General features: G+C 38.9%; 54 protein-coding genes, 2 pseudogenes and 1 riboswitch (2 of these 57 running past the window's edge). Of the genes and pseudogenes, 50 read left to right on the plus strand and 6 right to left on the minus strand.

Annotation, left to right across the window (positions count from 1 at the left end):
• Nucleotides 1–34: the 3' portion of a hypothetical protein gene (locus RBU59_RS22300; RefSeq protein WP_308144679.1), read on the plus strand. It extends 419 nt beyond the left edge of the window; 34 of the gene's 453 nt are visible here — the last part of the coding sequence; the start codon falls outside the window, past its left edge; its stop codon occupies nucleotides 32–34.
• A gap of 101 nt (nucleotides 35–135) precedes the next feature.
• On the opposite strand, the gene RBU59_RS22305 is transcribed toward RBU59_RS22300, so the two are convergent.
• Nucleotides 136–798, minus strand: coding sequence for a hypothetical protein (locus RBU59_RS22305; RefSeq protein ID WP_308144680.1), 663 nt, complete (start codon nucleotides 796–798; stop codon nucleotides 136–138).
• A gap of 317 nt (nucleotides 799–1115) precedes the next feature.
• Between RBU59_RS22305 and RBU59_RS22310 the strand changes: the two genes are divergently transcribed.
• The 34 genes from RBU59_RS22310 to RBU59_RS22475 all read left to right on the plus strand — a co-directional run bounded on the left by RBU59_RS22310 (nucleotide 1116) and on the right by RBU59_RS22475 (nucleotide 31410).
• Nucleotides 1116–1475 carry an HNH endonuclease gene (locus RBU59_RS22310; protein WP_308144681.1) on the plus strand — a complete coding sequence of 120 codons (360 nt, stop codon included), beginning with the start codon at nucleotides 1116–1118 and terminating at the stop codon, nucleotides 1473–1475.
• Nucleotides 1476–1686: 211 nt separating this feature from the next.
• A complete protein-coding gene (locus RBU59_RS22315) occupies nucleotides 1687–2274 on the plus strand; it encodes a P27 family phage terminase small subunit (RefSeq protein WP_308144682.1) in 588 nt (195 codons plus the stop codon).
• On the plus strand, nucleotides 2271–3512 hold the full coding sequence (locus RBU59_RS22320) for a site-specific DNA-methyltransferase (protein WP_308144683.1): 1242 nt from the start codon (nucleotides 2271–2273) through the stop codon (nucleotides 3510–3512). The genes RBU59_RS22315 and RBU59_RS22320 overlap by 4 nt, the downstream gene beginning before the upstream one ends.
• Entirely contained in the window at nucleotides 3505–5190 is a 1686-nt protein-coding gene (locus tag RBU59_RS22325; protein ID WP_308144684.1) for a DNA cytosine methyltransferase, read from the plus strand. Before RBU59_RS22320 ends, RBU59_RS22325 begins: the two co-directional genes overlap by 8 nt.
• A gap of 90 nt (nucleotides 5191–5280) precedes the next feature.
• Nucleotides 5281–6048 (plus strand): virulence protein, encoded by a 768-nt coding sequence (locus tag RBU59_RS22330; protein ID WP_308144685.1) that lies wholly within the window; start codon nucleotides 5281–5283, stop codon nucleotides 6046–6048.
• Nucleotides 6041–6265 (plus strand): DUF4314 domain-containing protein, encoded by a 225-nt coding sequence (locus RBU59_RS22335; protein ID WP_308144686.1) that lies wholly within the window; start codon nucleotides 6041–6043, stop codon nucleotides 6263–6265. The genes RBU59_RS22330 and RBU59_RS22335 overlap by 8 nt, the downstream gene beginning before the upstream one ends.
• Nucleotides 6266–6416: 151 nt before the next feature.
• Nucleotides 6417–7316, plus strand: coding sequence for an amidoligase family protein (locus RBU59_RS22340; protein ID WP_308144687.1), 900 nt, complete (start codon nucleotides 6417–6419; stop codon nucleotides 7314–7316).
• A 31-nt stretch (nucleotides 7317–7347) separates the two neighbouring features.
• Nucleotides 7348–7812, plus strand: coding sequence for a gamma-glutamylcyclotransferase family protein (locus tag RBU59_RS22345; protein ID WP_308144688.1), 465 nt, complete (start codon nucleotides 7348–7350; stop codon nucleotides 7810–7812).
• Nucleotides 7805–7990: a DUF5049 domain-containing protein gene (locus RBU59_RS22350; protein ID WP_308144689.1), complete on the plus strand. Its 186-nt coding sequence runs from the start codon at nucleotides 7805–7807 to the stop codon at nucleotides 7988–7990. Before RBU59_RS22345 ends, RBU59_RS22350 begins: the two co-directional genes overlap by 8 nt.
• An 85-nt stretch (nucleotides 7991–8075) precedes the next feature.
• Entirely contained in the window at nucleotides 8076–9677 is a 1602-nt protein-coding gene (locus tag RBU59_RS22355) for a terminase large subunit (protein WP_308144690.1), read from the plus strand.
• Nucleotides 9674–10924, plus strand: a complete 1251-nt coding sequence (locus RBU59_RS22360; protein ID WP_308144691.1) for a phage portal protein — start codon at nucleotides 9674–9676, stop codon at nucleotides 10922–10924. Before RBU59_RS22355 ends, RBU59_RS22360 begins: the two co-directional genes overlap by 4 nt.
• A complete protein-coding gene (locus tag RBU59_RS22365) occupies nucleotides 10921–11628 on the plus strand; it encodes a head maturation protease, ClpP-related (protein WP_308144692.1) in 708 nt (235 codons plus the stop codon). Before RBU59_RS22360 ends, RBU59_RS22365 begins: the two co-directional genes overlap by 4 nt.
• 20 nt (nucleotides 11629–11648) lie before the next feature.
• Nucleotides 11649–12845, plus strand: coding sequence for a phage major capsid protein (locus tag RBU59_RS22370; protein ID WP_308144693.1), 1197 nt, complete (start codon nucleotides 11649–11651; stop codon nucleotides 12843–12845).
• Nucleotides 12846–12858: 13 nt separating this feature from the next.
• A complete protein-coding gene (locus RBU59_RS22375) occupies nucleotides 12859–13071 on the plus strand; it encodes a head fiber protein (RefSeq protein WP_308144694.1) in 213 nt (70 codons plus the stop codon).
• A gap of 26 nt (nucleotides 13072–13097) precedes the next feature.
• Nucleotides 13098–13418, plus strand: coding sequence for a head-tail connector protein (locus RBU59_RS22380; RefSeq protein WP_308144695.1), 321 nt, complete (start codon nucleotides 13098–13100; stop codon nucleotides 13416–13418).
• Between the two features lies 1 nt (nucleotide 13419).
• Nucleotides 13420–13755, plus strand: a complete 336-nt coding sequence (locus RBU59_RS22385; protein WP_308144696.1) for a head-tail adaptor protein — start codon at nucleotides 13420–13422, stop codon at nucleotides 13753–13755.
• Nucleotides 13756–13760: 5 nt separating this feature from the next.
• Entirely contained in the window at nucleotides 13761–14192 is a 432-nt protein-coding gene (locus tag RBU59_RS22390; protein ID WP_308144697.1) for an HK97 gp10 family phage protein, read from the plus strand.
• Nucleotides 14189–14530: a hypothetical protein gene (locus tag RBU59_RS22395; RefSeq protein WP_308144698.1), complete on the plus strand. Its 342-nt coding sequence runs from the start codon at nucleotides 14189–14191 to the stop codon at nucleotides 14528–14530. The genes RBU59_RS22390 and RBU59_RS22395 overlap by 4 nt, the downstream gene beginning before the upstream one ends.
• A 3-nt stretch (nucleotides 14531–14533) precedes the next feature.
• Complete coding sequence (locus RBU59_RS22400) at nucleotides 14534–15124, plus strand: major tail protein (RefSeq protein ID WP_308144699.1); 591 nt, start codon at nucleotides 14534–14536, stop codon at nucleotides 15122–15124.
• Nucleotides 15125–15139: 15 nt separating this feature from the next.
• Nucleotides 15140–15532 (plus strand): hypothetical protein, encoded by a 393-nt coding sequence (locus tag RBU59_RS22405; protein ID WP_308144700.1) that lies wholly within the window; start codon nucleotides 15140–15142, stop codon nucleotides 15530–15532.
• Nucleotides 15533–15585: 53 nt separating this feature from the next.
• Complete coding sequence (locus RBU59_RS22410; RefSeq protein ID WP_308148669.1) at nucleotides 15586–15720, plus strand: hypothetical protein; 135 nt, start codon at nucleotides 15586–15588, stop codon at nucleotides 15718–15720.
• Nucleotides 15721–15746: 26 nt separating this feature from the next.
• Nucleotides 15747–18173, plus strand: a complete 2427-nt coding sequence (locus RBU59_RS22415) for a phage tail protein (RefSeq protein ID WP_308144701.1) — start codon at nucleotides 15747–15749, stop codon at nucleotides 18171–18173.
• A 14-nt stretch (nucleotides 18174–18187) separates the two neighbouring features.
• Entirely contained in the window at nucleotides 18188–19039 is an 852-nt protein-coding gene (locus RBU59_RS22420) for a phage tail family protein (RefSeq protein ID WP_308144702.1), read from the plus strand.
• A 3-nt stretch (nucleotides 19040–19042) separates the two neighbouring features.
• Nucleotides 19043–21298 (plus strand): siphovirus ReqiPepy6 Gp37-like family protein, encoded by a 2256-nt coding sequence (locus RBU59_RS22425; RefSeq protein ID WP_308144703.1) that lies wholly within the window; start codon nucleotides 19043–19045, stop codon nucleotides 21296–21298.
• Between the two features lie 51 nt (nucleotides 21299–21349).
• Nucleotides 21350–21853: a hypothetical protein gene (locus RBU59_RS22430; protein ID WP_308144704.1), complete on the plus strand. Its 504-nt coding sequence runs from the start codon at nucleotides 21350–21352 to the stop codon at nucleotides 21851–21853.
• A gap of 8 nt (nucleotides 21854–21861) precedes the next feature.
• Nucleotides 21862–24330, plus strand: coding sequence for a hypothetical protein (locus RBU59_RS22435; protein ID WP_308144705.1), 2469 nt, complete (start codon nucleotides 21862–21864; stop codon nucleotides 24328–24330).
• A gap of 76 nt (nucleotides 24331–24406) precedes the next feature.
• Entirely contained in the window at nucleotides 24407–24847 is a 441-nt protein-coding gene (locus RBU59_RS22440; RefSeq protein WP_308144706.1) for a phage holin family protein, read from the plus strand.
• A gap of 590 nt (nucleotides 24848–25437) precedes the next feature.
• Nucleotides 25438–26337 carry a hypothetical protein gene (locus RBU59_RS22445; protein ID WP_308144707.1) on the plus strand — a complete coding sequence of 300 codons (900 nt, stop codon included), beginning with the start codon at nucleotides 25438–25440 and terminating at the stop codon, nucleotides 26335–26337.
• An 11-nt stretch (nucleotides 26338–26348) separates the two neighbouring features.
• Nucleotides 26349–27065 (plus strand): N-acetylmuramoyl-L-alanine amidase, encoded by a 717-nt coding sequence (locus RBU59_RS22450; protein ID WP_308144708.1) that lies wholly within the window; start codon nucleotides 26349–26351, stop codon nucleotides 27063–27065.
• Between the two features lie 93 nt (nucleotides 27066–27158).
• Nucleotides 27159–27452, plus strand: a complete 294-nt coding sequence (locus RBU59_RS22455; RefSeq protein ID WP_308144709.1) for a hypothetical protein — start codon at nucleotides 27159–27161, stop codon at nucleotides 27450–27452.
• Between the two features lie 128 nt (nucleotides 27453–27580).
• Entirely contained in the window at nucleotides 27581–27802 is a 222-nt protein-coding gene (locus tag RBU59_RS22460; protein WP_308144710.1) for an SHOCT domain-containing protein, read from the plus strand.
• A 61-nt stretch (nucleotides 27803–27863) separates the two neighbouring features.
• On the plus strand, nucleotides 27864–29426 hold the full coding sequence (locus RBU59_RS22465) for a recombinase family protein (protein ID WP_330698385.1): 1563 nt from the start codon (nucleotides 27864–27866) through the stop codon (nucleotides 29424–29426).
• The gene (locus RBU59_RS22470) at nucleotides 29427–29855 is read left to right on the plus strand and encodes a recombinase (RefSeq protein WP_308144711.1); all 429 of its coding nucleotides are present in this window, start codon (nucleotides 29427–29429) and stop codon (nucleotides 29853–29855) included.
• On the plus strand, nucleotides 29845–31410 hold the full coding sequence (locus RBU59_RS22475) for a recombinase family protein (RefSeq protein WP_308144712.1): 1566 nt from the start codon (nucleotides 29845–29847) through the stop codon (nucleotides 31408–31410). Before RBU59_RS22470 ends, RBU59_RS22475 begins: the two co-directional genes overlap by 11 nt.
• A gap of 176 nt (nucleotides 31411–31586) precedes the next feature.
• Here RBU59_RS22475 and RBU59_RS22480 read toward each other — a convergent pair whose 3' ends face one another.
• Together RBU59_RS22480 and RBU59_RS22485 are read right to left on the minus strand one after the other, a co-directional pair.
• Nucleotides 31587–32828 (minus strand): Nramp family divalent metal transporter, encoded by a 1242-nt coding sequence (locus tag RBU59_RS22480; protein WP_308144713.1) that lies wholly within the window; start codon nucleotides 32826–32828, stop codon nucleotides 31587–31589.
• A complete protein-coding gene (locus tag RBU59_RS22485; protein WP_308144714.1) occupies nucleotides 32825–34081 on the minus strand; it encodes a magnesium transporter MgtE N-terminal domain-containing protein in 1257 nt (418 codons plus the stop codon). Before RBU59_RS22485 ends, RBU59_RS22480 begins: the two co-directional genes overlap by 4 nt.
• Before the next feature lie 408 nt (nucleotides 34082–34489).
• Nucleotides 34490–34563: riboswitch (Fluoride riboswitch) on the plus strand.
• 44 nt (nucleotides 34564–34607) lie between these two features.
• Here RBU59_RS22485 and RBU59_RS22490 point away from each other — a divergent pair.
• The 5 genes from RBU59_RS22490 to RBU59_RS22510 all read left to right on the plus strand — a co-directional run bounded on the left by RBU59_RS22490 (nucleotide 34608) and on the right by RBU59_RS22510 (nucleotide 40543).
• Nucleotides 34608–35828 (plus strand): voltage-gated chloride channel family protein, encoded by a 1221-nt coding sequence (locus RBU59_RS22490; RefSeq protein WP_308144715.1) that lies wholly within the window; start codon nucleotides 34608–34610, stop codon nucleotides 35826–35828.
• A gap of 40 nt (nucleotides 35829–35868) precedes the next feature.
• Nucleotides 35869–36225, plus strand: coding sequence for a hypothetical protein (locus tag RBU59_RS22495; protein ID WP_308144716.1), 357 nt, complete (start codon nucleotides 35869–35871; stop codon nucleotides 36223–36225).
• Nucleotides 36226–36410: 185 nt separating this feature from the next.
• Nucleotides 36411–37358 (plus strand): EamA family transporter, encoded by a 948-nt coding sequence (locus RBU59_RS22500; RefSeq protein WP_308144717.1) that lies wholly within the window; start codon nucleotides 36411–36413, stop codon nucleotides 37356–37358.
• Between the two features lie 773 nt (nucleotides 37359–38131).
• A complete protein-coding gene (locus RBU59_RS22505) occupies nucleotides 38132–39028 on the plus strand; it encodes an AraC family transcriptional regulator (protein ID WP_308144718.1) in 897 nt (298 codons plus the stop codon).
• Between the two features lie 1287 nt (nucleotides 39029–40315).
• Nucleotides 40316–40543 carry a hypothetical protein gene (locus RBU59_RS22510; RefSeq protein WP_308144719.1) on the plus strand — a complete coding sequence of 76 codons (228 nt, stop codon included), beginning with the start codon at nucleotides 40316–40318 and terminating at the stop codon, nucleotides 40541–40543.
• A gap of 403 nt (nucleotides 40544–40946) precedes the next feature.
• On the opposite strand, the gene RBU59_RS22515 is transcribed toward RBU59_RS22510, so the two are convergent.
• Entirely contained in the window at nucleotides 40947–44042 is a 3096-nt protein-coding gene (locus RBU59_RS22515) for a glycoside hydrolase family 2 TIM barrel-domain containing protein (protein ID WP_308144720.1), read from the minus strand.
• Between the two features lie 297 nt (nucleotides 44043–44339).
• Between RBU59_RS22515 and RBU59_RS22520 the strand changes: the two genes are divergently transcribed.
• Nucleotides 44340–45170 carry an AraC family transcriptional regulator gene (locus tag RBU59_RS22520; RefSeq protein WP_308144721.1) on the plus strand — a complete coding sequence of 277 codons (831 nt, stop codon included), beginning with the start codon at nucleotides 44340–44342 and terminating at the stop codon, nucleotides 45168–45170.
• Nucleotides 45171–45856: 686 nt separating this feature from the next.
• Here RBU59_RS22520 and RBU59_RS22525 read toward each other — a convergent pair.
• Both RBU59_RS22525 and RBU59_RS28855 read right to left on the minus strand, forming a co-directional pair.
• Nucleotides 45857–46498, minus strand: a complete 642-nt coding sequence (locus RBU59_RS22525) for a CocE/NonD family hydrolase (RefSeq protein WP_308144722.1) — start codon at nucleotides 46496–46498, stop codon at nucleotides 45857–45859.
• A 90-nt stretch (nucleotides 46499–46588) separates the two neighbouring features.
• Nucleotides 46589–46741, minus strand: a pseudogene (locus RBU59_RS28855) (acyl carrier protein); the annotation flags it as partial.
• Nucleotides 46742–46829: 88 nt separating this feature from the next.
• On the opposite strand from RBU59_RS28855, the pseudogene RBU59_RS28860 reads away from it, so the two are divergent.
• The 9 genes and pseudogenes from RBU59_RS28860 to RBU59_RS22565 form a co-directional block, all read left to right on the plus strand.
• Nucleotides 46830–46919, plus strand: a pseudogene (locus RBU59_RS28860) (M28 family peptidase); the annotation flags it as partial.
• Nucleotides 46920–47586: 667 nt separating this feature from the next.
• Complete coding sequence (locus tag RBU59_RS22530; RefSeq protein ID WP_308144723.1) at nucleotides 47587–50421, plus strand: extracellular solute-binding protein; 2835 nt, start codon at nucleotides 47587–47589, stop codon at nucleotides 50419–50421.
• 2 nt (nucleotides 50422–50423) lie between these two features.
• Nucleotides 50424–51332, plus strand: coding sequence for a carbohydrate ABC transporter permease (locus RBU59_RS22535; protein ID WP_308144724.1), 909 nt, complete (start codon nucleotides 50424–50426; stop codon nucleotides 51330–51332).
• An 11-nt stretch (nucleotides 51333–51343) separates the two neighbouring features.
• Nucleotides 51344–52222: a carbohydrate ABC transporter permease gene (locus tag RBU59_RS22540; protein ID WP_308144725.1), complete on the plus strand. Its 879-nt coding sequence runs from the start codon at nucleotides 51344–51346 to the stop codon at nucleotides 52220–52222.
• A gap of 41 nt (nucleotides 52223–52263) precedes the next feature.
• Nucleotides 52264–53727, plus strand: coding sequence for a hypothetical protein (locus tag RBU59_RS22545; protein ID WP_308144726.1), 1464 nt, complete (start codon nucleotides 52264–52266; stop codon nucleotides 53725–53727).
• Nucleotides 53727–54356, plus strand: a complete 630-nt coding sequence (locus RBU59_RS22550) for a Yip1 family protein (protein ID WP_308144727.1) — start codon at nucleotides 53727–53729, stop codon at nucleotides 54354–54356. The genes RBU59_RS22545 and RBU59_RS22550 overlap by 1 nt, the downstream gene beginning before the upstream one ends.
• A 23-nt stretch (nucleotides 54357–54379) precedes the next feature.
• Entirely contained in the window at nucleotides 54380–56638 is a 2259-nt protein-coding gene (locus tag RBU59_RS22555; protein ID WP_308144728.1) for a DUF5696 domain-containing protein, read from the plus strand.
• Nucleotides 56635–57561: a carbohydrate ABC transporter permease gene (locus RBU59_RS22560; RefSeq protein ID WP_308144729.1), complete on the plus strand. Its 927-nt coding sequence runs from the start codon at nucleotides 56635–56637 to the stop codon at nucleotides 57559–57561. Before RBU59_RS22555 ends, RBU59_RS22560 begins: the two co-directional genes overlap by 4 nt.
• Before the next feature lie 10 nt (nucleotides 57562–57571).
• Nucleotides 57572–57671: the 5' portion of a carbohydrate ABC transporter permease gene (locus RBU59_RS22565; protein ID WP_308144730.1), read on the plus strand. Its footprint extends 845 nt past the window's final position; 100 of the gene's 945 nt are visible here — the first part of the coding sequence; the start codon lies at nucleotides 57572–57574; its stop codon lies beyond the right edge, outside the window.

Raw genomic sequence — 57671 nt, forward strand, 5'->3', positions numbered from 1 at the left:
CCTTAATCATCTGCGAAGTTTACTGTTCGGATAGTGTGACATCTCTATTAAATATATGAATATGAGCAGAGTATAATAGCTCTGCTCAATTATTGTATATTAGCTTGATTTGTGAAAAAAACGCACATGAATTATCTATACTTCAATAAAATTGAATTTATGGGTTTTGTAATTTTCTACTCGTCTTAATAATTCTTTAAAATAACCTTTTTCAGAACTTTCTGTATTAATCCATTCTTTTGCTATAAATTGATCGTTTTCATCCTTATCCACAAATGCACCTAAATTTCTATCCTTTATAAAATCATTAAAATTCTTAAATGAGCGCAACCAATAGAATGTATGTGGGAATACATATGATCTTCCCAACTCGCACTCCTTAAAAATATTTGCTGTTATTTCAAGTGTAAGCTCAGTATCGGGTTTAACAAAAATATAAAATCTTTGAATATCTATTAAAGTTAAATCTAATCTATCTCTATATTTTGCATACCTCATTTGATTGATACTCATAGCATATGCTGGCCAAACAAGGCAATCAAACATGCCTTCTCTAATAAGTTTATAGTCTGATTCAATATTTTCACTATGTACTTTTAATTCTTTTAAACCACACAAACCGTCTTGCGCTAAATATATAGTTAACCCATCAACATCACATTTATAAAGTGTTGATTTATCTGGGTCTTCGTCTTCATCATCCTTAAGATGCTTAAGATTATAATTAACTTTTTTATTATACTTTTCTTCCGCTAACATTTTATCTTTTTGTATTATTCCTTCAATTACTTGATTCAATATTATGTACCTCCATCCTCATATTTCGATTTATAGATCTTTTTTTATTGCGAACATTTTTATAGTTTATTGTACGTACATATTCACGTAATATCAATATTTATATTCGTGTAAGAAAAAGTATAAAGGAGTAGGAACTGGTCTTAATTATTGGATTTATTCCATTGCAAGGTTTTACTGTTATATAAAATGGCGGAATTCTGGCGTAATGTTTGCTTTAAGGTGTGTTATAATCATAGTGTCAGATATTGTGACAAAGCCTTCCGGGGTCAGCCCTGTGAGGGCTTTTTCTTTACCCAAAGAAAGGTGGATCCCCTATGCCTTACAGACCTAAAAGACCGTGTTCCTACCCAGGCTGTCCGATTCTTACGGATGGTCACTTCTGTGAGCAACATGAAAAAGAAGAAGCAAAACGTTATGAAAAGTACGATCGCGATCCGGCTGTTAAGAAGCGTTACAACAGGACGTGGAAGCGTATTCGTGACCGTTATATCGCAGCACACCCGTTATGCGAACGATGTGAAAGGAATGGACGCATCACACCTGCAATGGAGGTTCACCATATTAAACCCCTCTCGCAGGGAGGAAGCAATGACTTTGCTAACCTTATGTCGTTGTGTACTCCCTGCCACTCTGAGATTACTGCGAGAGATGGCGGTAGATGGGGAAACAGATAAATAATGTAGGTGTGTTTCGACGCAGCATCTATTTGACTCTGCCAGGTATTCAGTGGTGTAAAAATACATGATTATATTGTCAAAAGCAAGCTGACAGAGCATGGTAGGGGCGGTCGAAATCTCTGTGACCTGTTGAATGAGGAACGGGCGTGGGGTCACACGCACAAAAATTACAGTTCAAACGGGGGATTGACCCAGGGAGGTGAAGGGCATGGCTAAAGATGGAACTAACAGAGGTGGCCGTAGGGTTCGTGCCGGTGATAAACCAAAACCTCTTGCAGATAAAATCCCTTTGGGGAAGGCGGCTAAGGTTTTGGAGGTTCCGGACTTACATCCTGAGTCAATGCTGGAGGCTGATGAATTGAAGGATGTAGCCGATTTGAATGGCGAGGATATGCCAGAACCAAGTGAATACCTAAGCACAAGGCAGAAGGATGGAAGACCGCTTGGCGCAGATGCGCTGTTTAAAGAAACATGGAGATGGCTAAAGGATCGCGGGTGTGAGAAATTCGTCAATCCCAGGCTGATTGAAGCCTATGCCCAGGCATTCACAAGATACATCCAATGCGAGGAAGCCATAAGTACTTATGGGCTTTTAGGGAAGCACCCAACTACGGGTGGCGCTATTGCAAGCCCCTTCGTGCAGATGAGCCAATCCTTTCAGAAACAGGCAAATCTCATCTGGTATGAGATTTTTGACATAGTAAAACAAAATTGTACCACAGCTTTTACCGGCAACCCTCAGGATGATATCATGGAGGCTCTGCTGTCAGGTAGGAAAGGACGGTATAACGTATGAACACAACGGAACGCTTTGAAAAAGTAAATATAGATCGACTCGTGCCCTATGCAAGGAATGCACGTACACATAGTAAGGAGCAGATACTCCAACTTCGATCTTCCCTGCGTGAATTTGGATTTGTAAATCCTGTCATCGTAGATAAAGACCTGAACATTATAGCGGGCCATGGACGAATCCTTGCTGCAAAGGAAGAAGGAGTAACTGAAGTACCCTGTGTGTTTGCTGAGCATCTGACAGAAGCCCAGAAAAGAGCTTACATACTTGCCGATAACCGCCTTGCTATGAATGCAGGATGGGATGAACAAATGCTATCTGTGGAGATTGCTGATTTACAAGCCGCCGACTTTGATGTGTCACTCTTGGGCTTTGACGATGCAGAATTAAATAAGCTGATGGGTACCGTTGATGATGTCAAGGATGATGACTTTGATGTTGATAGCGAACTACAAAAACCTGCGGTAACAAAGCCCGGAGACTTATGGCTTTTGGGCAGACACCGGCTTATCTGTGGTGACAGCACAAAGCAGGAAACCTACGACCTGCTTATGGATGGAAACCTTGCTAACCTTGTGGTAACGGATCCACCGTATAATGTCAACTACGAAGGAACTGCGGGCAAGATTAAAAACGACAACATGGCTGATGAAAAATTTTATAAGTTCCTATTGGACGCGTTCTCCCTCACTGAAAAGGTGATGGCAAAGGACGCGTCTATTTATGTATTCCATGCAGATACCGAGGGATTGAATTTCCGAAGAGCGTTTGCGGATGCAGGGTTCTATCTATCGGGAACGTGCATTTGGAAGAAGCAGTCACTGGTTCTAGGGCGTTCTCCTTATCAGTGGCAGCATGAACCGGTGCTCTTTGGTTGGAAGAAGGCAGGAAAGCACGCCTGGTACTCCGACCGCAAGCAATCGACTATATGGGAGTTTGACAAACCGAGGAAAAACGCAGACCATCCTACCATGAAGCCGGTACCGCTTTTAGCCTATCCAATACTAAATTCCAGTATGACCGGATGTATTGTTCTTGATCCATTTGGAGGAAGCGGATCTACACTTATTACCTGCGAGCAGACAGGTAGGAACTGCTACATGACAGAGCTTGATGAGAAGTTCTGTGATGTTGTGGTAAGACGGTATATTGAACAGGTAGGAAATACAGAAAATGTATATCTTATCCGGGGTGGCAATAAAGTACAGTTTGATGATGTGGAGGTACCAGCCCATGAATAGTCAGCTTACCCTCGGGTCACTTTTTTCGGGAAGCGGTGGGTTTGAGCTGGGAGGACTCCTAAACGGTATTAAACCCGTCTGGAATTCAGAAATTGAACCTTTTCCCATAAGGGTAACTACTAAGCGGTTCCCATGGGTATGTCATCTTAGTGACATTTCGGCAATCGATGGTTCGAAGATTGAGCCGGTAAATATTATAACTTTTGGTTCACCCTGCACCGACATGAGCATCGCAGGAAAACGAACTGGGTTGGACGGAAAGCAATCAGTACTGTTTTATGAAGCAATCAGAATAATAAATGAAATGAGGTGTGCTACTGATGGCAACTATCCAAGATTTATATTGTGGGAAAACGTGCCGGGTGCGTTCTCATCTAACAAAGGAGAAGACTTCAAGGCAGTCCTCAATGCAATTATTCAGATTGCAGAACCGGACGCCGAGGTGCCTTCGCCTAGTAAGAACGGATGGCCATATGCTGACATTTATGTGGGTAACGGATGGAGTCTGGCTTACCGAACTGTCGATGCGCAATATTTCGGAGTTGCCCAACGGCGCAAAAGAATCTACCTTGTCGCAGATTTTGGTAGCGAACGTGCCGGAGAGATTCTCTTTGAGTCCCAAGGCTTGTCAAGGAATTTTACGCCGTGCTTCGGCACGGGGCAAACAGCTGCCACAGGTTCTGAGGGAAGCCTTGGAGAGCCAGTCTGTGTCTTAAACGATCAGGGCGGTTCTTATATAACAGTTACGGAAGGAATGACTGCCACGCTTCGTGCAGAGGAACATGGGCATCAGCCTATCGTATTTGAACCGGGTGCGTCATCTAGGGTTGGCGGTCATGTTGATGATAATATGGCGGGAACACTTCGTGCATGTATGGGTGATAATCAACTGGCGGTAGTAGTAGAAAATCATCCGGCAGACAGCAGGGTGAAATTAAATAGAAGTGGTAAAGTACAATCCCTTACTTCCAGGATGGGAACAGGCGGCAACAATGTTCCGTTGACATTGAAAATTCGTTCCGGATGCGAGGGTGGTGGTAAGGGTGCACTGTTGCAGGAAGATAAATCGGCGACACTTTCAACAGTCAATGACCAGTCAGTTTTCGTACCGAAACCGATGAGCATTGCAGGCAATATTATTGACCGCTCGGAAAAAAGTGGTGGTAACGGTCTTGGGGTCAATGAAGATATTTCTTTTACACTTAATACAGCAGATCGTCATGCTGTGGTTTATTCCATGCCAGATGTTCCATTCCACACAACCTTCAGTAAAAACATAGCATCAACATTGCTTAACAGGGATTATAAAAGCGCTCCGCTGGTTTCGTACGGCATTGACCGTGCAGTAGTAAAGCCTGAGAAATCAAAGTATATCGTGAGAAGGCTCACTCCCATTGAATGCGCAAGGTTGCAGGGCTTTCCTGACTGGTGGTGTGAAGGTCTTGAAACATCGGACCCTACAGAGGAGGAGATTGGTTGGTGGTCTGAAGTGTTTGAAACTCATCGCCACATCTGCTGTACTTCTACGAAAGCTAAGACCAGAAAGCAGATTATAAAATGGCTTCAAAATCCCCGTTCTGATTCAGCGGAATATAAAATGTGGGGGAATGGAGTTGCTCTTCCTTGCGTCTGCTTTGTTATGCGTGGGGTTGTTGAGGCAGCACAAAGAGGAATGTAAAATCTTTCATTCTTATCAAATATAACACTTGCTATATAACAGCTTTAGAGTGATATATGTAACTACCAAATTGAAAGGTAGGTAATTGAAATGATAGCTCATTACAACTTAAGAAGCACAAACCGTAAGGAACTAGCCATAGCAATCAGTGAAATTATGAATAAACCGTTGGAATACAAAGGTGCTCCATCCTTTGATTATGCCGTTGGAGAGTTTACCGTTGGTAAGTATGGAGAACTTTCGGGGGAACTTACGCAGGAGCTGTTAGATGCTCTGGCAGAGCGGGGATTTGTTGATCCCGAAAGTGGTAGAGCATTTATTCTTGAAGAACTTATGGAAGAACCGGTAGAGATTTACATACCGGAATTGGCACCACTGAGGAATTATGACTGCGATTATTATTACGATGGTCCTTCACCTAACGATGCCCCAGAAATGCTCGCGATTGAAATGCCATTGGAGGGATTTAATGAAAATTCTTTATCAAACCTAGAACGGATGATTGCCAGTAAGTCTGAACTTATCAAGAAAGCCATTGGTACGGATGAACTTCCAATTGAAAAAACGGATACCACAATCAAGTTCCCTTGGTTTTCGGCAGAAGCAACAGGAGATGAGGTGGATGCTTATTCACATTTTGTCAGTGCCTTATACAGAGTGGCTAAAGAACATTCCAGAGTAACAGCAAAGGTGAAACCTGTAGAAAATGAGAAGTTCGCCTTCCGTGTTTTCCTTATTCGACTAGGGTTTGTGGGTGACGAATATAAAGTTGCTCGCAAGATTTTATTAAAAAATCTCACTGGAAGCAGTGCCTTTAAGAATGGAAAACCAAAGAAGGAGGTGAATGTAGATGAATAGGTTCCCATCAAAGGAAATCGTGGAAAAACTCCGAAGAGAATACCCTGTAGGAACCCGTATTGAATTGGTACACATGGATGATCCCTATTCCAAGCTTAAGGCAGGGGATCAGGGGACAGTACGGACAGTTGATGATATCGGAACTATCTTCTGTAAGTGGGACTGTGGATCATCTCTTGGAGTAGTGTATGGAGAGGATATCATAAGAAAGCTTTAGAAGTATACACATTTTAAGTCCGTAATGGCAATATGTTTGTGTCTTTTATTCCCTTTATATCTCTTGATATTATCCCCTTTTAGAGTGATATATGTACATGCGAAGAACAACAGTATCGCAAAAGCACATCACTTTAAGGAGGAAAACGACAATGTTTGCAAGCAGGTTTGGGATTGAAATTGAATTCACAGGAATTACGAGAAAGGAAGCTGCAAGGGTAACCGCAGAGTTTCTAAACGGAACAGTAACTGAGGTGGGAGATTACTATGACACAAAGAAGGTAACCGCTCCGGACGGCAAGGTATGGAAGCTTATGTATGACGGAAGCATAGCTTGCCAGAAGAAACAAGGCGGTTCCAAAGCAAATGCAGATAAAGAATACAGCGTGGAGCTTGTCAGCCCGGTGTTGGCCTACAAAGAAGACATTGAAACCCTGCAGGAACTGGTAAGACAGCTTAGACACGTAGGTGCTTTTGCAAACTCCTCTTGCGGGATACACATACACCTCGATGGGTCAAACCATTCACCAAGGAGCATTCGTAACTTTATAAACATTATCGCAAGCAAGAATGATCTTTTTTATAAGGCATTGCAGATTGCACCTGCGAGAATGGGTTATTGCAAAAAGATGGATAGCCTTTTGGTAGAAAAGATGAACCAAAAGAAACCAAAGACAATGCGTGCGATTGAGGAAATCTGGTATGAAGGATACAGTGAAACACGTAGCCAACACTACCATCAAAGCCGATACCACTTCCTAAATCTCCACAGTTTCTTTACCGGAAACCACACGGTGGAACTCAGGGGATTTAATTCGGAGCTTCATGCAGGTAAGATTAGGAGCTACATTGTTCTTGCCCTTGCACTAAACAATCAGGCTTTGACACAGAAATGTGCATCAGCAAGAAAACCGCAGACGGAGAATGAGAAGTTTGCAATGCGGACCTATTTAAACCGCATCGGATTTATCGGTGACGAATTTGCTAACTGTCGTGAACACTTGATAGCGCATTTGGATGGGTCGGCGGCATGGCGATTTCGGGCTGCCTGAAAAAGCGAAAGATTGAAGGAGGAATACGAGAATGGATAAGAATATAAAGTTGTATCTTGCTTACGGGTCAAATTTAAATTTAAAGCAAATGGTACATCGATGCCCCACGGCAAGAGTCGTCGGGGTAAGTGAAATGAAGGATTATAGGCTTTTGTTTCGGGGTGCTCACGCAGGAGCGGTGGCAACCGTAGAACCATTCAAAGGCGGAAGAGTTCCGGTATTAGTCTGGGAGACGACACCTGCCGATGAAGCTTCTCTTGATCGTTATGAGGGGTGGCCATTTCTTTACCGCAAGGAAACGGTTCGGGTGAAACTGAAAGGAAAATCCATCAAGGCGTTTGTTTATATTATGAATGATGGAAGACCATTGGGGATGCCAAGCTGCTATTATTATAATACAATAATGGAAGGCTATAAGGATGCCGGTTTCGATTTAGATATCTTGCGTCAGGCAGCAAAAGATTCTGTTGAATCAGAGGATGTTGTATATGAATGAAAAGGTAAGGGAACAGATTTTGGCCATACGAATGAGTGGTATCACAAATATGTTTGATGTCCCGAGAGTGCAATACATTGCATATGAGCTAGGATATTATGAACTCGTAGTGTATCTTATAGAACACAAGGCCGATTACAGCCAGTTTATCTTAACGGGAAAGGCAGACGAAATTTAAATATCAACAACTAAAAACGGGTAAAAGCAAAGGGCTTCAGTGTAGGCTCTTTGCTTTTGCCCGTTTTATTAGAGGAGATGGTGTTTTGCGGAGATTGAAAAAGTACAAACCGACTGCCTTTATTTGTAAAGACTCTTATTATGACAAGGAGGCTGCTGATTATGCGGTTTCATTTATTGAAGCACTATCCCATACGAAGGGGTCCTGGGCAGGGAAGCCTTTTGAACTTATTGATTGGCAGGAGCAGATAGTCAGGGATTTGTTTGGAATACTCAAACCTAACGGTTATCGGCAGTTCAATACTGCTTATGTGGAAATTCCTAAAAAGATGGGAAAGAGTGAACTTGCTGCTGCAATCGCCCTTCTTCTTACTTGCGGAGATGGGGAGGAGCGGGCAGAGGTGTATGGTTGTGCTGCGGATCGCCAACAGGCATCCATCGTATTTGAGGTAGCCGCTGATATGGTACGGATGTGTCCGGCTCTTTCAAGGAGGGTAAAGCTTTTAGCTTCCACTAAGCGCTTGGTATATCTTCCTACCAACAGCTTCTATCAGGTGCTTTCTGCAGAAGCATATTCCAAGCATGGCTTTAACATACACGGGGTAGTATTTGATGAACTCCATACTCAGCCTAACAGAAAGCTGTTTGATGTCATGACAAAAGGTTCAGGGGATGCAAGAATGCAGCCGCTGTATTTTCTAATTACTACAGCAGGAACAGACACACAAAGCATTTGCTATGAAACTCACCAGAAGGCACTGGATATTTTGGAAGGCCGCAAAAAGGATATGACCTTTTATCCTGTGATTTACGGAGCTAAAGAGGATGAAGATTGGACGGATCCTAAGGTGTGGAAGAAAGCCAATCCATCTCTTGGAATCACAGTCGGGATTGATAAAGTTAAGGCAGCCTGTGAGTCTGCAAAGCAGAACCCAGCAGAGGAGAACAGCTTCCGTCAGCTTCGGCTCAATCAGTGGGTAAAGCAGGCAGTGCGTTGGATGCCTATGGCAAGATGGGACGCCTGTGCCTTTCCCGTTGATGCACAAAACCTTGAAGGCAGAGTTTGTTACGGCGGACTGGATCTTTCCTCTACCACTGACATTACAGCATTTGTACTGGTGTTTCCACCCTTATCGGATAGCGCCAAGTATGAAATCTTACCGTTCTTTTGGATGCCGGAGGACAATATTGTTTTAAGGGTCCGCCGTGATCATGTACAGTATGATCTCTGGGAAAGACAGGGATACCTCATGACCACGGAGGGTAATGTGGTACATTACGGCTTTATCGAACACTTCATTGAGGAGTTGGGTGTGAAATTTAACATTCGTGAAATTGCCTTTGACCGATGGGGTGCAGTGCAAATGGTACAGAACCTAGAAGGTTTAGGCTTCACAGTGGTTCCCTTTGGGCAGGGGTTTAAGGACATGAGTCCTCCAACCAAGGAACTGATGAAGCTGACACTTGAGGAAAAGCTTGCACATGGCGGTCATCCGGTATTACGGTGGATGATGGATAACATTTTTATTCGAACCGATCCTGCCGGTAATATCAAACCGGATAAGGAAAAGAGTACGGAGAAGATAGATGGAGCGGTTGCTACCATCATGGCTCTTGACCGTGCCCTTCGTTGTGGTTCAAGTAGTGGAGAATCTGTATATGACAATAGGGGGTTATTAATATTATGAATTTACTTTCAGGACTATTTAAATCTCGTGATAAGCCTAAGAACCGCTTAGGAATTGGTGCATCCTTTTTGTTTGGCAGTACCAGCAGTGGAAAGAGTGTCAACGAACGGACTGCCATGCAGACTACTGCAGTGTATGCCTGTGTGAGGATACTTTCAGAAGCTATTGCGGGACTTCCACTCCATTTGTACCGATACCGTTCCGATGGTGGAAAGGAAAAGATTCCTTCCCATCCTTTGTATTACCTTCTTCATGATGAACCAAATCCGGAGATGACCTCATTCGTGTTCCGAGAAACACTGATGGGTCATCTTTTAATTTGGGGAAATGCTTATGCTCAAATACTTCGTAATGGGCGTGGGCAGGCAGTAGCACTATACCCCTTATTGCCGAGCAAGATGGAAGTGAGTCGTAGTGCGAGTGGTGCACTTGTTTATACCTATTACCGTGATGCAGATGAAAGTGGAATTAATCCCAAGGGAGGTTATATTACCCTCAGAAGTGATGAAATTCTGCATATACCTGGCTTGGGATTTGATGGGCTTATCGGTTACAGTCCTATCGCTATGGCTAAGAATGCTATAGGTATGTCACTGGCTACCGAGGAATATGGAGCTTCTTTTTTTGCCAATGGAGCAAATCCCGGCGGTGTCCTTGAACATCCTGGCGTGGTAAAGGACCCAGACCGCTTAAGAGAGAGTTGGCAAGCCCAGTTTTCCGGTGTAAACGCCCACAAGGTGGCTGTACTTGAGGAGGGTTTGAAGTTCCAACAGATGTCAATCCCTCCTGAACAGGCACAGTTTCTTGAAACAAGGAAATTTCAAATCAATGAAATAGCGCGGATATTCAGAGTTCCTCCACATATGGTTGGCGATTTAGAAAAGTCCAGCTTCAGCAATATCGAGCAACAGTCCCTAGAGTTCGTAAAATACACCCTGGATCCGTGGGTGGTTCGATGGGAACAAGCCTTGCAGCAATCTTTGCTCATGCCATCTGAGAAATCGTCTTTGTTTATCAAGTTCAATCTTGATGGTCTTCTCAGAGGTGACTATCAAAGTCGTATGACAGGTTATGCAACAGGACGACAGAACGGCTGGCTATCTGCCAATGACATAAGAGAGCTTGAGAACATGAACCGTATTTCTGTGGAGGAGGGCGGTGACTTGTATCTTATCAACGGAAACATGACAAAACTGGCCGATGCGGGTCTTTTCGGAAGTAAGACAGTAAAGGAGGAAACTAAATGAAAAAGTTCTGGAACTGGGTGCGTGATGAGGACAGTGAGGAACGCACCCTTTATCTTAACGGCGTTATTTCGGATGAAACTTGGTGGGGTGATGAGATTACACCAAAGATATTTAAAGATGAGCTGGAGGCTGGTAGCGGAAATGTTACAGTATGGATTAATTCACCCGGCGGGGATGTGTTTGCAGCTGCTCAGATTTATAACATGCTCATGGATTATAAAGGGCGTGTCACAGTCAAGATTGATGGGCTTGCAGCTTCTGCAGCAAGTGTTATCGCAATGGCGGGAGGAGATGTGTATATGTCTCCAGTATCGATGCTGATGATTCACAATCCAAGTACAATAGCCATCGGTGACAGCGAGGAAATGCTTCGTGCCAAAGTCCTCCTGGATGAGGTTAAGGAAAGCATTATCAATGCTTACGAGTTAAAGTCCGGGCTTGCACGCACAAAGCTATCTCACCTTATGGATGCGGAAACGTGGATGAATGCCAACAAAGCCATTGAGCTTGGTTTTGCTGATAAAATCCTGTTTAGTGCTGAGGAGGAACGAAGCTCTCTAGATACCGGTCAGGTGCTTATTTTTTCTCGTACAGCCGTTACCAACTCCCTACTTGGGAAAATCCCTAAACAGCAGAAAGCAAAACCGAAAACCGGAACCCCAATTGAGTCGCTTTATCAGCGGCTCTCTTTAATTTCTCACTAAATTTAAGGAGGATAACAACTATGAGTGAAATTTTAAAACTTCGTGAAAAGCGTGCAAAAGCATGGGACGCAGCGAAGGCATTTCTCGATACGAAAAGAGGAAACGATGGACTTTTGTCTGCTGAAGATACAGCCACCTATGACAAAATGGAAGCAGATGTTGTGGCACTTGGTCATGAGATCGAGCGATTGGAGCGCCAGGCTACAATTGATGCAGAACTGAACAAAGTCACCGGAAAGCCTATCACAAATGACCCGACAAAGGGCACGGAAGAAAAGACAGGAAGAGCCTCTAACGATTATAAGAAAGCTTTCTGGAATGCGATGCGTTCACAGAAACCTAAATACGAAGTACTGGATGCCCTGCAGATTGGTACTGACTCCGAAGGTGGATACCTTGTTCCGGATGAGTTCGAACGGACACTTGTAGAAGCGTTGGAGGATGAGAACATTTTCCGTTCCCTGGCGAATGTTATCAATACATCTTCCGGAGACCGTAAGATACCGGTGGTGGCTACCAAGGGTACAGCAAGTTGGGTTGACGAAGAGGGCATCATTCCGGAGAGTGACGATAGCTTTGGGCAGGTTTCCATTGGAGCTTATAAGTTAGCCACCCTGATAAAGGTATCCGAAGAGTTGTTAAATGACTCTGTATTCAACTTAGAAGCCTATATAACCAGGGAGTTCGCTCGCCGGATTGGTAACAAGGAAGAGGAGGCATTTTTCACGGGTGATGGTACCGGTAAGCCAACCGGAATCCTTGCAGCCACGGGTGGTGCACAGGTTGGAGTTACAGCAGCGGCTGCTGCAGCTGTCACAATTGATGAAGTACTTGATCTTTTCTATTCTCTCAAAGCTCCTTACCGGAACAGGGCAGTTTTTGTACTAAATGATGCCACCATTAAAGCCATCCGTAAACTGAAGGACGGTAACGGACAGTATCTGTGGCAGCCTTCTCTTCAGGCTGGGACTCCTGATACAATCCTAAACAGACCGTTACGCACTTCTGCGTATATGCCTGTTCTAGCTGCATCCGCCAAGAGTATTGTATTTGGTGATTTTAGTTATTACTGGGTTGCCGACAGACAGGGCAGGGCGTTCAAACGGCTTAACGAGCTTTACGCAACCACAGGTCAGGTTGGTTTCCTTGCCACACAGCGTGTAGACGGCAAGCTGATTCTGCCGGAAGCCATCAAGGTTCTCCAGCAGCATGCTTAAGGAGGTCTGATTTATGAGCTATAACTCAAAGAATTATATGCAACAAGGCGCTGAGAAGTGGGTAATCGGAGGAACACTTGAAATACTACCGGGAGCAACGGTAACCGGGCTCCCGGTTGCTGAAAATCAGACAAACAGCGTAGCTACAGATGTAGCAGGATTAGTCACTGATTTTAATGCACTGCTTGCAAAGTTGAAAGCTGCCGGGCTTATGGAAGCTGAATAAATTTGAGCGAATAGGAGGCAGACGGTATGGCATTAGCAGATAACCTCTTACCAAGGGTCAAAGCGAATCTGATCTTGGCACATGATCAGGATGATGAACTTCTTATAAGCTACATTACTGCTGCTGTTAACTATGCGGAAAGCTACCAACACATTGTTGTCGGATGGTACGAGACTCATACGATGCCGCCCACCACCGAGCAGGCTGTTATTATGCTGTCTGGTCATTTCTATGAAAGTAGAGATGGCTCGACAGCAGGCTTTTTTGCCGATAACGTGCAGGCGAGTCAGCAGGTTTGGAACACAGTTAATATGCTTTTGAGACTGGATCGGGAATGGAGTGTTTGATATGAGCTTCGGAAAGATGAATACACCAATTGATATTGTTCAGGCAGCTACCCAAAAAGACAGTGAGGGGTTTGTGACACAGACGGATACGGTATTGGCATCCGTTCGGGCATACCGAGAGGAGCGTCATGGGAGTGAGCGATGGGCAAACCAAGCCGTATTTCAAGATGCGAGTGCTCTTTTTCGATTTCGTAGGATCCCTAGATTAATTATAACCACGAAAATGACCATTGTCTGTATGGGAGAGAGATTTCGTATCCTAAGTGCAGAAGATGTCCGTGGCAGAAAAATGTATATCGAGGTTCTTGCAGAGAAGTTGGAACCTTCCGTGAGGTGATAAGAATGGCTAAGCTGCAAGCAAAACTACCGGAAGATTTTATGCAAAAGGTATCTAGACTAGGAAATCAAACAGATGAGATACTTCCAAAGGCGCTAGAGGCGGGAGGAGAAGTGGTACTAAACAAGGTTAAGGATAATCTTCGATCTGTCATTGGTAGTGACACAAAATATCCTTCAAAATCCACGGGAGAGCTCCAGAGATCGCTTGGACTATCGAAAGCAATGATTGATAAGAACGGCAACCATAATGTGAAAGTAGGCTTTGCGGAGCCACGTTCCAATGGAGTTTCCAATGCCAAAATAGCAAGTATTATCGAGTATGGGAAACGTGGTCAGCCTGCAAAACCATTCCTAGCACCTGCAAAATCCGCTTCTCGGCGTGCCTGTGTAGCTGCTATCGTATCAAAACTGGAGGAGGAGATAGGAAAGATATGAGTATTCTGACAGAACTTATCAGTTATTTTAATAACCTCCAAATTCCAGTGGAAACGGGTGTATTCAGTGATACAGCGCCGGATGTCTATGTTGTAATAACCCCAATTGCAAATACCTTTGGATACTTTGCAGATAACCGACCCAATTTTGATGTACAGGAAGCTAGGATATCCTTGTTTTCCAAAGGAAACTATCAGCAAACTAATACACATATTGTGGTAGATTTGATTGAATTAGACTTTACGTTGACAGACCGTCGCTACCTTGGGTACGAAAATGATACGGGGTATCACCATGTTGCGATAGATGTAGAAAAATATTACGGATTGGAGGAATAGTAAATGGCAACAATTGGTCTTGATAAATTATACTATGCATCAATTACAGAAGATACCTTAGGAGAAGAAACGTATGGCACTCCCAAAGTATTAGCCAAAGCGATAAGTGCTGAGTTATCGGTGGAACTAGTAGAAGCAATTCTATATGCAGATGATGGTGCTGCTGAAGTAGTAAAGGATTTTAACAATGGAACACTTTCTCTAGGCATTGACGATATTGGTACGTCAGTAGCTTCGGATTTAACCGGAGCAACAGCAGATGATAACGGAGTATTGATTTCCGCCAGTGAAAGTACGGGAGAACCAGTCGCAGTAGGTTTTCGCGCTAAGAAAGCCAATGGAAAGTACCGTTATTTTTGGCTTTACCGCGTGAAATTTGGTCTCCCTGCAACCAATTTACAGACGAAGGGTGAATCCATCACCTTTTCTACACCTACCATTGAGGGAACGGTGATGAGAAGAAATAAATTAGATGGTAATGGGAAACATCCTTGGAAAGCAGAAGTTACCGAAGGGGATGCAGGAGTTCCGGCACTTGTTATCACCGGTTGGTATACACAGGTTTATGAACCGGTATACACACCAGCACCTTAATAGGAGGATTATACGATGGATCATGAAAGAAGTGCCACGATTCAGATTGGTGGCAAAGAGTTTAAACTAATATTAACCACTAGGGCTACAAAAGCAATTGCAAACCGTTATGGTGGGCTTGAGAATCTCGGAGAAAAATTGATGAAATCTGAGAATTTTGAAATGGCATTGGATGAGATTGTGTGGCTTTTGACACTTTTAGCTAATCAGTCAATTCTTATTCACAATCTTAAGAACAAGAATACACCAGAAGATTTGCTAACTGAAGAAGAGGTGGAACTATTAACTTCGCCACTTGATTTAGAAGCATATAAAAATGCGATTACCGAAGCCATGTTTCGAGGTACCAAGCGAAATGTGGAAAGTGAGGAAGAAGGCATTGCAACAAAAAACGTGGAAGTCGGGTAACGGACAATGAAGTCTTTACCCGGCTTTATTATTATGGAACAGTGCAGATGGGTATGAGTACAGATGAATTCTGGCTTATGCCCATTGGTTTGTTTTTTGACTTATGGGCTTGTCATAAGCAGTTTCTTGGGATGGAGAAACCAAAGAAATTTATTACGATTGACGACATTATCCCTAATGGTATTTAATCAGTTCTCATTTAGGAGGTGATTGCATGGCAGACAATTTTGGATTAAAAATTGGTGTTGAAGGAGAACGTGAGTTTAAAAAAGCACTCTCTGATATCAATCAATCCTTTAAGGTACTAGGCAGTGAGATGACTCTTGTGACTAGTCAGTTTGATAAAAATGATAAATCCATAACTGCACTCACCGCCCGTAATGCAGTTTTAAATAAAGAAATTGACGCACAAAAGGAGAAAATTACTACACTCAAGGCTGCACTGGACAATGCATCTTCCTCTTTTGGCGAAAACGACCGCCGCACACAGAATTGGCAGATACAGCTGAATAAAGCACAGGCTGAACTCAATGGCATGGAACGTGAACTTGCAGAAACTGTTGAAGGTACTGACAATCTTGGAAATGAACTAAAAGCAACAGGTGATGAAGCTGAGAAGTCCGGTGGTAAGTTTGAAAAGATGGGTGGAGTCCTCAAAGGCATCGGTGTGGCAATGGGTGCTGTCACCGTTGCCATTGGTGTTGCTGCTATTAAACTGGGTAAAGATGTAGTTCAACAATTTGGCGAACTGGAGCAAAACCTCGGTGGCAGTGAAGCTGTGTTTGGAAAGTACGCTACCTCCATTCAGAAGTCTGGAGAGGAGGCTTACAAAAACCTCGGTGTGTCTCAGAGCCAATATCTTGCCACAGCCAATAAAATGGGTGCACTGTTTCAAGGTAGCGGCATCGAACAACAAAAATCGCTGGAACTTACTGAAAAAGCGATGCAACGTGCAGCGGATATGGCGTCTGTTATGGGCATTGATATGCAGATGGCTCTTGATTCCGTAGCGGGTGCTGCAAAGGGTAACTTTGATATGATGGATAACCTAGGTGTTGCAATGAACGCCACCAATGTGGAAGCCTATGCTCTCGCCAAAGGTCTGGACTTTACCTGGGCAACAGCTTCCAATGCAGAAAAAGCAGAAGTCGCCATGCAGATGTTCTTTGAGAACACAGAGCAATATGCAGGAAACTTCGCCCGTGAGGCAACACAAACCGTCACGGGCTCCATTGGTCTACTGCAAGCGGCATTCGGTAGCTTCACAGCGGGACTTGGAAACGCAGACGCTGATATGACAAACCTGACAGAAAATCTTGTGGATGCCTTTCAGGTCGTGGTAAAAAATATCGTGCCTGTATTGGAAAACATCGTGAAAGCTCTGCCACAGGCAACAGGCGCAATTTTGCAAGAGGTCGGTGATCTCTTGCCAATGCTACTTGAAACCGTAACGGAACTGTTCACACAGGTATTGCAAACTATTTTAAGTCTACTTCCAGAACTTATACCCGCCGCTGTTGACGCGGTGATGACAATCGTTAGTGCTTTAATTGAAAGCCTACCCCTTCTCATTGATGCAGCGGTACAACTTGTGATGGCTCTTGTGAGTGGCATAGGTGAGACTCTGCCGCAGCTTATACCAGTAGCAGTAGGAGCCATTACAACCATCGTGCAAGGGTTGGTGGATAACTTACCAATGCTCTTAGACGCAGCCTTACAGCTAATTCTTGGTTTGGCACAAGGCTTACTTGATGCAATTCCACAACTTGTTTCTGCTTTGCCTGCTATTATTACAGCACTGGTAAATTATTTTGTAGAATCCATCCCTCTCATTATTGATGCAGGAATTCAATTACTAACTTCCCTTGTGACTGCACTGCCTACAATTATTGCGGCAATTGTTCCAGCTATTCCTCAAATTGTGAATAGTGTTATTAATGCAGTCATTCGGGCTATTCCACTCATCATTGATGCAGGCATCAAGTTATTAGTAGCACTCATTCGGGCACTTCCTACGATTATTGCTACGATTGTTCCAGCAATTCCACAAATCGTTGGTTCTTTGGTGAGTGCCATTGTAAATAATATTGATAAGATCATCTTAGCCGGAGTTCAACTCTTTGTAGCACTCATTGAAAATTTACCTACCATTATCGTGGAAATAGTCAAAGCAGTACCACAGATTATTGCAGGTATTGTAAAAGGTTTTACGGATTCGCTTAAAGATATGAAGCAGGTAGGGACCGATTTGATTCATGGTTTATGGAATGGTATTTCTGATGCAGGAGAATGGTTACGAGAAAAAATCTCCGGCTTTTTTGGAGGTGTGGTATCAAGTATTAAAGACTTTTTTGGTATCCATTCACCATCCACTCTGTTTGCAGGACTTGGTCGTAACATGGGTGAAGGAATTGGTGTGGGATTTGAAGCTGCCATGGCAGATGTTGCGAGAGATATGCAAAATGCGATACCAACTAACCTTGATTTAAATTACAGCAGTCAAGCCAGACAAGGGGGCATTGCACCTACCGGTACCAACATCACACAAAATCTTTCCGTGGTGACCCCGAAGGCTCTCTCTGAAAAGGAACTGGCAAGAGAGTTCAAGAACCTATCACAAAAGTTAGCCATGTCATATTAGGAAGGAGGGCTCATGTGGAAATAACCTATATTAATTCCAATGGGGAACGTCTTACGATAAAGCAAGCAAAACCCTATTTTTTAGAAAAGATGGATGGAACGGGAAGCATCCGAAACATTATTAATACCTTCAAGGCACCGGAGCAAGATGGTGCTTTTTTCGTGTCTTCCACCCTGGATATGCGAAACATCACATTAGAGGGTACGATTGTAGCAGAAGATGCAAGTAAAGCCTATGAGTTACGAAAAGAATTCCTTCGTTTTTTCAGTCCAAAGAAGTCGGGGATCATATGCTATCGTGATAGACAGATTTCTTGCATTGTGGAGGAAGTAACACTGATAGTATCTGTAAGAGAGAGAATACCAAAATTTTTCTTAAGTTTACTTTGTCCTTCGCCTTTCTTTGAATTGCTCGAAGAGGTGAGACAGGAGCTTGCTTCTTGGGATGCAATGCTTGAGTTTGATTTAGAGATACCAGTGAGTGGTATGGAATTTGGAGCAAGACAGCCAAGTCAGATTATTGCATTGGATAACATCGGAGATGTACCTTGTGGCTGTGAGATTGTATTCAAGGCATTAGGTTCTGTTACAAATCCGGAGCTTCTGCATTTGGATACCGGAGAGTATGTAAAAATTCTCACCACAATGAGTTCAGGAGATGAATTTCACATATATACACACTTTGCAGGAAAACGGGTAATAAGCATCATTGGTACTACACAGAGCAATGCCTTTTATCTGTTGGATACCGATTCGGATTTCTTTCAACTCGCACCTGGAATAAACAACCTTCGATATGATGCGTCAGTTAATCTTGAACTGCTTGATGTCAGTATTTATTATCGTCCGCAGTTTCTGGGGGTGTAGCTTATGGAACTATATGTATTTAATCAGAACCGTGCCTTAATCGGAGTTGTGGAATCCTTTGAGTATCTAAGATGGACCAGACGCTACTCTCAGTGCGGCTCCTTTGAATTAAAGGCAAATGCATCTTCCGAGAACGCAACCCTTCTTCAGGAAGGAAATTATATTTGGAAAAATGATGATGAAGAAGTGGGGTTAATCGAATATCTGCAGCTATCGCAGACTGATAGTGAGAGCATCACGGTAAGTGGGAGGTTTGCCACCGCACTACTGGGACGGCGTATCATTTGGAATACGGAAACCCTAAGCGGTGATCTTTCATCCTGTATAGGACAGTTGATTAACCATAATGTCATATCACCTACAGACACTAATCGTAAAATTACTAACCTAACCTTTTCATCATCATCTTTAAGTAAACCAGTGAAAAAACAGGTTTCATATAACAACCTTTTGGATGAAATACAGGAGCTTTGTGATGCATCATCCGTAGGTATCAAAACTGTATTTGAACCATCATCGGGGCACCTTACGGTAACACTTTATATCGGAGAGTCTTCTCAGGCTGTATTTTCAAAGGAATATGAGAACCTACTTGATCAGACCTTTACAAAAAATACAGTAGGGTATGCAAACACCGCCAAAATAGGAGGGGAAGGGGAGAGCGATGCAGACCGTATCTTTGCATATATCACAGATGGTACTGGAGAAAATCGAAGAGAAGCCTTTGTAGATGCAAAGGATCTTCGCTCTGCAGATTTTCCTTCCGATTATACAGACGCTTTAACCTATCGGGGGCAGACAAGACTTGCGGAACTTGCCACAGCGCAGTCCTTTGATGTTACCGTAAATAATTATGGGAATTTAATCTATAAAACAGATTATGATCTTGGTCAGACAGTACAGGTCATCTCGAAAAAGTGGGGTGTATCTATGACCACACGCATTGTAGAGATAGAAGAAAGCTATGACAGGGACGGACAGAGCATCAGCGTTACCTTTGGAAAAGCAGAACTTACGATTACACAGAAGATTAAATCTGATTTTAGTCAAGTAAGGACAGCTCTTGGTGCGCCGGCGGGGATTTCGGAATTACTGGTGGATGAAAACAGTTGGGCTGATTTACAGAGGTTTTTAGGCGGGGTCATGATAAGCTCTGCAAAGTTGGCTGTGAATACCTCGACTGCCGGAGGGAATGACCCTACTCAAGCAAAATACTTTCATGCAGCAAGAGTGGTGATTAATGGTTCTTATAACCGTATTGCTTTTAAGTTTGATTACTTTGGGACGGGGACAACTCCAAAGTCAGGTACGATAGAAGGTTATGTTTACTCGACGTCCTCTTTTGCAACAATGTCCATACAGTCCTTTGTGCAGTCCTATACAAGGGATAAAAGTCCGTTTTTATCAACGGATATTAAAATTGTAAAATCATCAAGTACGACCAAGACAATATGGGATATCTATATCTGGCTATCGGATTACGGAACTGCTTATTTGAATGGTTTGTATGCATTTAGTGAATCAGGAAATCTGATTTCCAATCCCGATAATGGGGCACTAATTCTTGTGGCAAACCTTCCAGCGGTATCATCTACCTTTTCATATGGTGGTCAGACCTTTACGGTATCGGCTGTTGATAACGGAGTGATAAAGACGTCTACCTATAGTGAGGATGGTGCATTTTATAAGTTACAGCTACCAAACCGTGATGTTAGCCTTACATCAACGGATAATCCGTTACAGATTGGCACTTCCACTAGTGCGAACATGGTATTTGATGCAAACGAGATACAAGCACGTAATAATGGCTCGGGCTCCCCAATGTATCTTAACCTGGAGGGCGGTGCAGTATGCGTTAACGGTGACACAACTACGGGCATCATTTATGGTGGGGATACAGGGTATATTGAATTATCGGATACAGATTTGGAAAACAGTTTTACGATTTATTCTACTGCTCAACGCCCAAGATTAAGAAAAGTAGGTAAAATGGTTCATTTTCATGGAGCTTTGCTACCCGCTGCAGGAGCCGCCATAAATTCTGCAACAAACTTAAGCTTCTACACCTTGCCTAGCGCGTATAGACCAATGTCAGGGTATGTTACGGTAAGATGTCAGGGATCAGGAATTAATACCTGGCTGTTACAGATAACTAACGCAGGTGTGTGTTCCTGTAGCAGATATGGCACGAATGCCTATGCTACAAGCATTGCAGGAACAGAATGGCTGACGTTTAGTGCTACATGGTTTGTTAGTTGATAGAAGCGGAAAAAAATATGAAACAACCGTGATGAAAGGAGTGTATCAGAGGTGGAAAAGAGCGGTTTTTTTAATTCTTCCAGTGGCGACAGACTTTACAATGCTACCGATTTTGCAGCATATTTCGGAAGTCTGGTTTCTAATGGCATCTTTTATGTAAATACCACAAATCTACAAGTAACACCAACAACAGGAATGACCGTCAGTATTGCGGCAGGAAGTGCATGGATTAACGGCTATCGATATGAAAATACGGAAGCACTGAACAAGACACTGACAACGGCTAACGGTTCCTATCCACGAATTGACCGGATTGTAATCCGATGGAGTCTTCTTAACCGAAGTATCACAGTTGCGGTACTGACCGGAACAGCAGCAGCTACACCGACTCCTCCCACACTAACACGAAGTGCTGAGGTCTATGAGTTGTGTCTTGCAGACGTTTATGTATCGCAGGCGGCTACATCGATAATCGCAGTAAATATCACCGATAGGAGACTAAATTCTTCCCTTTGTGGAACCGTGAATTCGATGGTAACAGCAGTATATGAGTGAGGTGAGATATGGCAACTTATCAAGCAATCAATGCCTGTACTTGGCGTAATGGAAAATACATTCCGTCGACTACGGATAATATCAGACAAGGTGTTTACGAACCATATGGAGAATGTGTAGGTGTTATGATTTTTAATCTCACTACCATTCGAGATCAATATACAGACTATTATCCAACCAGTGCCACTCTTACTCTTACACGTGTAGCGGGAGGTTCTTGGGGAAGTGACCGAACGATGACGTTATATGCTGGAAATCAAACTGATATCCCTCCAGTTAGTTCCTCTACAGATGTTGTTACATCACGTCCTAGCAAAGTGACTTCTGGTTACAATTATACAGTTTCGGCAGGGCTTGGTGAGAAAACTTTTAACATAGCAACTGCGTTGATTAACTCCATTGGAAGTGGTGCAAGTAACTGTATTTTTATGGATGGCGGTTCCAGTACCACAAACTATATGTCTTTTACCGGAAGAAATGATCTGACCGAAGTTATTCTAACCGTGAACTGGGCAAGCCGAACAACTGCAGCTGGTGCCCCAACGGTTTGCTCGTTAAGTAGTACCCTTGCAGAAGGCAATGTAACCTTGTCATGGAGTGGTGCAACGGCAGGCACCAACAATGCGATAACCTATTATGAAATTCAGTATAGTGAGTCAACAGACAATTCCACTTGGGGAAGTTGGACGGCATTAACGACTGTGACTACATCCGCTACCAGTGGAAGTTTGTCGGTTGCTCCTCCCACTACGAGAGGAAATTTTCGTAGGTTTCGCATTCGAACGCGTGGTAGTGCTGGCAGTTCGTATTATTCTGCATGGAAAGTTTCCACCAACTCTGTCCGGAAAAATACCCTTCCTTCAGCTCCAAGTACAGCGGTTGCTTCACCCGAAATACACAGTAATGAAACAATCACGCTGACATGGTTTGGGGCGGCGGGAGGAACAAGTGCAATTAAGGGATACCGTATATCGAGCAGAACCTCAACAGATAACAGTACTTGGAGTAGCTGGACAGAGCTTACAACGCTTATTTTGAATGCCAGTGGTGGTAGTTATCATCCGACAGTTTCAAATATATCGGGAACTTATACACAGTTTGGTATCTGGACGGTTGATGCACTGAATGCTTATTCTACGGAAAAAGTCAGTAACAGCATTTACTGTAACATTACTGCCTGCACCGAGCCATCAACATTTGCACTAAATGTTACGATTGCAGAAGGAAATCTAACACTTTCCTGGAATGGTGCAGTTGCCGGAGCAGGTAATGCGATTACGGGTTATGAGATACAGTACAGTGATTCAAGTGATAATAGCTCTTGGGATGCATGGACAGTGCTGACTACCTTATCATCTTCTTTATCAGATGGAAGTTTAAGCGTATCACCACCATCTACGAGAGGAAATTACCGAAGATATCAGATACGTACATTGGGAAATGCAGGAAGCAGTTATTATTCCGGATGGAAGGTTTCATCAAATACGGTCCGTAAGAATATCCTGCCAACACCACCAACCAGTCTTTCTGCATCTCCAGCTCTGTATGAGACACAGTCTGTAACAATAACTTGGAGCGGGGCTGTAGTGGGTACTAGTCCTATCAAGCAATACCTACTTCAGCGTAGCACATCCAGCATGGGTAACCCGACATGGTCTTCATACGAAACGCTTGCAATCATTGTATCAAGTGAGACTTACGGAAACTATACGGCGGAAGCTTCCCAGACTCCTGGTACATCAACGAGATATCGCTTAAGTGTTACTGATACAATTGATGCAGTATCTTCCTATGTGGTCAGTAACACCGTCACAAAGAACAGCCCGCCTACTGCACCAATTATAAGCAGTCCGGTATCAGGTAGATCAATTTATAACACAACACCACGTTTCATGATAACAACAGGCATGGAACCGGATGGTCAGACGCAGATTGTAGAAGTAAAGATTGACACAGGCGTATGGCATAACAGTGTGGATGATTCGGAGATGTTCTCCACAAGTGGTTATCTCGGTGACAGTACTAAAACAGTGTATCAGGCTTCAACCCTGGCTGCTGGGAGTCATACCGTGACCTTCCGATGTTTGGACAGTGCTTTGTTATCTCCAAGTATGGAGGTTATCAGAACATTTAACGTTCTGACTTCTCCTTTTGAGACGATTTCTGCCAATGTGACTCATGTTAAGGCGATGCATATTCTGGCACTCCGGACAGCGGTCAATACCATCCGTCATTATTATGGTTTGGAAACCGTGTCATGGGATGAGGAAATTGTCGCAGCAAAGACTGCTGTAAGAGAATGGCCATATCACATCATGGAGTTACGTGCTGCACTTGAGCCAGTTATCACGATGATAAACAGCTTTGATACTTCTTCAACCTTTGACATACCGCCAGTGACATGGCTACCTATCGGTACTGACAGACCAAAAGCGGATGTGGTACAGCAAATACAAAACTTGCTTCTTACGATGTAACGCCATACTTAATTACAAGCGCTCTTATATTGCAGGGCGCTTTTCTGTTAATAATATAAAATTGGAGGTTTGGATTATGAAAGTGATATGGAACTGGATACAGACAGCTCTTGTGGCAGCCGGTGCGTTCATGGGATGGTTCCTTGGTGGCTTGGATGGATTCCTATATGCGCTTATTGCTTTTGTTGTAATCGATTATATAACAGGCGTGCTTTGTGCCATTATTGATAAGAATCTTTGCAGTAAAATCGGAGCTAAAGGCATCTTTAAAAAGATCCTTATATTTGCACTGGTAGGAGTAGGACACATACTCGACACGTATATTTTGAGTTCAGCGGGTAACCCGAATGGCAGTGTGCTTCGTACTGCGGTGATTTTCTTCTACTTAAGTAATGAGGGTATTTCTATTCTTGAAAATGCAGCTCATATCGGACTGCCTATCCCTGAAAAGCTTAAGGATATACTAAAGCAGTTACATGGACGTGACGACAATGGACCATCTTCACCGGAGGGCTGAGTATGATTGACTTAACAAAAGCAGTAACGGTATTCATCGGGCGGCGAGGGGAGAATAATTACCGAAACATCGAGTTTGATGTATCCAGCTTACTGGAAGATAAATATCCGTCAGCTGCTCTGAATGCAATATATAAAAGACCCGATGGCATTGCCTATCCAGTAGTCACGAACTACAGCTCCGGAGTTCTGACATGGTCACCAAGCGCAACAGACACATCGGTTGTTGGAGTCGGTCGGTTAGAGATCAGGGTTACTTATGGGGAAGTGGTCGGGAAAAGTGCTCGGATATTTACCATTGTTGAGGAGGCACTTGCAGATGGTATTGTCACACCACCGGAACCTCCTGCACAGGAGTGGCTGAACCAGGTGCTTTCAGCCTTAGCCGCGCTTGATGTGAATGATGTATATAGTATGCTTACTCTCACCTATAACCTATTAAATGATAACTATGATCTGCTAAACACCACGCATGATCTATTAAATGATAGCTATACGTTGTTAAACACCACACACAGCCTGTTAAATGATAACTATGATCTACTTAACAATACGTATAATATGGTCAATGATACGCATAGCATGCTGTCTATGCGGACGGGGATTCTACTTAATCATTGGCATCCGATAGAAACAGCTACCGCACCGGATATGGCAAGCCGAAGAGCATCCATCACATTCACAAACATTGCAAACGGTAATAACGTAGTAATTGGTACAGTGACTTATACGTTTGTCACATCCTTGGGAAGTCCGGCTGCAAACAATGTGCAGGTACGGATTCAAGGCACTCTTCGCGGAAGTGTTAAGAAACTTGCCGAAGCTACAAGAGGTAGCCAAGATGCATCAAATATTGCCTATGGGACTGGTACTAATCCGAACCCGACCTGTACATCCTACTGGACGAGTCAAATATTTTCCATCGGCGATGTTTTCGTTGCTTCCGGCGAGAGCTTATTTGTATTGGAAAGAGCGGAAAATATAATAACCGCATTGACCTTAACAGCTACTGCTACAGCGACAATCAATGCATTTACCAGAGCAAGCTACTTAAGATATGTCATGTCGGGTAATGTTTCTGGTTCGGGCGGTATCAACAGCGTTCGTGGACCTCTGCACACGGTACTCCCCATTGGCAGCGTGGTTATTGGCGGACAGGGCGGAACGCTTTATCCGGAAACTACTTATGACTGTCATCTGCTGACTCTTTGCCGTCAATCAGATACGAGTGAGAAAGAATTGGACTTATATATCTCTAATGACGAAGTAACTTTCACCAGAATCTCGCGGAGTACTCCTGTCGGGGCAGATAGCACTACTGAATCCCAGCACGTTCATATTGAAATGCGGCAGAGCAGAATCCCAACTGGTTACGGAATGTACATCCGCATGGGTAGCAATGGCACATCGTCGACGGCTTACTGTGATTTGAAATTTACCTACCATTTGTATCCTGTCGCACTTGCTACAACTACTCCCTTTGAACAGTGAGGTGATCCGGAATGAATTTGAATAAGCTAATACTTACGAATAATGCCTGCTTCAAGGCAGGCAGGACGATTAAGCCCAAGGGCATTATGGTTCACTCAACCGGGACGAATAACCCGTTCCTCTACCGATATGTGGGTCCAGATGATGGAAAGCTGGGTGTAAACCTATCCGGCAACCACTGGAATCAGAATAAACCAGGCGGTAAGCAGGTCTGTGTGCATGCTTTTATCGGTAGACTGCCAGATGGCACTATTGCCACTTATCAGACATTGCCTTGGAACTACCGTGCTTGGCATTGTGGAAGTGGTAAGAAAGGCTCCGGGAATGATACGCATATCAGTTTTGAAATCTGTGAGGATAACTTAACCAATGAAGCCTATTTCCGTAAGGTGTTTAAGGAGGCTGTTGAGCTTTGTGTGTATCTTTGCAAGGCTTATAATTTGACTGAGGAGAATATTATCTGTCACAGTGAAGGGTATAAACTTGGCATTGCCAGTAACCATGCTGATGTGATGCACTGGTTCCCTCGGTACGGTGAGAGCATGGACTCATTACGAGCAGCTGTCAAAGTAGGGCTTAAGGCAGAAGAAAAGAAGAAAGAATCAGGAGAGAACGGGGAGAAATATTACCGAGTTCAGGTTGGCACATTTTCATCTAAGAGTAAAGCAGAAACTTTGGTAGAAAAATTGAAGTCAGTGGGTTTTGATGGTTATATCCGTTATGAATAACACATTTAATTTTAAAATGAATTCCTCTATCTTTATGAATTATTTGAAGTAATGTTGTAATAATATTACCATTACCAACTAGGAGGAATGTTTATGGATGAAATAGGTAATAATGAACCTTTTACTTTCGAACTTAAAAGTGATGATATAGCAAGTGGTGAATGCTATAATTTAGTAAAGAAACACAATAATAGACTACTCAAGGATAAAATAGAATTGACTAATTCGAATGCAGAAAAGGACGATATTATTGTAAAGCAGCAAGATGAAATTGAAAAGAAACAAGAAGAAATCAATCGGCTTAAGAATGAAAATGAAAAACATATTAAAGATAAAAAAGACATTCAAAGGGCTGGTGGTTATGTTGTCGGTAAATCAAATAATTAAATGAAATATAAGAAATATGACCTGCAGGTTAGTTAATAAATCTGTGGGTCATATTTTTTTTGTCCTAAACCTCACATTTATTCCTTACCATGGCTATCCAGTAAAGACATGCAATGGAGGTAATACATATGCAGATCAAAAAAATATCTGATATGCCAATGATAAACATAATCCCAAATCGAGAACCGCTTTCTCCGGAAGAACTTCAAAGGGAATATGATTACATAAAATCCGTAAAAATTATTCAAAAGATGCTAGATAAGAACCTCATAACCCAGGAAGAATTCAACAAAATTGACCACCTGAACCGGAAGTCTTTCTCACCTTTATATTCACGACTGATGCCTTGAATTGCTTGATAAACAGGGCATTCAGAGGTAATATGTCACATACCGAAAGGAAGGTGAAACGGTGAGAATAGTAAGGAAAATATCAACAGACCCTATTATGCTAAAGCCAAAGCTTAGGGTAGCAGCTTATTGCCGTGTTTCCACGGATTCAGATGAACAATTAGTCAGCCTGCAAGTGCAGAGAGAACACTATGAAACCTACATAAAAGCGAATTCAGACTGGGAATATGCAGGTATTTATTATGACGAGGGAATAACCGGTACGAAGAAAGAAAAGCGTGCTGAACTAGTAAGGCTGATAACTGATTGTGAAAACAGAAAGATTGATTTCATTATAACCAAGTCGATCAGCCGCTTTGCGAGGAATACCATGGATTGCCTCGAATTGGTGCGCAAGTTATCTGATCTTGATATATTCATTTATTTTGAAAAGGAAAACATCAATACCAAGTCAATGGATGGAGAACTTATGCTGACCATCCTAAGTAGCCTAGCAGAGAATGAATCAGTATCAATATCAAATAACAATAAATGGTCAATTCAGAAGCGGTTCCAAAATGGGACATATAAAATGTCTTATCCACCGTATGGTTATGATAACAAAAATGGCTGTATGGTGGTAAATGAGGAGCAGGCAGTAATAGTGAGACGAATATTTTCTGAGGTGCTGGAAGGTAAGGGAACAACAAAGATAGCCAAAGATCTGAATGCAGAAGGGATACCATCAAGAAAAGTGAAGCAATGGAACGCTAGTACGATTAATGGTATTCTAAAAAATGAAAAATATGTAGGGGATGCACTATATCAAAAAAAATATACCGATGATAATTTTAAACGACACAGTAATCACGGGGAAAAGGAACAGTACCTAGTCAAGAATAACCATGAAGCTATCATAAGCCATGAGATATTCCAGGCTATAAAAAAATTGCTAAATCAGCGCAGAGAAGAGAAAAACATAGAGAAGGGAAGTACTAAATATCAGAAGCGCTATTCTTTGTCAGGAAAGATAATATGCTCTGAATGTGGTAGCACCTTCAAACGAAGGATACATTATAGCGGTAGCAGCAATGAATATGCAGCATGGTGCTGTTCCAGACATATTGAGGATATTTATCAATGTTCCATGAAGTTTATACGGGAAGAAGACATTCACTGGGCATTCGTCATTATGATAAACAAGCTGATTTACGGTCATAAGTACATTCTAAAGCCACTCCTAAAGAGTTTAAGAGAAACAGATTATTCGCAGAATGCAGTACAAATAAAGGAATTGGAGGCAAAGCTGGAGGAAAATGCGGATCGGAGCAATGTTCTGACAACCCTTATGACCAAAGGATACCTTGAACAGAGTTTATTTATTTCACAGAGAAATGAGTTGAAAAAAGTAGCTGCCGTGCTTATGGAACAGAAAAAAGCCTTGTCACACTCCATAAACGGTGAAATGACAGTTATTACGGAAGTGGAGCAGCTTCTCAAATGGACTTCAAAGGCAACTTATATTGAACGTTTTGATGACGAAATCTTCGAACGCTTTGTCGAGAAAATTTTAGTTTGTTCTCAAGAAGAGATTGGATTTCAAATGAAATGTAATATTACTCTAAAGGAAAGGCTGGTGAAATAAATGAATTATATACCATATGGTTATAAGATTGAGAATGGAGAAGCAGTAATCGTTGAGAAAGAAGCAGAGCAGTTAAAGAAAATGTTCGATTTTTATCTCTCGGGTCTTTCTTTGGCTGAGGTAGCTAAAGAAACAGGAATTCTTAAACCGCATCCTTCCATAGGTAAAATGTTGAGAAACAGACGATACCTTGGCAACGGCTTCTATCCACCCATGATAGATGAGGATACATTTCATAAGGCAGAAGATGAAAGGGTAAGGCGTGCTAAAATGCTAGGCAGAATAAGGGAACCTAAGGATAATAGGGGGTCAGCACCAATTGTAAGCTTCAGTATGCCTGTTTCAAAGCAATTGTATGAAAATCCTTATATGCAGGCGGAGTATGCTTACAGTGTGATAGAATGTGAGGTGGCAGAGGATGCAGAGTAAAAGTGTTAGAGTTATACCGGCGCGCAGTCGCAATGGATATAATACTCAAACGGAGGTAAAGCCAAAACTTAGGGTGGCAGCTTATTGCCGCGTTTCTACAGATAGTGATGAGCAAGCTACCAGTTATGAAGTTCAGATAGAGCACTATACAAACTATATTAAAGGGAACCAAGAATGGGAACTCGCGGGTATCTATGCGGATGACGGTATTTCAGGAACCAATACCAAGAAACGTGATGAATTCAACCGTATGATTGAAGACTGTATGGCGGGTAAAATTGACATGATAATAACTAAGTCAATTAGTCGTTTTGCAAGGAATACATTGGATTGTCTTAAATACATACGACAGCTTAAAGATAAGAACATCCCCGTGTTTTTTGAAAAGGAAAATATCAATAGCATGGACTCAAAGGGAGAGATTATGCTTACCATCATGGCATCCCTTGCTCAACAGGAGAGTCAGTCATTAAGTCAGAATGTGAAGCTAGGTATACAATACCGATATCAGCAGGGCGAAATACAGATCAATCACAATCGTTTCTTGGGTTATACTAAGGATGAAAATAAGCGACTTGTAATTGATCCGGTGGAAGCAGAAGTAGTAAAGCGCATTTATTTGGAGTACCTTGAAGGAGCAAGCTTGTTGCAGATTGCAAGGGGATTGGAAGCGGATGAGATACTTACGGCAGCAAACAAAAGAAAGTGGCGGCAGGAAACCTTAAGAAAAATATTACAAAATGAAAAATATATTGGAGATGCCTTGCTTCAGAAGACATATACGGTGGATTTCCTTTCCAAGAAACGTGTGGCTAACAACGGTATCGTTCCGCAATACTATGTAGAAAACAGCCATGACCCCATCATCCCGCGTGAAATCTTCATGCAGGTGCAGGAGGAGATGTCACGGAGGGTGAACCTTCATTCAGGCAAAGATGGTAAAAAACGCACATATAGTGGGAAATATGCTTTGTCGGGAATTGTTTACTGTGGGTGTGGCGAAATATACCGGAGGGTGCATTGGAACAACCGAGGTTGTAAATCAATCGTCTGGCGGTGCGTCAGCAGGCTTGAGGAGAAAGGTTCAGACTGTTCCTCACCGACGGTAAATGAAGAAAAACTTCAAAAGGCAGTGCGCAGGGCAATCAATGAAGTCATTGGCAGCAGAGATGAGTTCTTGTCAATCCTGCAGGAGAACATTGCCACGGTTCTCAGCGAGGAATACGATAAAAATACTGCTGAAATTGATAAAAGACTGGAAGAGCTACAACAGGAAATCCTCCAGCTTGCAATATCGAAATCTGACTATAATACAGTTGCAGATGAAATTTACCGGTTACGGGAGCTTAAGCAGAATAGTCTGGCGGACAATGCAGAACGACAGGGTAAAAGGCAGCGCATCGCGGAAATGGAAGAATTCCTGAGCGTACAGGAATACAAGATGGATGAATATGATGAACAGTTGGTCAGAAAGTTGATAGAGAAAGTCACGGTGCATGAGGATAAGTTAACGATTGAGTTAAAATCATGTATTGAGATTGATGTAGAGATATAAACGTAAAAATCCAGTCAAGATTATTTAGTTATCTCGACTGGATTTTTTGTTAATTATTTCACTTATGAATATTAATTTCTTTAAATATGACATAAATTTATATTCAGGAAAGACAAAATTATTTGAAATAAAGACAATCAATACATTTTTATACTCTGAATTTTGATGTATAAATATTATTTTGTAAGTAATGGCGATACAAATAGTATTATTGATAAAGTGATTATAAAAACTACAGTAGTAACAGAAATAATATTTTGTAGCTTGGAATTAATGTATTTTCCCATTATTTTTTTATCATTAACCAAAATAGTCATAAACGTCAAAATAATAGGTGAAAGTATTCCTGCAATTTGTTGAGTTACAATTATTATTTTAATTAAAGATAATCCGGGAATTAAAATTAACAAACTGCTTACAGCAATTATAGCGGTATAAATACCAAAAAATGCAGGTGCTTCTTTATATTTATTATTAACACCGCTTTCCCATCCAAAAGCTTCACATATTGCATAAGAAGTTGATAAAGGAATTACTGCTGCGGCAAGAACCGATGCACCAAACAGACCCGCACCAAATAGAATAAAAGCATATTGACCGGCTAAAGGTTTTAAAGCAGTAGCGGCCTGTTGTGCCGTTTCAATTGTTATTCCAGCCTTATATAATGTAGCTGCAGTACAGACAATAATGAAGAACGAAACAGCATCACCCCAAAATGCCCCAAGATACACATCAGCCTTTTCATATTTATAATCTTTAATACTTATTTTTTTATCAACAATTGAAGATTGAAGATAAAATTGCATATAAGGAGTAATTGTAGTACCAATCATACCAATAAATGTCAGCAAGTAGCCTGTTTCTAGTGATATAGTAGGCGTAGTCATGCTTTTGAATACATGCCCCCAATCGGGTTTTGCCATAAATGCAGAGATAATATAACCAAAGAAAACAAATGTAAATAACATGAATACTTTTTCCACTCTGTTATAAGAACCCTTAGTAACAAGAAACCATACAACAATTGCAACTAATGGAACGGAAATGTACTTGCTTATCCCAAATAGCTCCATACTTGCTGCAACGCCCGCAAAATCGCCAAGAACTACACCAAAATTTGCAATAAATAATATCAACATTGCAAAGAATGTCCATTTGACACCAAATTTTTCGCGTATTAAATCGGATAATCCTTTACCGGTAACAACTGCCATCCTTGCATTCATTTCCTGAACTACTGCGAGGCTGAATGTAATAATGAATAGTCCCCACAACATTTTATAACCATAGGATGCGCCTACTGATGCATAAGTAGTAATACCACCAGCATCGTTCCCTGCATTTACTGTAATTAATCCTGGACCAATTATAGTCATAATAAAGAAAATATGCTGTAATCTTTTTTTGAAATTTTTCATGCAGGTATCCTCCTTAAGCGAATATACTCATTTAATATGTCGTTTAAAGAGACTATGCCTACTAAATCATTGTTTTCATCAACAACAGGAATCTCATGCAAATTATATTTTTGCATGATTTCCATCACATTCTCAATCTTATCCTCATCCTGGGCTCTTTTAAAATTAGCGTTCATTAAATCATAAAGTTTATTATCAGCTTCAGATACAATGATGTCAAAAAGTGTGACTACACCGATAAGCTTATTATTATTGTTTGCAAGATAAATGTTATGAGAAAATTCTTTCGGATGTTGATTTGTTTTGATATATGCTAAAGCTTTTTCTACGGTAATATCTGGTAAGAATGATATAAAATCCTTTGTCATTACACTACCAACCGTCTTTTCATCATATTCCATCAGTTCTCTGATCTCGCTTGAATTTTCTGTTTGCATTTGTTCAAGTAATTTTTCTACACGAGTATCTTCAATTTCTTCAAGAATATCGGCTGCTTCATCAGAGGGCATTATTTCGAGTATATCTGAAGCCTTTTCATCGGGAAGAGTATCAATTATATTTAACTGTGATTCAGTTTCCATTTCTTCCAATACTTCAGCTGCTTTTGCATTATCCAAGACATGAAATAATGTGATTTGACTTTGTTTATCCAATTCCTCAATAATATCAGCAATATCAGCTGCATGCAGAGTTGTTAATTTATTCATTGAAGTAGAAAGCTGCAAATTCGGTATTCCAGTTGATAATGGTTGTACATTATCCCAGTATACTAAAGTGTTTCTAAATTCTTTTTTTATAATGTGACTAATACGTATTGCTGAATATTCAAAACCTAACCTACGTAATAAACCTCGCAATCCAATATCGACGGCAACTACGCACCACTTTCCTTGAATAATACCAACTCTTACATCATTGACACGTTCCACTTTTCGTCCATTTATATCAACAATCTGTTTATCAAGGAAATCTTTTGCAAGGAAAAATTCGTTTTCAGGATATGGCATAACATTGATACTGCTTGTATTCATCTTGACTGAATACTTTTCTTCACCATCATTGTATACTTCAAGAAAATCAGCAGAAATATAAGACAAACGACCTCCGATTTTTACCTCAATGGCTTTAATCATCGGTTTCGAAGCATTAAAATCCAAAATAACATCATTTAGTTTTCCGATGATTGAATTTTGGATGTTGTAAATGCTTTTGTATAGAATTTTGCTAAAGAAAAAATTGTTGGACTTTTGCATAGTCCTCCCCCTTTCATTATACAGGGAGAACTATGGGTACAGCAAATAGACTACTCCCTGTAGTATTATTTTTACAATTTGTTATTAAAAAATTCATATAGCACAAATTCGCGGGACCTGCGTCCATTTACAGTAACCTCCTTTATAAACAGATTTGAAATTCAATAATGCAAACAGATTATACTCCCTTAATCTTATTAAATCAATCTATTTTATGAACATTATATTTAAATTGTTCCTTATATAATGGGAATGATAATGATCAGGGTGTAACAGCTTTTATAAAGCATGGGCCATTTCAAATCAAAAGGACTGTATAGTATTAACCATTTTGATGCAATTTGATGAATTTGATAAGGATAGAGTAAATTATATTTGTTATTGATTTTGATTCTACTATTTGGTATAATCACGGAAGGGAATGAGGTTCTCCCTTGGTTTATACCTAAACTGCTTTTAAAGCTAATGACTTCTGTTTAAATACAGAGTTATTAGCTTTTATTTTATATATGAAAGGAAAATTAAAATGTTAGCTCTGAAAAAAACATTAAATAATTATAAGGATGTTGTATTGCTGGGATTTATAGCTATTCTAATAGGGATTTTAGTTGGTGCCATTGACACTCTTTTTGGTAAGGTTTTGTTAGAAATAACCAATATAAGGAGTAATCATGTTTTTCAATTAATACCATTCCTCCCCTTGGCAGGTATCCTAATAATATTCACTTATTCCAAAATTGGTAAGAATAGCATAAAAGGAATGTCGCTTATTTTTTCAGTAGGTTTTGAAGAAGAAGACACCATACCAAAGAGATTAGTACCATTGGTTATGGTAAGTACGTGGCTGACACATCTGTTTGGAGGTAGTGCTGGGCGTGAAGGGGTAGCAGTTCAAATAGGTGGAACTGTTGCACATTCCATAGGAAGAAGACTAAGCATTAGAAATAGTTCCAAAATTCTTCTTATAACTGGTATGTCTGCAGGGTTTGCAGGATTGTTTCAAACACCTATAGCAGCTATTTTCTTCGCTATGGAAGTCCTTACGGCTGGTTCGATTGAATATTGCGCTCTATTTCCCTGCATAGTAGCGTCTTTTGTAGCAAGTTATACATCACATGCTTTAGGGCTTGAAAAATTCAGTGTAAATTTGAACTGCTCATTAGATCTTAATGCTTATCTAGTTGTAAAAGTAGTTTTGCTGGGTATTCTTTTTGGGATTATTGGAGGTCTTTTCGCTCATATTTTGAATTTGTCTAAAAAATTCTTTAGTAAACGTATTAATAATCCAATTTTACGAATTTTTATTTTAGGTTGTATATTAAGCGTTTTGCTTCTGCTTTTACATAAAGGCAGATATGCCGGTTTAGGTACAAACTTGATAGGCGCGTCCTTTTTTAATGATAAAATATATGGGTATGATTGGTTGCTTAAATTTTTACTTACTATTTTAACACTGAGTGCTGGTTTTCAGGGTGGTGAAGTGACTCCACTATTTTCCATAGGATCATGTTTAGGCGCTATTGTATCATCAATTTTGGGATTGCCAATCGAATTTGCAGCTGCTCTTGGTTATGTTGCTGTATTTGGCAGTGCTACGAATACAATTCTTGCTCCTATCTTTATAGGGGTTGAAGTTTTTGGATATGATTATCTTCCGTATTTTTTTGTAGTTTCAGCAATCGCTTATGTTTTCAATGGGAATAAGTCAATTTATTCTGCACAGAAGATATTAGATGATTTGAATTAGTTGATTTTAGTATAAAATAAATCAAAAGGTGGAGCATGATATGTTTAGAACAATGAAATGTATTAAAAACACAGATACGATAATACTTAGCAAACAGCTAAGTTTTAAACCATATAGCTGTTTACTGCCGATTCAGCATGGGGAATGTATATATACAATTACTGTTCTTGAAGGAAAAATGCGTATAAATCATTCAGCTTATAACCCGGACGGGGGAACATGGTCTTGTCCTCCTAGTAATAGACAACGCCAATTCTATGACTTAGTATCTGGAGAAACTAAGGAAATTAAATTAACTATAGACAAGAACTATAATGAATTGGATAATGTTGAGGTTGTAAACTGTTCGTTAACTAAACCCTTGCACTTTTTGTATTCTGCTCATTTTGTGTTTTAAGATATAACTTTTTAAAAATGTATGTTATAAAAGTTTTTATAAGTAACTCAGAAGATAACAAAGGCTTTTGATGAAACTGCAGAAGCCCAAGAAATAATCAGATGGACAGCTTGAAAAAAACATGTACAATAGAGGATAGAAAAAACGTAGATGTCATTATAATAAATTAGAGAGGTGTAATATAGATGTGGATTTTGTTTGCATTTGGCTCAGCTTTTTTTGCGGGATTTACTGCTGTATTAGCGAAATGCGGTATAAAAAATATGGATTCCAATGTTGCGACTGCACTAAGGACCGTAGTAGTTTTGCTTTTTTCATGGATGATGGTATTTCTATCGGGAACAGTAGGTATGATAGTAGTGATTAGCGAAAAGACATGGCTGTTTCTGATATTATCAGGACTTGCTACAGGTGCGTCCTGGCTGTGCTATTTTAAAGCACTTCAAATAGGAGATGTAAATAAGGTAACTCCAATTGATAAGTCCAGTACGGTTCTCACGATGTTGCTGGCTTTTGTTTTTTTGGGAGAAAGGATTTCATTAGTAAAAATTGTAGCTATGGTATTAATCGGGACAGGTACTTATCTAATGATTCAAAAGAGAGAAGCTTCCATATCGGTTAAGACAAAAGTAAGGCGAACGATGGAAGCGGATTTCACAGAAGAATATAGTAATCCAGAGAAAGAGCAGAAGACTGCATTTGCTCTATGGAAACGGCATTCATGGATTTTTTATGCATTTGCCTCCACTATATTTGCCAGTCTGACCTCTATTCTTGGAAAGATTGGAATTGAAGGCATAGATTCCAACCTTGGAACTGCAATTCGTACAGTAGTAGTTCTGATTATGGCATGGATTGTTGTATTTGTTACTGGAAAGCAGCATACGGTAAAAGATACAAATACAAAGAACTGGTTGTTTCTTATATTATCTGGAGTGGCAACGGGTGGTTCTTGGTTATGCTACTATCGTGCCTTACAGACAGGACCAGCCAGTGTAGTTGTACCAATAGATAAATTAAGTATCTTGGTCACAATTGCTTTTTCTTTTGTAGTATTGAAAGAAAAACTGAATGTAAAATCGACAGTAGGGCTAGTAAGTATTGTTGCAGGAACTTTAATTTTGTTGGTATAGACTAATTACATAAATCAGTACAAAGCGTGTTATAACAGATTAAACGTATATATAGAAAAAGTTATTTCGAGGTGTATAAATGGTTTAAAATTTTATGGATTTGCTGCATGCAAAATTATCGATATGTTTCCACATACGGATATTATAAAAAATCATCAAAAAACAGGTGGATATGTTCCCTCGAACGGACGGTTCCAATGACATCAATCCTATCCACTCAAGCCATGTTGAAACGGTAGCATTGATGTCACGAGTGACGAAATAGAGAGGGCAGAAAAGGCTTGAAGCAAAAGGTTCCCAGGGATTAGGATTTCTACTGTGGAATGTAAGTGGAGGTATCGATTCCAGGATACTCTTATTTTTAATGTTTGGGAGAACATATCCACAGCATAAAAATAGATAGGGTTGAGTTGACAGATTAGATAACGGTTTATTTTTGATAGGGTTGAGGAGACATGATTGATGACTTAATTTTGTGAATCATAGACTTATGTTGATACTAAAATGCTTGTGGAAATCTTATGTAATTAAGTGTAAACTTAATAAAGATTGGTAAATTAAATTCGTCAAATGCTTAATGCGGATTATTTTAATATGAAGAATGAAAAAGCAGAATTAATCATTGGTCAAACATCTTGGTCTTCTTATTTTTTACTATGAAAAAGAATAATATTGATTTCTTCTTGAAACAAGCATTATGCCTAAAATGATCACCATATGCAAAGAAATAAATTTTGATATGAGATATCATATTTGTGAAGGAGGATATTGCATTGAATGCTTTTGAAAGAATGAACATGGTTATAGATTATATTGAAGAAAATATTACTGAAGAGATTAATTATAAGCAAGCTGCTGCTATAGCCTGTTGCCCACAAAATCAATTTCAACGATTTTTTTCATATATCACTGAGATTACATTAACTGAATATATCAGGCGCCGGCGATTGACTTTAAGCGCCTTTGAATTGCAAAAAGGTAAATTAAGAGTAATAGATGTGGCTTTAAAATATGGCTATGACTCACATGCTTCATTTACTCGTGCATTTAGAGATTTTCATGGTATTTCACCAACAAAAGCCCGAAACAAAAGCACAGTATTTAATATATATCCAAAATTAACCTTCCAAATTCAGAATATGAATAAAGAACGGAGTGATAGCAAGATGGCTGTATTAGGTAAAATTGAATTTATTGAACTTCCTGCAGTAAGAATGATAGGTAAAAAGGTAGTAAATGGTGGAGGTAATAATCCGGTTCCTGAATTATGGGAAAAGTGTTTTAGAGAAAATACATTTGATGTGTTGGAATGCAGTTCACCAGTAATAGAATATTATATCGGTTGGATGGGAGAATATAATAACGAAACAGGAACATTTACTTATTTAGCGGGTATGCTAATGCCAGCTGGAATGAAAGTTCCCGATGGTTTTGATTATCGGGATTTGCAGTCCTGTATCGTAGGAAATGGGTTTATCAATGGTGATTTTGCTAATGGTGATGTTTTCAGCCACTCACATGATTTAATGGTAGGTGGAATATTAGAAAATGGATATGAGCCAGATTATTCATATGGTTGGAGTGCAGAAGTATATGCTAAGGATTTATCTTTTGATGCAGAAGAGGGAACTATTAATTATTTTTGTCCATGTAAAAAATTACACGTATAAGGTGTAAAGGGGTGGAATGCCACTATCATACAAAAAATCAGTTGATATGTTCCCTCGAACGGAGAGTTATCAATCCTATCCTCTCGAGCCATACCATATGAGAAAATATATCAATGGGATGCCACCAATACAACAATATTAGGTAAGCGTAAAGGGGGGTAAAGGGGGTAAAATCATACCAAAACTTTACGCCACTCTGAATTTCCCTCTTACATGGCGCAATTATTGGTGTTTCAGTGAATAAGCAGGTGAGTGTTACTCCAATTGCACTGCCGCTAACATTAACTTTATTTTTCATTCCTGTTTTAGCTCAATCGAATAAAACGATTGCTATCTTTTCAAAATATTTGTTTACAGATGCAATTATGAGAATGCTTATTGCTAATAATTTTTATTACGATAGTGGAATCATAATAATACTTAATATTTTGGTATTTTCAATATTTTTTGTTGTTTGCTATAAAAATAAAAAGTTAATCCAATGAACTCTAAATATGAAATGCATAATCCTTAAAAAACACATCAATGCGTGTAATGGTGAAATTGGATTGATAACCAATTTTTAGAATGGAGATGTATGGGCAATCAGTTCATTAAAGGAATTGCTAGTTAATAGAAGAGATTTATGCATATATGCGGAAGAAAAAGCTAAGCTGTATACTGGAATTACTAAGGCAGCTATTTTATGGTGTGCAAATATGGAAAATAAAGCCTGCCAAGGGGAAAGTTTTTTAAAATGCTGGTTTCCGCCAAGGACCCACTAGGTTAAAGCGGCATCATTATTGACCGTTCAAGGCATGTTGAGGCGATAATTCTGATGACGAAATGATTGTTTGTTATCATGTGCGGCACATTTTCAAGAACTTGCGGCATGGCGAGACTTATGTTCATCCGGAAGATAAACTATGGTGGTCTCGTGGTGGGGAACTTTATGGAACTAGTCCTACAAGAATTGCTTTTCTCAGGACCGTATTGGAGGAAGCACCAGGTTTCCTTAATCGAGTATTTTTTAACCCCCACGATCCTGTTCCTTATTGGGATGTAGCTGTTGGAGCAGTAGGCGAAGACTATTATTTATTCTATTTTGGATGAAAGAAATAACTAAAAAAAGTTATGGATTTCCATAGGTCAATTAATTGCAGCAATAGCATTTGATCGGATTTTACTAGTAAATCATTTGGTCGCTTCTGATTTTGGTGGTCTTAAGACAGTAATTCATTTGTAACATATTTTCTGGTTCTAAATTCTGTAATTATTTTTTCATCTATTCTATATGGTGAACTTACTTTGATTATCTATTCCTTTATTAGTAACGATATTCAAAATAGTATTACTGACTATATTATGATTGGCGGTAAAAAATATTTTAACGTAAGCATTATGTCAGATGCCTATATGGATATAACAGAATATATTAGAAATGAATTAAAGCGTAGTGCCACTTTTGCGCAAGAAATGGATACAACCAATGTAAAAAAGAAAATGTTGCTTCAGACCTTAGTAAGTAAACATTAGCATATTTTGCATATGCTAAATTAGAGTAGAGAATGATAGAAATACATTCTCTACTCTGATACATAGTAACATTTTAAGTTAACTAAATAACATTGGATTCCCGTCCTCTTTTTTTCATTCTAAACTGGCACCTTGAATTCTTTCACAAATCGTTTTTTCACATGATCAATGGTAAGTCCATTTGCTCCAAAGTATAATTTAATAAAGTGATTCATACCATAAACAATTCCAAGCGATCTAGTTTCTGTTACCCACGCGCCTTGTGTACCTTGAATCGTATCGGGATTGCAGTACAGTACTGATAGTAATAACATCTCTAGAATTCACATCTCCGGAGCCGGTACCACCTTTTATGGTTTTACGTGCACCATTTCCGTAAAGTGCAATTTTAACTAAAGTTTCTTTATATGGCCTCAATTACAAATTGATAATGATAAAATCCTTTACCGATGCAATATTCAGGATGGATATTTTTTGTCCAGCCATTATCTCCGCCCACACCTGCATGTTTATAATCCACATTCAAATAAACCTTATCATCTTTTACAATTTCATCCGCATAAGCAGCAGCATCGCACGCTGCGATTGAATAGTCATGAATATCAAAGTGGAATGGTTCGGCACCGGAAACGTACAATCCATGACCTTCCTTGTTACCTACGGTCAGATATCTTACATCTTCTTTTCCGCCGCACTCCACCGGTTTAATATAAGGGGTATACTGCTCAGAGACAGTACTGCTATAGCAACTAATCATTGCTGATGTTTTTCTGTCACAGTAATTTTCCCAGGGACCTCTTCCAAACCAGGTTATATGATTATTATCAGCAGGAAGAACAAAGGTAAGACCAATTCTCGGAATTGTCTTAGATGAACAGTTATTAACTACTGTCTTATTTATTTCGATGCCTTCACTTCCAATCCGATATTGTGAAGATACTTTCAGTTTTCCATCTTGATAACAAACTTCAGTAAAAATAAATACTTGTGAATCCGTTACGGCTGTTTTAACACTTAATACATTTATTATCAGATTATTGAGTCCTTCTTCTTTCCATTCACTGGCATAATTTCTCCCTGATTCATTTGTACCTTCATCAATTCCAGTTACAGGTCTGTAGAAGTTATCTTTACCGCCCGTCATTCTCGCCTTTCCTTTCAGTACTACTTTATGAAAAGTACAGGTTTGTTTATTAAAACAAATTTCAGTATTCGGTCCGGTGATGATAATTTCATCTTCTACTTCCTTCATGGCAATCTTTTCACCAGATATGTTGCTTTCCTTCTTTGTAAATACAGAATGCTCCATCGGAAACTGGGAGGTATAAATGACATAGCCCGCTTCAGCATAAGCTGTATTTTCTCTTAATGCTGCTTTAATATTAAGGTAAGCTTCTCCGTAGATTTTATTCTGTGTCATCGGTAGTTCCAGAAGTTCCATTTCTCCTGCAGCGGTTAAATATTGCTTTAGTTCTCCTTGCTCAATTATGTTACCTTCACATTCCAACTCCCAGGTAAACCTTAAATGACTGAGATTCATAAACTGGTAGTTATTTTTTATCATCATATATTCACTGCCATAATGCGGATGTACATAATTAATAATCTTAACTGGTGACTGACAATTCTTAATCTCATTGGCAGCTGGCTTCCAAGTGAGATCCGGTAGTACTACTCCATTCAGACACATATCTTCTACGGGATCCACAACCGCTTCATGAAAAGCTCCTCCATAGACATATTTCCTGGCTCCATCTTCTATTCTTTGTGTCAATGCCTTATCTTGAAAATCCCAGATAAATCCCCCTTGAAAACGAGGATATTTATCTACCAATTCCCAAAAATCCATGAAATTACCATTGCTATTGCTTTTTGCATAAGAATATTCACACATAATGAAAGGTCTTAGATCCGTCATATCTGACATCTTTTCTTCAATCCAGTCTTTTGAAGGGTACATCGGTACGTTAATATCCGTAATATTTGATCCAGGATTATAAGATTCATATTGAACATATCTGGTTTTATCATATTCTTTGATCCATCCATACATAGCAGCATGATTCATACCATAGCCTGATTCATTGCCAAGGGACCAGAGAATTATGGAAGGATGGTTTTTATCTCTAAGAACCATACGAGTAGCACGTTCCATATAAGCAGCAGTCCATTCAGGAGAGGAACTTAACTGACCACCATAGCCATGTGTCTCAAGATTCGTTTCATCAACAAGATAGATTCCAAGTTCGTTGCACAGGTCATACCATTGGTTCACATGTGGATAATGGCTATTGCGAACGGCGTTAAAATTCAGCTGCTTCATACAGATAATCTGTTTGCGCATATATTCATCTGTAATATATCTTCCGGTTTCAGGGCAAAATTCGTGTAGATTAACACCTCGTACAATGAGACGTTTTCCATTAATATAAAGGACCCCATCCTTAAGGATTTCAATTTTACGAAAGCCCACCTTTGAACTTTCTATATCTGTGATATTTCCGGCTCCATCAATGGTCTCCATAACCAAAGTATATAAATACGGATCCTCAGCCGACCATAAATTTGGTTCCATTACTTTAACAGATGTAACTGCTGTAAACTTAGGACTCAAATAGACACCACATTTTCCATAAGGTTCACTTTGTAGTGTAGTAACTAATTCTTTCTTCGCATTATATAAGCTTAATTTAACAAAGCTTTCTCCATAGCCTCTTACGGAATTATTCGGAACAAGCGTAATTTTCAATTCTGACTCTTTAAAGTTTCCATTCTCGAATAAGGTTTCAATCTTATAGTCAAATATACGTTGCTTTGCTTTCGCACAAATCCTAACATCACGATAGATACCGGATAAATGCCAATAATCCTGATCCTCGAGATAAGTACCATCGCAGAATTGAAGAACTTTTACTGCCAGAACATTAGTGCCTTTTTTAACTGCGTGAGTGATATCAAAGTATGCATCCAACTTGCTGTCCTGTGAATATCCAATTTCAATGCCATTTACATAGAGATAAAAACAGGATTCAACTCCTCCGAATTCAATCAATATGTCTTTACCTTCATAATAATCGGGAATTTCAAAAGTTGTACGATAACACCCCGTCAGATTTTTCTCTGGTACATAAGGTGCATTTAGTTCTACCTGTCCCTTTGCAATCTCCAATTCAAAATGTGAATCAGCTCCTTCTCTTTCAAAAGGATATAACATATTCGTGTACACCGGTTTTCCATATCCATGAATTTCCCAATTGGAAGGTACCGGTATCATATCCCAATCTGTATCTACATAATCAATATTTTGAAATCCTTCTGGTACTTTGAAAGGACTTTCTGATAGCATAAATCTCCACATTCCATTCAGGCTTTGTACATACTTTGAAACTGATCGATTGCACTCTAATGCCTGTTCCACTGTTTCATATGCTCCATAGGGTGAATGCATCGGATAACGATTTTTCTGTGTTACATATTGATTTTCCCAATCTCTGTTCATAATGTCCTCCTCTTTGTCGTTACCGTTCAGCCTTAATGCTTCACTGCAACGAATTATGCACACAATGTGCAGAAAGAGCACATTGGCGCGTGAAGTTCTCGGGTTTTGTTCCACAAAACACCTCGCGGTACTAGATGGCTGAACCGTAACTATTTGTCACATTTGGTAAGGTTATATCATAATTTAATTACTTGTACTAATCTAACACTTATTATATAATGAGATAGTCCATTGCTAAATGTTTTGTTTGGTTAATCTTTTATCCAAATTGGAAATCAAAAGATAGAAAGGATGCTTATGAAGCTTGAAATGAAAAAAGATGTAATTTATCGTTGCATCGGAACAGATTTCACGAACGGGATATTAGCCTGTGGTTATATGACAAAACCAACAAAGGATCAATCTCAATATGATTTTCTTATCGATTATTACAGTTGCTTTCTATTATTATCCGGTAACGGATTTTATTATACTGCTGACAAGGAAAAGCTTCCCATCCAAGCAGGTGATTTTGTACAAAGAATCCCAGGGGTTATCCACAGTACAGAAGTTGTCCCTGATGGAAACTGGCTTGAATTCTTTATCAGTTTCGGCCGTTCAACCTATAATTATCTAAACAGTCTGAATCTTATACCTACTGACACACCTGTTGGAAAAGGTAGTTTTAAAGATACTACCATTCAGAAATCATCTAGACTGTTAACCTTATTAAAAGAGGCAGATGATTTTGATCTACCGCTCTTATCTCTTCAGGCTCAGGAGTTACTTTTAGCAATACTGATATCTAAAAATAGAAATCCTGGTGAAGATTTATTCAAGAAGTCTATGGAAGAAGCCTGCCAGTTACTGTCTTCAGAAATCAGCTCTGAGATTTCCTTAGAAGAGGTTGCTGCTAATATTAATATGAGTTATGAGAATTTCAGAAAACACTTTCGTAAATATATTGGAACCTCACCGTCTCAATATCGCATTGAACAGCGTATCAAGCACGCTAAACTCATGCTTTTATCCGGCATTCCTATTAAAGAAACTGCTATACTTACCGGATACAGTGATACCTATTCCTTCACAAAACAATTTACGCATTCAGTAGGTATATCTCCCGGACGTTTTAAAAAAGAGAATTAAATCAAAGAAATTAATCAATTTTACAAATATGATATGTCGATCATGTGTTATATCTTGGCATAGTGTAAACAGTGGGAGCGAATTGCTTGTGATTGATGACTTTCGAGAATGTTATAACGCAGACTACGACACATTTACGACAGGTTCTTTGAAAAATATAAGACATTTTAATGGGAATTGAGAAGCTAAGCTAAGATGAAATATTAGCTAATTAATACATCTTAGACCATATGGTAGAATGTGCAAAAATAAACCTGTATACTTGTTTTTTAGCTTAAGCTGCTTTATAATAGTGTCAAGGTAGATGAATTGCAAGTAAAAGGCAGGTTAGGTATGGAAAAAACAAATAAAATAGACTATTTGACAAATGAGAAATAATTAGAAGTTGTTTTTATAGAATTGCTAAATGAAATGCCAATTGAGAAAATTAGTATTAATAAATTAAGTGAAAAATCTCAATTGAGTCGTGGATTCTTCTGAAATTGGTTCTTCTGCGAGTGATTCGTTAGCAGCATTTAAATATAATTTCTTATAAGTAGTTCTCTCAATCGGAAAATCTGTTTCAGTTCTATTTTTATCATAATCAAAAGAATAAGCATCTTGAACACCTAAACGCACTTTTGGTACCAGTTCCCAACCATTATTAATGTCTTTTAAATATCGATCAAAGAACTCTTTTAAATCTTTTATCGAAGAAGGGGTATATAAATCTTTCCACTCAAATTCACGATGTTGATTTTACTTAAATCGGCAATTTTACCGCTACACCATCTTTGAGTTGCAAGCCATTCAATTAAATCATAACCATCTTCAGCATCTTGTTTTTGCCATGGACGAAGTTTTCCCACTGAATTACCTGTTCTACGAGAGTCTACATTAATGACAGCATAACCTTGCTTAACCCAGTATCCAGGGTCAGGGGATTCAAATTTTGCCATTTTTGATATGGTTTTTGGAGGAACGCCAAGCACTTGCCAAGTCTTAGGAATATCCCCAGGTCTTTTTCCGTAAAATCCCCATGAAACAATAGCAGGAACTTTATCAAGTCTTTCTGGTCTATAGATGTCAATATAAATAGTAACGCCATCACGCATCTTTACTGGAACGTCTTGGTCGCAAATAATTCCGTTTTCAGCATAAGTGCGTTGATTTAATGCTTGGTAAAATCCCCAACCAACTATTTCAAGATCAACATATTCTGTAGCATCTGCAGATTTTTTGTAGATTACTTCTATTTCTTCATTACCAAATATTTCCTTAATGCGCTCGTATTCAAATTTATTATCTGTTAGTATTTCACTTATTGGTGGTCTTTTAACATTTTTCATGGGAATTCCTCCAAAAATTTATTGATTTAAGTTACAAACTAAATCCTGATTTATTCAATCAAAAATTATTACAGAATTTGATTGAATGAGTTAAATTAAACTAGCTACATATTCAGCTGATTCACCTAAATTTGAAGTGTTACGAAATTGCATAAAATCAGTTTCTACTTCATATTCGTCTTCTAATTCACCAATAATTTGTACAAAATTAATTGATTTGGCTTGGAAGTCAGATTTCAAATTTGTTTGAGGGGTGAATTTGGCTGACTATGGTTCTGGTGTGGTTACGGTCATGGAGATTGCAAGATAATTACAGGGAATTAATCTACCGATAAATGTAGAGTTCATTTTATTTAGTGCAGAGGAAGTTGGTTTACAAGGTTCAACTTATTTCGTCTGGAAATTATCTAAAACGGAAAAGGATAACACATTAGGCTGTAAAAATGAAGATAATGAGGTAATATTAAAGACTTATTTAGCACAAATTAACGTTTTATCACTGCTTATGGATAAGTATTATATATTCGCACATGCAAGAAGTGAAACAAGTGACCACACTTCATTTTATATGGGTGAAATACCTGTGTTTTATTTTGCGGATGAAAAAGTATCAGTGAAAGATACCACCAATAATCCATTAGAAGAAATAGATATTGAAAAGTTAAAAGAACTAGATCACTGATGTTTAGAGCTATGATGCTGAAATTTGTCAGCATTCAATTGTTTGCGGATAGCTTCCAAATTTCTGCACATGTCTGTCAACTGTATATTCATCTGGTTTAAGTCGACTGGAAAGACCAGCACCGACTTGTTGATATCAGAAGAAGCCTTTGAAGTACTAACCAAACCTTTAAAAGAGAGACTAAAAAGAGTCTGTCAAAAAATTAATTTCTTATACATCTTTTACAAAATGTGCATTAAGTAAATTTTAGATATGCAAAAATCAATAATTAATATATTATTAAAATTGCAAGATTGACATATATTGCACAGTGTGATATATTTAAAAGCGAAATAATTGTTCAATATATACATAATATTTACGTTAAAGTAAACTAAGATGTAAAATGTAAAACTTGGAGGTGCATATGGGAACTATAAAAAGGGGTGTTTGCATAACAATAGGTGTATTGATTATAATATTGGGGTTAATTTCTGTAGTCCTTCCACATAAAGAAGACAGTGTAAGAAAACCAACAAATTTTGAATATCAAAGTAATATGGATGAAAATCGTAAGGTATCAGATAATCAGATTATGTTAAAACTTTCCGAAGCAAGTAACCTTGAAAATGTTGATTATAAGGATATTGATGATACGGAAACGGGATATCTGTTTGATGGTCAGGGGAAAGCTTCATGGAAATTTAACATAAAGGAATCGGGAGAGTATAACATAAGTGCAGGGTATTTACCAGTGGAAGGTAATGGTCAGGATATTCAGTTCAATATTCTGATTGATAATATCAACGTATCAAAGAGTGATAAGATAGCTTCTTTACCAAGATTATGGGTGGATATAGGAAATTTTACAAAAACATCAAACGGGGATGAGATAAGACCGGAACAATCAGAGATACATATTTGGACAGAAAATAATTTTGTCAATAACTTTAAAGGTGATATTTTGGTGCATTTAGATAAAGGTGAACATACTATCGATATAATTAATAAAAGAGAAAATTGTATGATAGATTTTGTTTGTCTTTATTCAAAAAGGATAGTTCCTTATAAAGAATATTCAAGGCTAAATCCTGGTACTGAAAGTAATAAAAATTACTTTCAGACTATCGAAGCTGAGACACCATATGTGAAATCTTCGTCAGAATTATATCCTATTTATGATAAATCCAGTCCGTATACTTCGCCTTATAATTCCACCTGCATTCGTTACAACACCATTGGCGGACAAAACTGGTCAGACGAAGGTCAGTGGATTGAATGGAAAATAAACGTTCCCTCCGACGGATATTATCAGATCGGAATGAGATACCGGCAGAATCTGAATAAAGGGGTTGCCAGTAGCCGTACTGTTACGATTGACGGTGATTTACCCTTTAAAGAGCTGGCGAATGTGAAGTTCAGTTATTCGATTAACTGGCAAAATGAGTACCTTGGAGGAGACGAACCGTACTTATTTTATCTGTCCGCGGGACAACATACGCTGAGGATGAAAGCGGTCTTGGGTGAACTCTCAGATATAACCGAAAAAATGGAATCGACAGTTTATAACCTAAATTCACTGTACCGTGATATCATAATGATTACCGGTACGGAGCCGGATATTTATAGAGACTATAACTTACAGACATCCATACCGGGTCTGCTTGATAAATTAACCGCAAACGTGGATGAATTAACAGGTTATGAACAGTTTTTGGAAAAGCAGTATGGAAAGAACAGTTATGCGTCGAGGGTTATATCCCAGTTGAAGCGACAGTTACAGGCATTTATTCAAAAGCCTTATAAGATTCAAAAGGGATTGCCTATTTTAAAAACAAATATCTCCTCCATGTCTGAATGGGTATTAGCTTTTGAACAGCAGCCTTTGGAACTGGATTGCTTCTATATTACAAGTCCTGGAGTAAAACTGCCGAAAGCTGAAACCAATTTACTTGGAATGGCCGGACATGAAATCAGAGCATTTGTAGGGTCCTTCTTCCATGAATACAGTAATGTTTCTTCGGTAAGCAGTAAAAAGGATACACAATCCATCACTGTCTGGATAGGTAAAGGCCGTGATCAGGCAAATGTAATAAAGCGAATGATTGATGATAAATTTACTAAGGAAACCCGTATCAATGTAAATCTTAATCTGGTCGAGGGTGCTCTGGTAAAAGCTTCAATTGCAGGAAAGGGTCCAGATGTAAACATATTTACCACCAGAGGTGAAGCAATGAATTTAGCGTTCCGAGGAGCACTGCTTCCGCTGAATGATTTTGATAATTTTAACGAACTTACTTCTCAATATATGAAAAGTGCATTCGTTCCGTATGGATACAATAAATCAACGTATGCAATTCCGGAAGAGCAGGTCTTTTACATGATGTTCGTAAGAACAGATATTTTGGACAGTCTTGGAGTCAGTATACCAAAGACTTGGGAGGAACTAATGAAAATCATGCCTGTGCTGCAGGCTTCAAACTTAGAAATCGGACTTCCATATACGGATGGATATGCAACAATGAACAGTGGAATAGGTACTATTAATTTATTGCCGACCTTGTTGGCACAAAGGGGTAACAACATTTACAACAAAGACAATACCAAAACAATGTTAGCATCCAGTGAGGCATATAAGGCTTTCAAATCCTGGACGGATTTTTATACCATGTATGATTTTCCACTCTATAAGGATGATTTTAGCCGGTTTAGAACTGGTGAAATGCCAATCATAATCTCTCCTTATACTTTATACAACACTTTATTTGAGGCAGCTCCAGAGATATCAGGCCAATGGGTTATGACGACTATTCCGGGAACTTTAAATGATAAAAATGAATTAAATATTTCTACGGGTGCCAGTGGTTCTTGCAGCATCATTTTAAAAGATTGTGACAATAAGGACGCAGCTTGGAAATTTGTTAAGTGGTGGAACAGTGCTGATACTCAGGCAACGTATTCGAAAGAAATAGAAGCGGAGTTAGGGGTTTTAGGAAGGTATACACCTGCTAATTCAGCCGCTTTTGAAAAAACGACCTGGTATGATGAGGAAAAAGAAGTCCTTTTAAAACAGTGGTATTCGGTTATTGAGATTCCAGAGGTTCCAGGCGGATATTATGTTTCACGAAATATTGATAATGCATTTCGAGAAGTCTATTATAATGGCGGAAATGCTCGGGAAAACCTATATTATTGGATGAATTCAGTAAATGAAGAATTAGCCAGAAAACAAAATCAGATGAAAGCGAGAAAGGAAAATTAAGCATGAAGCCAAAAAAAGAGACAACAATAGAGCTAATGATACAAAAAAAGACTAGTTATTTCATGATGCTTCCCTATTTAATATTCTTTCTGATCTTTACTATCTTGCCGGTTATTTTATCAGTTGTTCTTAGTTTTACTGATTATGATATGGTTCAAAAACCGTTGTTCATCGGTTTTGAGAATTATTTGCAGATGTTCCTAAATGATGAATATTTTATTGTTGCATTGAAAAATACATTGGTTTTCGCAATTGTAGTTGGTCCGTTAAGCTATATCATTTGCTTTATTATTGCATGGATGATTAGTGATTTAAAACCAATGATGAGAGCGGTTGTAACCTCTTTATTCTATATTCCCACAATTGTCGGTGCTGCGGGCTGGAATGTATGGAAATTGTTATTCAGCTCCGATGAATATGGGTTTGTTAATGGTATTCTAATGCATTGGGGCTTTTTAAGCCAGCCGATTGGCTGGCTTACAGATGAAAAATACATCATGCCAATATTAATCATTGTTCAATTGTGGCTGAGTATGGGTATCAGTTTCCTCACCTTTATCGCAGGTTTTCAGAATGTAGATAAGACACTGTATGAAGCAGGTATGATGGATGGTGTTAAAAACAGATTTCAGGAATTGTGGTATATAACAATACCCTCTATGGCTAATCAAATGATATTTGGAGCTGTTATGCAGATCGTCGCCTGCTTTACTGTAGCCGAAGTATCTGTTCAGCTTGCCGGATTACCCAGCACTGGTTATGCGGGTGAAACCATAGTAACACATATTATGGACTATGGAAACTTAAGGTTTGAATTTGGTTATGCATGTGCAATGGCTGTATTACTGGTGTTTATGATGCAGTATTTTAAAAAGTTGACCTCATGGTTAATTGGAAAGATGGGACATTAGGAGGGTGGAAGATGTCATTATTTAAAATAAGAAAAAAACATATGGGAGTTGATCAGAGAAGATCGAAAATAGGAAATGGCTTTGTAGCTTTTATTATTATTCTTCTCGGTTTGTTTATGGCATTCCCTCTATATTATACATTTATTCAGTCAATTAAACCATCGGAAGAGTTATTTCAATTTCCACCCAAACTATATGTTTTAAGACCTACTTTAGATAGTTATCAGGAATTATTTCAGCTTATGTCTAATATGTGGATTCCATTTACCAGATATCTGTTTAATTCATTATTAATTGCAGTTGCAGGTACTTTCTTTCATGTACTGCTTGCAGGAATGGCTGCATATCCCCTTGCAAAGCATGAATTTCCAGGAAGAAATTTTATTTTTGCAACGATTTTACTAGGACTTATGTTTGTTGGACAGGTAACTTTCTTACCTACATTTATCATCATATCAAAGCTTGGTATGTTAAATACCTATTGGGCTTATCTGTGCCCGACAATAGGAACTTCCCTTGGGTTGTTCTTAATGAAGCAGTTTATTGAACAGATTCCGGATGCATTGATAGAAGCTGCAAGAATTGACGGGGCGAATGAATGGAGAATATATTTTAAGATAATTACCCCAAATGTAAAGCCTGCGATATTGACCGTTATTATTTTTCAATTTGTAAACATATGGAATGGTCTTTCGAAAGAAGTTGTATATGATGAACAGTTAAAAGCAGTGAAAGTAGCTCTTGATCAGGTCGGTGTCTCCAGTCTTTATGCTAGAATGGGAGCCGGCATGGCAGGATCCGTACTGCTTATGCTGCCGCCAATCATATTGTTCATTCTATTGCAAAGAAATGTTGTTGAAACCATGACATTTGCAGGTATGAAAGAATAAGAATAGTTATTAGCATGCGTTACATGCGGATAGGAGTCAGAATGAATAGATTTAAGAGAGTAATTTGCTTGTTAATGATTTTGATTACAGTTTTAAGTACAAAGCAGGTGGCATATGCAGAGGCAAACTATAACTCTTATACATATAACGAATGGAGGCAATCGGTAGCTGCTCCTGAGAGCTATATCGCTACAGCAAGTAAAACCGGTAATATGTTAGGCCAAGGTGTGCTGAATCAACCACAGGATATGTATATGGACGCAGATGGAAAATTGTATATTGCGGATACCGGAAATAACCGCTTAGTAATTGTAGATAAGGATTTGAATCTTATTAAAATCATAGCTAGTGTTATTAATAACGAAAAAAAAGAAGAAATCACAGATCCGGAAGGATTATATGTTAGCTCGGATGGAACAATCTATGTTACTCAGCCGTCACTATCGAGAGTAATTCTTGTAAAAGACGATAAATTGATTTCGGTAATAGAAAAGCCGGTCAATAATTTAATTCCAAAGGATTTTGAATTTCGGCCAACCAAAGTAAGTGTAGACATATATGGAAGAATTTATTTACTTTCAAAAGGCTGCTATACAGGATTATTACAGTTTGATAGTAATGGAAATTTTATGGACTATTACGGAGCGAACAAAGTTGAGGTTACATCAACCGTATTGTTCCAATATATGTGGAAAAGTCTATTAAGCGATGAACAAAGGAATTCAATGACTAGTATACTGCCAATTGAATATTCTAATATTGACTGTAGTGCTGATGGTTTTGCGTATACTACCACAGTCGGAACCTCAACACCTTTAAGCCAGGTTAAAAAATTGAATCCACTGGGTAATAATACTTATTACAAACATGGAAATAATGAAATAAACTTTGGAGATTATGAGCGTTCCTATAATCTCGCGGCTGTTGTAGATTCTTCATTTATTGATATTAAGGTTGATTCCGATGGTTTCATATTTGGTTTGGATAATACCAGAGGGCGGGTTTTTGAGAGAGATCAGGAAGGCAATTTAATATCAGTATTCGGAGGTTTAGGAAATCAGTTGGGGACATTTTCCACTCCAATTGCGATTGAAGTTTATAAAGGATACATTTATGTTTTGGATTCGTTAAAAAATAGTGTAACACTCTTTCAGCCAACAGAATACGAATCACTGCTTAGAAAAGCCACTATTCTATATAATGACGGACTGTATCAAGAATCAGCAGATACCTGGAAACAGGTGTTAAAGCGCAACAACAATAATGTAATGGCATATGAAGGATTGGGAAAGGCTCTTTCACAGAATGGGGAATATACTGAGTCTTTAAAATATTTGAAAGATGGTGGTGAAAGATACAGCTATTCACGTGCCTTTTCAAAAATACGTTTGCAGGTGATTCGAAACTATTCACCTTACATCATGTTAGGTGTAATTATTCTTATCCTTAGTTCCAATATCCTTAAAATCTTTAAGAAAAAGCTGAGAACCAGGAGGAAGATATAATGAATATGAAAATGAAAAAAGCAAAAGCTTCTAATCCTTTTTATATGATTTTTCATCCCTTTGATGCTTCCTATGATATTCGTTTTAAGAATGAAGGAGTGTTTGGTATATCATTTGTTATTTTATTTATCTGGTTCCTCGCTTCCATCATGGAACGTCAGAATACGGGTTTTATATTTAATCATAACAAACTAAGCGATCTTAATGTTTTTGTGGTATTTGCTAAGGTGGTATTTCCTTTTGCTATGTGGACTTGCGGAAACTGGGTTGTAAGTATTCTGAAAAATGGAACGGGTAGATTCAGAGATATCTGGATATTAAGTGCTTATTGTTCGGTACCTCATATTATTGCAAAAATTACCGGTATATTCCTTAGCAATTTTTTGGTATTGAATGAACCATTTGCAGATTATGTGAAACTTTTTGGACTGTTATGGAGCTTAATCATCTTATTTATTGGAACTATGATTATACATGAATATGGTTTTACCGAAACCATTGCTGCATGTATATTCTCGGTGGGAATTATGGCTGTTATACTATTTATTTCAGTTCTGGTGGGTAATTTATATACAGAATTTATTAATTTCATAAAGACAATTTTCAGTGAAATTTTATTCCGACTATAGAGTAGAAAGCAGGTGCGATTTCCTTGACCAACAAAATAAAGTTGAAAATAGTGATAAAAATTATTTTATATTTAATGATATTGGGGGGGTGTTGCTGGTTCATTTACATTTTACAGAGTAGTACACAAGAAGATGCCTTAAATGTAAAAAAATGGAGGGAAAAAACCATCGAATTAATCAAATCAGATACAGTTTTGGCTGCAGAGAGTGACAGCCTAAAATTGTATTTTAAAGAAGATACTGCTGAAATATGGATAGAAGATAAAAAAACAGACGAGATCTGGAGATCGAATCCTGAGAATGCAAAGAGTGATAAAGCAGCGTTTGGATTAAATAAAACAAATATATTATCTCAATTGATTGTCGGGTATATTGATGATCAGAGCAGCTCTTTTATTGTCAATAGTTTTGTTGGTAGTGTTAAAAAAAAGACATTTGATTACAGATTGGCAGATAACGGAGTGTACGTTACATATTATTTCAATGAAACAGGTTTTGAAATTCCAGTATACTACGGTCTGAAAGAGGATTATTTTACTGCTGATATACTTTGTAATAAAATCGTGCAGCATGATTCATTTAAAATATCGAATATTACATTTTTACCATATATGGGCTGTGGAAGTACTAAGGATACTGGTTATTTAGTAATACCGGACGGCAGCGGCAGTATCATGAATTTTAATAATCAAAAACAGACATACCTTTCCTATTCCCAACCTGTTTATGGCAGAGATAATGCACTTAGTACATTAAATATAACAGAAAAGAAAGAAAATGTTACTATGCCGGTTTTTGGAATAAAAAGAAATGATGATGCAATGTTAGGTATTATTGCACAAGGTGAATATCAGGCGGAAATTGGTGCTGAGGTGAGCGGCAAAACTTCATCTAACAATATAGTGTATTCCAAGATAGACTTTATGCAGCTAGATACGAATAAATTATTTGCCAATAGTAATAATGAGGAAACTTCTTTCATGTGGACGGAACAATTTAACAAATTTCCTAAATATGAAGTGCGTTATTACTTCCTAAATCAAAACGCAACCTATACGGATATGGCACTTAGATATCAGAAATATTTGGTAGATGAAAAAGGAATGACCAAATTATCTCAAGAAACAGAGGATAAGGCAAAAATCAATGTTAATCTGATTGGCGCTGTAGATAAGGTAGCTACATTCCTTGGAGTGCCTTATAAAACAGTTGAAGTCTTAACTTCTTATTCTGATGTATTAAGAATAGCAAATGATCTCAATTCAAATTCTTTTATTGATTTAAACCTTTGGTATACCGGATTTTTAAAAGATGGGATAAAGAGTAAATTACCTGCAAAAATTAAATTGGATAACAGATTAGGCGGTAAATCAGAGTTTTATAAATCAATCAAAGAATTAAAAAGCATGGGAATTGGTTTCTATCCATCCTTTAATATAGTGAATATGTATCAGACGGGTAATGGGTATTATAAAACAGATTCAACCAGAAGTGTATACCGTTCTGCGGCGAATCAATATGAATATTTATTAAGCACGGGGGATAAAAATTCAGCTATAAGCCCGACTTATCTTCTCTCACCATCAAAGGTAACAGGTTTAAGTAAGAAATTATTAATTTCTATAAAGAAAAATAATTTAACCAACCTTGGACTAGAGGGTATTGCGAATACTATGTATTCAAATTATAAGAAGAACGGAATTTCTAGAAATGAGACCGGAAGTATTTTTAAGGATATTTTAGCTGAATTAGATGCTAATACGGATTCTTTACTGCTTGACAGGGCTTTTGGATATTCAATGCCGTATGCAGATATCATTACCGATACCCCGGTATATTCCAGCGAGTATGACATGGAAGATGCTTCAATTCCTTTTTATCAAATTGTTATGTCAGGGTATGCAACATTATACAGTGAACCTGTAAATATGCAGGGAAACATACAGGATTATCTCTTAAAACTCGCTGAAACCGGAGTAAACCCCAATTATAAACTGATAGAGAGAGATCCTTCGGTTTTAATGAATACCCAATATTCCTATCTATATTCTGTCGGATTTAATGATTGGAAAGATGATATTGTAACTACCGCAAAACGATTTTCTAAGTTGTCTGTTACTTATGGACAAACAATAACAGGTCATAAAGAAATTGTGAATGGAGTCTTTAAGACGAGTTATAGTAACGGCGCTGCCGTATATACAAATTATAATAACACAGAAGTTTCGGTGGATGGAGTAACGATTCGTGCGAAAGATTTTATTGTAAGGGGTGATAGATGATGAACAAAAACAATAATAACAAAAAACAAAAAGTGAAAAAGAAGCTTCCTTACAGCACAAGAAAGAAAATTTACGGATTTATGTTCATCTTACCTTGGTTTCTTGGATTCTTGTTATTTTTTGCAGTTCCATTTGGAGAATCCATTCAATACTCCTTTGAAAAACTTGAGTCCACACCAAAAGGATTTGCAAGCAGTTTTATTGGACTCAAGAATTATAATTATGCATTGTTTAAGGACACAGATTTTATCATTCAATGTGTTAACTCGCTAAAAGATTTAATAAGGATTCCGTTGATTATAGTTTATAGTTTATGCTTTGCTTTGTTATTAAAAGGTAAATTTGCAGGAAGAGGTCTTATGAGAGCCATAGCATTCCTTCCTGTAATTATTGGCTCAGGTGTATTAATGCAGATTTTAAGAGAAGATGTATTCTCACAGGGAATTAAGGGCAGCAGCAATTCAATCTATTTATTTACTTCAGGGGGGTTAAATTCACTGTTTTTATCAATGGGATTAAACCAGGGTATTTTAAATTTTATTAATCAAATAATAAATGTAATTTTTGACCTTACCTGGTTATCAGGAGTGCAAATTCTTCTGTTTCTTTCTGGTCTTCATAATATACCTGATTATGTTTATGAAGCCTCTTCCCTTGAAGGAGCCCGGGTATTTGAACAATTTTTTAAGATAACACTGCCGATGCTTACGCCAATGATACTCTTAAATATAATTTTTAGTATAATTGATATGTTTTCCGATTACGGAAACCGAATTATCCAAATGATATATTCAATGGCGTTCGAACAAGTAAGACTAGGTTATTCCAGTGCTTTGGCGATGCTTTATTTTATAATGGTTTCAGTAGTTCTTATAATTGTTTTTCTACTTTTAAATAGATATATTGTGAAACAGGATAATTAAGGGGGAAAAGATGAATATTAAAAAAAATAAACTGGCAAAGATAATTGTAAAACTATGTAAGTATGCTGTTTTAATTTTGTTATCCTATCAGCTGTTATATCCGGTGTTAT

Origin of the sequence: Anaerocolumna sp. MB42-C2, assembly GCF_030913705.1 — a bacterium.
Classification (GTDB): Bacteria; Bacillota; Clostridia; order Lachnospirales; family Lachnospiraceae; genus Anaerocolumna.

Excerpts from the sequence above, each read along its gene's own strand:
- RBU59_RS22310 (WP_308144681.1), top strand. The coding sequence starts at position 1,116 with ATGCCTTACAGACCTAAAAGACCGTGTTCCTACCCAGGCTGTCCGATT.
- RBU59_RS22315 (WP_308144682.1), top strand. The coding sequence starts at position 1,687 with ATGGCTAAAGATGGAACTAACAGAGGTGGCCGTAGGGTTCGTGCCGGT.
- RBU59_RS22320 (WP_308144683.1), top strand. The coding sequence starts at position 2,271 with ATGAACACAACGGAACGCTTTGAAAAAGTAAATATAGATCGACTCGTG.
- RBU59_RS22325 (WP_308144684.1), top strand. The coding sequence starts at position 3,505 with ATGAATAGTCAGCTTACCCTCGGGTCACTTTTTTCGGGAAGCGGTGGG.
- RBU59_RS22330 (WP_308144685.1), top strand. The coding sequence starts at position 5,281 with ATGATAGCTCATTACAACTTAAGAAGCACAAACCGTAAGGAACTAGCC.
- RBU59_RS22335 (WP_308144686.1), top strand. The coding sequence starts at position 6,041 with ATGAATAGGTTCCCATCAAAGGAAATCGTGGAAAAACTCCGAAGAGAA.
- RBU59_RS22340 (WP_308144687.1), top strand. The coding sequence starts at position 6,417 with ATGTTTGCAAGCAGGTTTGGGATTGAAATTGAATTCACAGGAATTACG.
- RBU59_RS22345 (WP_308144688.1), top strand. The coding sequence starts at position 7,348 with ATGGATAAGAATATAAAGTTGTATCTTGCTTACGGGTCAAATTTAAAT.
- RBU59_RS22350 (WP_308144689.1), top strand. The coding sequence starts at position 7,805 with ATGAATGAAAAGGTAAGGGAACAGATTTTGGCCATACGAATGAGTGGT.
- RBU59_RS22360 (WP_308144691.1), top strand. The coding sequence starts at position 9,674 with ATGAATTTACTTTCAGGACTATTTAAATCTCGTGATAAGCCTAAGAAC.
- RBU59_RS22365 (WP_308144692.1), top strand. The coding sequence starts at position 10,921 with ATGAAAAAGTTCTGGAACTGGGTGCGTGATGAGGACAGTGAGGAACGC.
- RBU59_RS22370 (WP_308144693.1), top strand. The coding sequence starts at position 11,649 with ATGAGTGAAATTTTAAAACTTCGTGAAAAGCGTGCAAAAGCATGGGAC.
- RBU59_RS22375 (WP_308144694.1), top strand. The coding sequence starts at position 12,859 with ATGAGCTATAACTCAAAGAATTATATGCAACAAGGCGCTGAGAAGTGG.
- RBU59_RS22380 (WP_308144695.1), top strand. The coding sequence starts at position 13,098 with ATGGCATTAGCAGATAACCTCTTACCAAGGGTCAAAGCGAATCTGATC.
- RBU59_RS22385 (WP_308144696.1), top strand. The coding sequence starts at position 13,420 with ATGAGCTTCGGAAAGATGAATACACCAATTGATATTGTTCAGGCAGCT.
- RBU59_RS22390 (WP_308144697.1), top strand. The coding sequence starts at position 13,761 with ATGGCTAAGCTGCAAGCAAAACTACCGGAAGATTTTATGCAAAAGGTA.
- RBU59_RS22395 (WP_308144698.1), top strand. The coding sequence starts at position 14,189 with ATGAGTATTCTGACAGAACTTATCAGTTATTTTAATAACCTCCAAATT.
- RBU59_RS22400 (WP_308144699.1), top strand. The coding sequence starts at position 14,534 with ATGGCAACAATTGGTCTTGATAAATTATACTATGCATCAATTACAGAA.
- RBU59_RS22405 (WP_308144700.1), top strand. The coding sequence starts at position 15,140 with ATGGATCATGAAAGAAGTGCCACGATTCAGATTGGTGGCAAAGAGTTT.
- RBU59_RS22410 (WP_308148669.1), top strand. The coding sequence starts at position 15,586 with ATGAGTACAGATGAATTCTGGCTTATGCCCATTGGTTTGTTTTTTGAC.
- RBU59_RS22415 (WP_308144701.1), top strand. The coding sequence starts at position 15,747 with ATGGCAGACAATTTTGGATTAAAAATTGGTGTTGAAGGAGAACGTGAG.
- RBU59_RS22425 (WP_308144703.1), top strand. The coding sequence starts at position 19,043 with ATGGAACTATATGTATTTAATCAGAACCGTGCCTTAATCGGAGTTGTG.
- RBU59_RS22435 (WP_308144705.1), top strand. The coding sequence starts at position 21,862 with ATGGCAACTTATCAAGCAATCAATGCCTGTACTTGGCGTAATGGAAAA.
- RBU59_RS22440 (WP_308144706.1), top strand. The coding sequence starts at position 24,407 with ATGAAAGTGATATGGAACTGGATACAGACAGCTCTTGTGGCAGCCGGT.
- RBU59_RS22445 (WP_308144707.1), top strand. The coding sequence starts at position 25,438 with ATGCGGACGGGGATTCTACTTAATCATTGGCATCCGATAGAAACAGCT.
- RBU59_RS22450 (WP_308144708.1), top strand. The coding sequence starts at position 26,349 with ATGAATTTGAATAAGCTAATACTTACGAATAATGCCTGCTTCAAGGCA.
- RBU59_RS22455 (WP_308144709.1), top strand. The coding sequence starts at position 27,159 with ATGGATGAAATAGGTAATAATGAACCTTTTACTTTCGAACTTAAAAGT.
- RBU59_RS22460 (WP_308144710.1), top strand. The coding sequence starts at position 27,581 with ATGCAGATCAAAAAAATATCTGATATGCCAATGATAAACATAATCCCA.
- RBU59_RS22470 (WP_308144711.1), top strand. The coding sequence starts at position 29,427 with ATGAATTATATACCATATGGTTATAAGATTGAGAATGGAGAAGCAGTA.
- RBU59_RS22475 (WP_308144712.1), top strand. The coding sequence starts at position 29,845 with ATGCAGAGTAAAAGTGTTAGAGTTATACCGGCGCGCAGTCGCAATGGA.
- RBU59_RS22480 (WP_308144713.1), bottom strand. The coding sequence starts at position 32,828 with ATGAAAAATTTCAAAAAAAGATTACAGCATATTTTCTTTATTATGACT.
- RBU59_RS22485 (WP_308144714.1), bottom strand. The coding sequence starts at position 34,081 with ATGCAAAAGTCCAACAATTTTTTCTTTAGCAAAATTCTATACAAAAGC.
- RBU59_RS22490 (WP_308144715.1), top strand. The coding sequence starts at position 34,608 with ATGTTAGCTCTGAAAAAAACATTAAATAATTATAAGGATGTTGTATTG.
- RBU59_RS22495 (WP_308144716.1), top strand. The coding sequence starts at position 35,869 with ATGTTTAGAACAATGAAATGTATTAAAAACACAGATACGATAATACTT.
- RBU59_RS22500 (WP_308144717.1), top strand. The coding sequence starts at position 36,411 with ATGTGGATTTTGTTTGCATTTGGCTCAGCTTTTTTTGCGGGATTTACT.
- RBU59_RS22515 (WP_308144720.1), bottom strand. The coding sequence starts at position 44,042 with ATGAACAGAGATTGGGAAAATCAATATGTAACACAGAAAAATCGTTAT.
- RBU59_RS22520 (WP_308144721.1), top strand. The coding sequence starts at position 44,340 with ATGAAGCTTGAAATGAAAAAAGATGTAATTTATCGTTGCATCGGAACA.
- RBU59_RS22525 (WP_308144722.1), bottom strand. The coding sequence starts at position 46,498 with ATGAAAAATGTTAAAAGACCACCAATAAGTGAAATACTAACAGATAAT.
- RBU59_RS22530 (WP_308144723.1), top strand. The coding sequence starts at position 47,587 with ATGGGAACTATAAAAAGGGGTGTTTGCATAACAATAGGTGTATTGATT.
- RBU59_RS22535 (WP_308144724.1), top strand. The coding sequence starts at position 50,424 with ATGAAGCCAAAAAAAGAGACAACAATAGAGCTAATGATACAAAAAAAG.
- RBU59_RS22540 (WP_308144725.1), top strand. The coding sequence starts at position 51,344 with ATGTCATTATTTAAAATAAGAAAAAAACATATGGGAGTTGATCAGAGA.
- RBU59_RS22545 (WP_308144726.1), top strand. The coding sequence starts at position 52,264 with ATGAATAGATTTAAGAGAGTAATTTGCTTGTTAATGATTTTGATTACA.
- RBU59_RS22550 (WP_308144727.1), top strand. The coding sequence starts at position 53,727 with ATGAATATGAAAATGAAAAAAGCAAAAGCTTCTAATCCTTTTTATATG.
- RBU59_RS22560 (WP_308144729.1), top strand. The coding sequence starts at position 56,635 with ATGATGAACAAAAACAATAATAACAAAAAACAAAAAGTGAAAAAGAAG.